Annotated in this window: 62 protein-coding genes and 1 tRNA gene; 19 read left to right on the forward strand and 44 right to left on the reverse strand. The window is 42.3% G+C overall.

The genetic code is table 11. From position 1 onward, the window contains the following. On the forward strand, positions 1-237 hold a 237-nt coding region (locus tag K339_RS0121500; protein ID WP_028525449.1), incomplete at its 5' end, for an integrase core domain-containing protein. A 35-nt stretch (positions 238-272) separates the two neighbouring features. On the opposite strand, the gene K339_RS0121505 is transcribed toward K339_RS0121500, so the two are convergent. From K339_RS0121505 to K339_RS0121535, 7 genes are all read right to left on the reverse strand, one after another. Beyond that, positions 273-1,115, reverse strand: a complete 843-nt coding sequence (locus K339_RS0121505; protein WP_028525450.1) for an SDR family oxidoreductase — start codon at positions 1,113-1,115, stop codon at positions 273-275. A gap of 58 nt (positions 1,116-1,173) precedes the next feature. Continuing rightward, positions 1,174-1,767 carry a VOC family protein gene (locus tag K339_RS0121510; RefSeq protein ID WP_211243826.1) on the reverse strand — a complete coding sequence of 198 codons (594 nt, stop codon included), beginning with the start codon at positions 1,765-1,767 and terminating at the stop codon, positions 1,174-1,176. Between the two features lie 48 nt (positions 1,768-1,815). Continuing rightward, the gene (locus K339_RS0121515; RefSeq protein ID WP_028525452.1) at positions 1,816-2,745 is read right to left on the reverse strand and encodes an AraC family transcriptional regulator; all 930 of its coding nucleotides are present in this window, start codon (positions 2,743-2,745) and stop codon (positions 1,816-1,818) included. A 151-nt stretch (positions 2,746-2,896) separates the two neighbouring features. Next, positions 2,897-3,553 (reverse strand): ribulose-phosphate 3-epimerase, encoded by a 657-nt coding sequence (rpe, locus tag K339_RS0121520; RefSeq protein ID WP_028525453.1) that lies wholly within the window; start codon positions 3,551-3,553, stop codon positions 2,897-2,899. Between the two features lie 43 nt (positions 3,554-3,596). Then, complete coding sequence (locus tag K339_RS0121525) at positions 3,597-4,448, reverse strand: bifunctional transcriptional activator/DNA repair enzyme AdaA (protein ID WP_028525454.1); 852 nt, start codon at positions 4,446-4,448, stop codon at positions 3,597-3,599. A gap of 75 nt (positions 4,449-4,523) precedes the next feature. Next, the gene (locus K339_RS0121530; RefSeq protein ID WP_028525455.1) at positions 4,524-4,913 is read right to left on the reverse strand and encodes a hypothetical protein; all 390 of its coding nucleotides are present in this window, start codon (positions 4,911-4,913) and stop codon (positions 4,524-4,526) included. A 64-nt stretch (positions 4,914-4,977) separates the two neighbouring features. Next, a complete protein-coding gene (locus tag K339_RS0121535; protein WP_028525456.1) occupies positions 4,978-5,529 on the reverse strand; it encodes an NUDIX hydrolase in 552 nt (183 codons plus the stop codon). Between the two features lie 114 nt (positions 5,530-5,643). On the opposite strand from K339_RS0121535, the gene K339_RS0121540 reads away from it, so the two are divergent. Next, positions 5,644-6,516, forward strand: a complete 873-nt coding sequence (locus K339_RS0121540) for a DUF2911 domain-containing protein (protein WP_028525457.1) — start codon at positions 5,644-5,646, stop codon at positions 6,514-6,516. Between the two features lie 82 nt (positions 6,517-6,598). On the opposite strand, the gene K339_RS0121545 is transcribed toward K339_RS0121540, so the two are convergent. From K339_RS0121545 to K339_RS0121555, 3 genes are all read right to left on the reverse strand, one after another. Continuing rightward, entirely contained in the window at positions 6,599-7,189 is a 591-nt protein-coding gene (locus tag K339_RS0121545) for a bifunctional nuclease family protein (RefSeq protein ID WP_028525458.1), read from the reverse strand. 173 nt (positions 7,190-7,362) lie between these two features. Beyond that, complete coding sequence (locus K339_RS0121550) at positions 7,363-8,328, reverse strand: electron transfer flavoprotein subunit alpha/FixB family protein (protein WP_028525459.1); 966 nt, start codon at positions 8,326-8,328, stop codon at positions 7,363-7,365. A gap of 37 nt (positions 8,329-8,365) precedes the next feature. After that, entirely contained in the window at positions 8,366-9,103 is a 738-nt protein-coding gene (locus K339_RS0121555; protein ID WP_028525460.1) for an electron transfer flavoprotein subunit beta/FixA family protein, read from the reverse strand. A 108-nt stretch (positions 9,104-9,211) separates the two neighbouring features. On the opposite strand from K339_RS0121555, the gene K339_RS0121560 reads away from it, so the two are divergent. The 6 genes from K339_RS0121560 (at position 9,212) to secG (ending at position 14,359) form a co-directional block, all read left to right on the forward strand. Continuing rightward, entirely contained in the window at positions 9,212-9,541 is a 330-nt protein-coding gene (locus K339_RS0121560; protein WP_028525461.1) for a tetratricopeptide repeat protein, read from the forward strand. Between the two features lie 116 nt (positions 9,542-9,657). Further along, entirely contained in the window at positions 9,658-11,097 is a 1,440-nt protein-coding gene (miaB, locus tag K339_RS0121565) for a tRNA (N6-isopentenyl adenosine(37)-C2)-methylthiotransferase MiaB (RefSeq protein ID WP_037301553.1), read from the forward strand. A gap of 6 nt (positions 11,098-11,103) precedes the next feature. Further along, complete coding sequence (locus K339_RS0121570; RefSeq protein WP_028525463.1) at positions 11,104-12,450, forward strand: sigma-54 interaction domain-containing protein; 1,347 nt, start codon at positions 11,104-11,106, stop codon at positions 12,448-12,450. After that, a complete protein-coding gene (gene lptE / locus K339_RS0121575; protein ID WP_310586645.1) occupies positions 12,437-13,102 on the forward strand; it encodes an LPS assembly lipoprotein LptE in 666 nt (221 codons plus the stop codon). Before K339_RS0121570 ends, lptE begins: the two co-directional genes overlap by 14 nt. Positions 13,103-13,126: 24 nt before the next feature. Continuing rightward, positions 13,127-13,945: a DUF8458 domain-containing protein gene (locus K339_RS0121580; protein ID WP_028525465.1), complete on the forward strand. Its 819-nt coding sequence runs from the start codon at positions 13,127-13,129 to the stop codon at positions 13,943-13,945. A gap of 51 nt (positions 13,946-13,996) precedes the next feature. Further along, positions 13,997-14,359: a preprotein translocase subunit SecG gene (gene secG / locus K339_RS0121585; protein WP_028525466.1), complete on the forward strand. Its 363-nt coding sequence runs from the start codon at positions 13,997-13,999 to the stop codon at positions 14,357-14,359. A 562-nt stretch (positions 14,360-14,921) separates the two neighbouring features. Here secG and K339_RS0121605 read toward each other — a convergent pair. Genes K339_RS0121605 through K339_RS34420 form a run of 3 tightly spaced genes read right to left on the reverse strand, consistent with a single transcriptional unit; the run spans position 14,922 to position 16,007 of the window. After that, positions 14,922-15,155: a hypothetical protein gene (locus K339_RS0121605; protein ID WP_028525468.1), complete on the reverse strand. Its 234-nt coding sequence runs from the start codon at positions 15,153-15,155 to the stop codon at positions 14,922-14,924. An 11-nt stretch (positions 15,156-15,166) separates the two neighbouring features. Beyond that, the gene (locus K339_RS0121610) at positions 15,167-15,583 is read right to left on the reverse strand and encodes a hypothetical protein (protein WP_157607691.1); all 417 of its coding nucleotides are present in this window, start codon (positions 15,581-15,583) and stop codon (positions 15,167-15,169) included. A gap of 10 nt (positions 15,584-15,593) precedes the next feature. Then, on the reverse strand, positions 15,594-16,007 hold the full coding sequence (locus tag K339_RS34420; protein ID WP_051398161.1) for a LytR/AlgR family response regulator transcription factor: 414 nt from the start codon (positions 16,005-16,007) through the stop codon (positions 15,594-15,596). 165 nt (positions 16,008-16,172) lie between these two features. Between K339_RS34420 and K339_RS0121620 the strand changes: the two genes are divergently transcribed. The 3 genes from K339_RS0121620 (at position 16,173) to K339_RS0121630 (ending at position 21,256) form a co-directional block, all read left to right on the forward strand. Then, entirely contained in the window at positions 16,173-19,226 is a 3,054-nt protein-coding gene (locus tag K339_RS0121620; RefSeq protein ID WP_157607692.1) for a ligand-binding sensor domain-containing protein, read from the forward strand. Then, entirely contained in the window at positions 19,220-19,981 is a 762-nt protein-coding gene (locus K339_RS0121625) for a LytR/AlgR family response regulator transcription factor (RefSeq protein ID WP_037301556.1), read from the forward strand. Before K339_RS0121620 ends, K339_RS0121625 begins: the two co-directional genes overlap by 7 nt. 66 nt (positions 19,982-20,047) lie before the next feature. Then, complete coding sequence (locus tag K339_RS0121630) at positions 20,048-21,256, forward strand: mechanosensitive ion channel family protein (protein ID WP_028525472.1); 1,209 nt, start codon at positions 20,048-20,050, stop codon at positions 21,254-21,256. On the opposite strand, the gene K339_RS0121635 is transcribed toward K339_RS0121630, so the two are convergent. From K339_RS0121635 to K339_RS0121650, 4 genes are all read right to left on the reverse strand, one after another. Continuing rightward, positions 21,186-22,124: a CPBP family intramembrane glutamic endopeptidase gene (locus tag K339_RS0121635; RefSeq protein ID WP_028525473.1), complete on the reverse strand. Its 939-nt coding sequence runs from the start codon at positions 22,122-22,124 to the stop codon at positions 21,186-21,188. The genes K339_RS0121630 and K339_RS0121635 overlap by 71 nt on opposite strands. Continuing rightward, positions 22,121-22,936: an N-acetylmuramic acid 6-phosphate etherase gene (gene murQ, locus K339_RS0121640; RefSeq protein WP_037301559.1), complete on the reverse strand. Its 816-nt coding sequence runs from the start codon at positions 22,934-22,936 to the stop codon at positions 22,121-22,123. The genes K339_RS0121635 and murQ overlap by 4 nt, the downstream gene beginning before the upstream one ends. An 18-nt stretch (positions 22,937-22,954) precedes the next feature. Continuing rightward, positions 22,955-23,614 (reverse strand): phosphatidylserine decarboxylase family protein, encoded by a 660-nt coding sequence (locus K339_RS0121645; RefSeq protein WP_028525475.1) that lies wholly within the window; start codon positions 23,612-23,614, stop codon positions 22,955-22,957. Positions 23,615-23,790: 176 nt separating this feature from the next. Continuing rightward, complete coding sequence (locus K339_RS0121650; protein ID WP_028525476.1) at positions 23,791-25,065, reverse strand: Glu/Leu/Phe/Val family dehydrogenase; 1,275 nt, start codon at positions 25,063-25,065, stop codon at positions 23,791-23,793. A gap of 375 nt (positions 25,066-25,440) precedes the next feature. Here K339_RS0121650 and K339_RS0121655 point away from each other — a divergent pair, with 375 nt between their 5' ends. Next, positions 25,441-25,824 carry a TraR/DksA family transcriptional regulator gene (locus K339_RS0121655; protein ID WP_028525477.1) on the forward strand — a complete coding sequence of 128 codons (384 nt, stop codon included), beginning with the start codon at positions 25,441-25,443 and terminating at the stop codon, positions 25,822-25,824. 97 nt (positions 25,825-25,921) lie between these two features. Here K339_RS0121655 and K339_RS0121660 read toward each other — a convergent pair whose 3' ends face one another. Further along, positions 25,922-26,731 (reverse strand): crotonase/enoyl-CoA hydratase family protein, encoded by an 810-nt coding sequence (locus K339_RS0121660; protein WP_028525478.1) that lies wholly within the window; start codon positions 26,729-26,731, stop codon positions 25,922-25,924. Between the two features lie 176 nt (positions 26,732-26,907). Between K339_RS0121660 and K339_RS0121665 the strand changes: the two genes are divergently transcribed. Together K339_RS0121665 and K339_RS0121670 are read left to right on the forward strand one after the other, a co-directional pair. Next, complete coding sequence (locus K339_RS0121665; protein WP_028525479.1) at positions 26,908-28,026, forward strand: trans-sulfuration enzyme family protein; 1,119 nt, start codon at positions 26,908-26,910, stop codon at positions 28,024-28,026. 143 nt (positions 28,027-28,169) lie between these two features. Beyond that, positions 28,170-28,254 (forward strand) — tRNA-Ser (locus K339_RS0121670). Between the two features lie 66 nt (positions 28,255-28,320). On the opposite strand, the gene K339_RS0121675 is transcribed toward K339_RS0121670, so the two are convergent. The 7 genes from K339_RS0121675 to K339_RS0121715 all read right to left on the reverse strand — a co-directional run bounded on the left by K339_RS0121675 (position 28,321) and on the right by K339_RS0121715 (position 35,001). Continuing rightward, positions 28,321-29,202, reverse strand: coding sequence for a DUF8464 domain-containing protein (locus tag K339_RS0121675; RefSeq protein WP_028525480.1), 882 nt, complete (start codon positions 29,200-29,202; stop codon positions 28,321-28,323). 351 nt (positions 29,203-29,553) lie between these two features. Continuing rightward, positions 29,554-30,909, reverse strand: a complete 1,356-nt coding sequence (locus K339_RS0121690) for a primase-helicase family protein (RefSeq protein ID WP_028525482.1) — start codon at positions 30,907-30,909, stop codon at positions 29,554-29,556. Between the two features lie 105 nt (positions 30,910-31,014). Further along, positions 31,015-31,230 carry a hypothetical protein gene (locus K339_RS0121695; protein WP_028525483.1) on the reverse strand — a complete coding sequence of 72 codons (216 nt, stop codon included), beginning with the start codon at positions 31,228-31,230 and terminating at the stop codon, positions 31,015-31,017. Positions 31,231-31,250: 20 nt separating this feature from the next. Continuing rightward, positions 31,251-32,525: a site-specific integrase gene (locus K339_RS0121700; RefSeq protein ID WP_028525484.1), complete on the reverse strand. Its 1,275-nt coding sequence runs from the start codon at positions 32,523-32,525 to the stop codon at positions 31,251-31,253. A gap of 19 nt (positions 32,526-32,544) precedes the next feature. Next, on the reverse strand, positions 32,545-33,813 hold the full coding sequence (locus tag K339_RS0121705) for a site-specific integrase (RefSeq protein WP_028525485.1): 1,269 nt from the start codon (positions 33,811-33,813) through the stop codon (positions 32,545-32,547). A gap of 397 nt (positions 33,814-34,210) precedes the next feature. Continuing rightward, complete coding sequence (locus K339_RS34425) at positions 34,211-34,726, reverse strand: antA/AntB antirepressor family protein (RefSeq protein ID WP_051398162.1); 516 nt, start codon at positions 34,724-34,726, stop codon at positions 34,211-34,213. Positions 34,727-34,797: 71 nt separating this feature from the next. After that, a complete protein-coding gene (locus K339_RS0121715) occupies positions 34,798-35,001 on the reverse strand; it encodes a transcriptional regulator (protein WP_028525486.1) in 204 nt (67 codons plus the stop codon). A 111-nt stretch (positions 35,002-35,112) separates the two neighbouring features. On the opposite strand from K339_RS0121715, the gene K339_RS34430 reads away from it, so the two are divergent. Together K339_RS34430 and K339_RS38040 are read left to right on the forward strand one after the other, a co-directional pair. Then, positions 35,113-35,595: a helix-turn-helix domain-containing protein gene (locus tag K339_RS34430; protein ID WP_037301562.1), complete on the forward strand. Its 483-nt coding sequence runs from the start codon at positions 35,113-35,115 to the stop codon at positions 35,593-35,595. Between the two features lie 107 nt (positions 35,596-35,702). Continuing rightward, positions 35,703-35,837, forward strand: coding sequence for a hypothetical protein (locus K339_RS38040; protein ID WP_262506077.1), 135 nt, complete (start codon positions 35,703-35,705; stop codon positions 35,835-35,837). Positions 35,838-35,957: 120 nt separating this feature from the next. Here K339_RS38040 and K339_RS0121725 read toward each other — a convergent pair whose 3' ends face one another. From K339_RS0121725 to K339_RS36760, 13 genes are all read right to left on the reverse strand, one after another. Further along, entirely contained in the window at positions 35,958-36,299 is a 342-nt protein-coding gene (locus tag K339_RS0121725) for a type II toxin-antitoxin system PemK/MazF family toxin (protein ID WP_028525487.1), read from the reverse strand. Continuing rightward, positions 36,280-36,714, reverse strand: a complete 435-nt coding sequence (locus K339_RS0121730; protein ID WP_211243828.1) for a hypothetical protein — start codon at positions 36,712-36,714, stop codon at positions 36,280-36,282. The genes K339_RS0121725 and K339_RS0121730 overlap by 20 nt, the downstream gene beginning before the upstream one ends. 65 nt (positions 36,715-36,779) lie before the next feature. Further along, on the reverse strand, positions 36,780-36,950 hold the full coding sequence (locus K339_RS37240; RefSeq protein ID WP_157607693.1) for a hypothetical protein: 171 nt from the start codon (positions 36,948-36,950) through the stop codon (positions 36,780-36,782). A gap of 104 nt (positions 36,951-37,054) precedes the next feature. Beyond that, positions 37,055-37,177, reverse strand: coding sequence for a hypothetical protein (locus K339_RS38045; protein WP_262506078.1), 123 nt, complete (start codon positions 37,175-37,177; stop codon positions 37,055-37,057). Between the two features lie 423 nt (positions 37,178-37,600). Continuing rightward, positions 37,601-38,227: a hypothetical protein gene (locus K339_RS0121740; protein WP_028525490.1), complete on the reverse strand. Its 627-nt coding sequence runs from the start codon at positions 38,225-38,227 to the stop codon at positions 37,601-37,603. Between the two features lie 7 nt (positions 38,228-38,234). Continuing rightward, a complete protein-coding gene (locus K339_RS0121745; RefSeq protein ID WP_157607694.1) occupies positions 38,235-38,786 on the reverse strand; it encodes a hypothetical protein in 552 nt (183 codons plus the stop codon). Between the two features lie 42 nt (positions 38,787-38,828). After that, entirely contained in the window at positions 38,829-39,029 is a 201-nt protein-coding gene (locus K339_RS0121750) for a hypothetical protein (protein ID WP_028525492.1), read from the reverse strand. 96 nt (positions 39,030-39,125) lie between these two features. Then, the gene (locus tag K339_RS37245) at positions 39,126-39,290 is read right to left on the reverse strand and encodes a hypothetical protein (protein WP_157607695.1); all 165 of its coding nucleotides are present in this window, start codon (positions 39,288-39,290) and stop codon (positions 39,126-39,128) included. Between the two features lie 53 nt (positions 39,291-39,343). Then, positions 39,344-39,811, reverse strand: coding sequence for a hypothetical protein (locus K339_RS0121755; RefSeq protein ID WP_028525493.1), 468 nt, complete (start codon positions 39,809-39,811; stop codon positions 39,344-39,346). Positions 39,812-39,917: 106 nt separating this feature from the next. Further along, the gene (locus K339_RS0121760; RefSeq protein ID WP_028525494.1) at positions 39,918-40,118 is read right to left on the reverse strand and encodes a hypothetical protein; all 201 of its coding nucleotides are present in this window, start codon (positions 40,116-40,118) and stop codon (positions 39,918-39,920) included. Continuing rightward, the gene (locus K339_RS37750) at positions 40,115-40,432 is read right to left on the reverse strand and encodes a hypothetical protein (RefSeq protein WP_211243829.1); all 318 of its coding nucleotides are present in this window, start codon (positions 40,430-40,432) and stop codon (positions 40,115-40,117) included. Before K339_RS37750 ends, K339_RS0121760 begins: the two co-directional genes overlap by 4 nt. Positions 40,433-41,521: 1,089 nt before the next feature. Next, complete coding sequence (locus K339_RS34435; protein ID WP_051398163.1) at positions 41,522-42,064, reverse strand: IS5/IS1182 family transposase; 543 nt, start codon at positions 42,062-42,064, stop codon at positions 41,522-41,524. Beyond that, positions 42,042-42,305, reverse strand: coding sequence for a transposase (locus tag K339_RS36760; protein WP_084332285.1), 264 nt, complete (start codon positions 42,303-42,305; stop codon positions 42,042-42,044). The genes K339_RS34435 and K339_RS36760 overlap by 23 nt, the downstream gene beginning before the upstream one ends. Before the next feature lie 152 nt (positions 42,306-42,457). On the opposite strand from K339_RS36760, the gene K339_RS37250 reads away from it, so the two are divergent. Beyond that, a complete protein-coding gene (locus tag K339_RS37250) occupies positions 42,458-45,517 on the forward strand; it encodes a 3-coathanger stack domain-containing protein (protein ID WP_157607696.1) in 3,060 nt (1,019 codons plus the stop codon). Positions 45,518-45,554: 37 nt separating this feature from the next. Here the strand turns inward: K339_RS37250 and K339_RS0121785 are convergent, their stop codons facing one another. After that, a complete protein-coding gene (locus K339_RS0121785; RefSeq protein WP_028525497.1) occupies positions 45,555-47,264 on the reverse strand; it encodes a right-handed parallel beta-helix repeat-containing protein in 1,710 nt (569 codons plus the stop codon). A gap of 288 nt (positions 47,265-47,552) precedes the next feature. Here K339_RS0121785 and K339_RS0121790 point away from each other — a divergent pair, with 288 nt between their 5' ends. Together K339_RS0121790 and K339_RS0121795 are read left to right on the forward strand one after the other, a co-directional pair. Continuing rightward, positions 47,553-48,482, forward strand: coding sequence for a bile acid:sodium symporter family protein (locus tag K339_RS0121790; protein WP_028525498.1), 930 nt, complete (start codon positions 47,553-47,555; stop codon positions 48,480-48,482). A 12-nt stretch (positions 48,483-48,494) separates the two neighbouring features. Beyond that, positions 48,495-49,472 carry a 3-hydroxyacyl-CoA dehydrogenase family protein gene (locus tag K339_RS0121795; RefSeq protein WP_028525499.1) on the forward strand — a complete coding sequence of 326 codons (978 nt, stop codon included), beginning with the start codon at positions 48,495-48,497 and terminating at the stop codon, positions 49,470-49,472. Positions 49,473-49,516: 44 nt separating this feature from the next. On the opposite strand, the gene K339_RS0121800 is transcribed toward K339_RS0121795, so the two are convergent. The 5 genes from K339_RS0121800 to dnaK all read right to left on the reverse strand — a co-directional run bounded on the left by K339_RS0121800 (position 49,517) and on the right by dnaK (position 56,127). Beyond that, on the reverse strand, positions 49,517-51,229 hold the full coding sequence (locus K339_RS0121800) for a GMC oxidoreductase (RefSeq protein WP_028525500.1): 1,713 nt from the start codon (positions 51,227-51,229) through the stop codon (positions 49,517-49,519). A 64-nt stretch (positions 51,230-51,293) separates the two neighbouring features. Further along, complete coding sequence (locus K339_RS0121805; protein WP_028525501.1) at positions 51,294-51,824, reverse strand: gluconate 2-dehydrogenase subunit 3 family protein; 531 nt, start codon at positions 51,822-51,824, stop codon at positions 51,294-51,296. Positions 51,825-51,907: 83 nt separating this feature from the next. Further along, a complete protein-coding gene (gene bla, locus K339_RS0121810) occupies positions 51,908-52,807 on the reverse strand; it encodes a class A beta-lactamase, subclass A2 (RefSeq protein WP_028525502.1) in 900 nt (299 codons plus the stop codon). A 93-nt stretch (positions 52,808-52,900) separates the two neighbouring features. Next, positions 52,901-53,713 (reverse strand): RpnC/YadD family protein, encoded by an 813-nt coding sequence (locus tag K339_RS0121815; protein ID WP_028525503.1) that lies wholly within the window; start codon positions 53,711-53,713, stop codon positions 52,901-52,903. A 503-nt stretch (positions 53,714-54,216) separates the two neighbouring features. Further along, positions 54,217-56,127 (reverse strand): molecular chaperone DnaK, encoded by a 1,911-nt coding sequence (dnaK, locus tag K339_RS0121820; RefSeq protein ID WP_028525504.1) that lies wholly within the window; start codon positions 56,125-56,127, stop codon positions 54,217-54,219. Positions 56,128-56,144: the final 17 nt, after the last annotated feature.

Raw genomic sequence — 56,144 nt, forward strand, 5'->3', positions numbered from 1 at the left:
CCCCAACAAGATGCGCACATCGAAGCCTACCATTCCATCATGGAAAGCTCTGTATGTCAGAGGTTTGAATTTGACGATTTGAAGCAAGCTCGAGAAACATTGGAGGAATTTAGAAGTTTTTATAATTTCGAGAGAATACATGGAGGAATCAACTTTCAAAGCCCTTACAAGTATTTGCTCAAACATAACATTGACATGAAAAATTTAACTCAAAATAAGACAAAAATCTGTGCTTGAAGTCTCTAACTTTCTATCATTTACGTGTCCAATAATTAGCGGTTAGCACAGGTGTAATTTTTCCAGTTTTCTAACTGACTTGATACTTCTTCTAATTTATTCTTAGAAATATCATAAGCATCTTGCCCTAAGAATAGATGTAAAGGTGGATTTTGTTCTTTACTCATTTCAATCAAGACATTAATTGCCTTATCTGGGTCTCCTGGTTGATTGCCATCTATTTCGTTTTGATGTGCAGTCTGTGATTGTCTTGCTTCCAAGTAATCGTCAATTGGATTTTTGGGTGCTAAAACGGAATCTTTAGACAAGAAGCTAGTTCTGAAATAGCCAGGATATACCAGAGTAACATTTACTCCAAACGGTTTGGCTTCTACAGCAAGGGCTTCGGTTAAACCTGCTACTGCAAATTTTGTAGAACAATAAATTCCCCAAGCCGCAAAGCTTCCCACGAAACCACCAATAGACGATATATTAAAAATATGTCCCGATTTGTTAGCTCTCAAATGAGGTAATACTTGGCGAGTTACATTCAGAAGCCCGAAAACATTTACATCGTAATTGCTCCTTACTTCTTCGTTTGAAAGTTCTTCAATCGTTCCAATTTGACCATAACCAGCATTGTTTACTACTACATCAATTGTTTTGAAATGTTGAATTGCTTTTGCAACGGCAATTTTTACGCTTTGCTCATTAACTATATCAACTTCCAATGGCAGAAAGTTTTCAGACTGCTCGCCTACTTCGTTCACTAATGATTTTATAGTTCGGGAAGTGGCAGCCACTTGATAGCCATCATTCAAAAGTCGCTTTACAAGTGTAAGTCCTAAGCCTTTTGAAGCCCCTGTTACAAACCAAACTTTATTTTTTAAATTTTCCATGTTTCCTAATTGTTAACTAAATCTAAGGTTTCTATAATATTGAATACCTGTTTTGACATTATGAAATCACTTCTGCGAGCTCTATTACATTTCCCCATAGGTCAGAGAAGAAACCAAGACGTTTGCCAATTACAGGAAGGTTAAAAGGCTCACCGAGAATAGTTACACCACGTTTGCTTAATTCGGCAAGCGTTTCATCTACGCTTTTTACATCCATACAAATGTGATGGTAGCCGCTTGGGTGAAGGCTTTCGTTTAGGTCGGCATAGTTGGCTTTAGGTTCAGGGTTGCCACCAGCTAATAACTCAATCCAGAAATTGTCATCATTGGCGGGAGCTAAATAAGCCAGTTGTAAATCGCCAAATGGCCATTCATGCAGTAAACGGAAATCTAATTTTTCCATGTACCAGTTTTTAGTTTGTTCATAGTTAGGAACTCTGAGTGCTACGTGAGCACCTCTCATGTTGCTAAATACACTTTGTGTATTTTTTGCAGGAATATTGATTGTTGTGTTTTCCATTTTGTTTGATTTTTTATTCGTTATTGATGATACAAAGGTGCTACGGTTTCCTGCCTTTTGTGTTAGGAAAGCCAAAGGGGCTATTATGAATATCAAAGATGAGTATTGAGCAAAAAAAAATGCTGCTATCAATTAGCAGCATTTTTTGAATATTAAATGGGAGCTTATTTTAAGCTACGCTTATGCTTTGGCAGAGAGAAACGATTTCCTAAACGCTACAGGAGTAAGTCCTGTATTTTTTTTGAAGAAAACAGAAAAATTTGGTTGGTCAGAAAATCCCATGCTGTAACTAATATTATGCAAGTTCCAGTCTGTTTGAAGCAGTAAAACTTTGGCTTCATCCAAAAGCCTATTGCGAATATGAGTACTTGCATTTTGCCCTGTATGTTTTTTCAATAATTCATTCAGGTAATTGGGATGAATACCTAAGTCGGCTGCAAATTCCTTTGCAGTTCGTATGCGTATTGGGGAATTGTAATTAATATTTGAGGTCTCTGTTTCCAATAAGTTGAAAAATTGATGTACGTGTGAAAACTCCTCAGTAACAGCATCGGGCTTGGGGTATTTTCCCACTTTCATACTCTCTACCATTAATAGCTGAATATAAGCCTGTATTGAATCTTCCTTGTAAGTGCCATTGGTATCTTCTTCTTCCTGCATTTTGATAAATAGATTATTGATAACAGGCACTTCAGATTCACTCAAACGAATTACACTTTTTGATTTGTCGGTATAGAGAGCAAATTTGTCGATAGTAGATTTTAGATTTGGAAAGATATTTGTGAACTCTTTTTTGAAAAGCACATAATATCCTGCTGGTTCATCGGAAAGATTTTTCCATGAAATAATATCATTAGGATGAATATACAACAAAGTAGGTTCGTCAATGTAGTAGGTGTTAAGCCCCATTGTAAAAACGCCTGAACCTTTTGAGATAAATAATACTTTGTAAAATTCACGCCTGTTTGGTGATAAATAATTTCTGCATTCGTGATACTTACGATTAAATACTTTTACTGTCCATTCTTCATAAAAATCCCTCAAAACGGGAATCATATCAGGTAAATTTCGTAAGGTATCTATTTGTTTTAAATCTATTGTAGTTTTCATTACTTAAAAATCTATTGTTCTACTTTCTATCAATTCACGATTAATTGTTGTCCAAATTGACAGGCCTGCCCATGCGGTCTGCATGGGCATTTTCGTAGGCAGATTTAACTCCCTTAGCTGGAGCCCTCAAAACACCAAAGCCTTTCTCAATTTACCAAACCTTCTTCAAATTTGAAATCGTTTCGATGGGGTCTTGGGCGTTGAAAACAAAGCTCCCTGCGACCAGCGCTCTTGCTCCTGCGTGGTAGAGGAGGGGCGCATTTTCTTGGTTGACACCACCATCTATTTCTATTATGGCTTTACTTCCCTGCTTCTCAATCAATGCCGCTGCCTGGCGTACACGCTCGTAGGTGCGTTCAATGAATTTTTGCCCGCCAAAACCTGGATTGACGGACATAATCAGTACCAAGTCCAAATCGGCAATGACGTCTTCGAGAACGCTCACGGGCGTGTGAGGGTTAAGAGCAACCCCTGCTTTGGCCCCTAAGTCCTTGATTTGTTGAATAGTACGGTGAAGATGCGGGCAAGCTTCGTAATGAACCGTCAACACCTCGGCTCCTGCGTCACGAAAGGCGGCAAGGTAGCGCTCTGGTTGCACAATCATTAAATGGACATCCAGCGGTTTTTGAGCGTGTTTTTTGATCGCAGCCGTGACGGGTAACCCGAAAGAAATGTTGGGAACAAACACGCCATCCATGATGTCAACGTGAATCCAATCGGCTTCACTGGCATTAAGCATTTCAACATCGCGTTGGAGGTTAGCAAAGTCGGCGGCCAAAACCGAAGGAGCAATAAGGGGAGATGTCATGAAAAAAGAAATCTTGATTTTGGCCGCAAAGTTCGCCTTTTTTTTACGAAATCTGGCTCATTTCCCAGCCCAAAATTGCCTTTTTTCGGGTAATACCCCAGCGATAACCCCCAATTCCCCCGACTTTTTGCAAAACTCGATGGCAAGGAATTAGATAGGCAATGCGGTTACTTCCAATGGCAGTTCCTACGGCTCTGTGGGCAGATGGTTGTCCGATTCGTTGGGCAATTTGCTCATAACTAGCTAGTTGTCCTTTTGGGATGGATAGCAAGGCTTCCCAAACTTTGATTTGAAAATTGGTGCCGCGCAACAAAACCGTAATGGGTTGTGTCATATCTCGCGCAACATCAAAAATCTGATTGATCGTAGATTGGGTGATTTCAGGCGCGTGAATCCAGGTTGCATTTATCCATTCCTGTTGGAGCGAATGGGTGAGCGGTTCGGCTTCCTCTTCTTCCAAAAACCTTAATTCCATCACCCCCCGAGCTGTGACCGCAATGAAACAAGCTCCGAAAGGCGTTTCGTGGATGCCGAAGTGGACGGTAAGTCCTTGTCCTTGGTGCTTAAACTCCGCAGGAGTCATGGCTTCGTAAGTCACAAACAAATCGTGCAGGCGACTGGTGCTCGATAAGCCTGCTTCAAGGGTGGTATCAAGTAAGTTGGCCGACTGGGCGAGGCGTTCTTTGGCAAATTCTTTGGTTAAAAAACGCAAAAATCGCTGTGGACTTGTCCCCGCCCAACGGCTAAAAAGTCGGTTGAAGTGAAACTCCGACAACGCTACGTGATTGGCAATATCGGCCAACGACGGCTGTTGTTGAAAATTAACTTCAATAAAACGAATCGCTTTTTCAATTCGTTGGTAATCAATGCTTTGTTGTTCGCTGATAGTATCCATTTCTGGGGAGATTTCTTTCAGCAAAAATAGGTAGAAATCAGCATTACATTCAATCCGAATCTTGCTCAATTGGCCTCATTGGTCGGTCGAGTCACTCAGCTCGTAGCGCACGTAAGGCGCGGAGGTATCGGCAACCATTAGGCTTTTTTTCTGGGTTTTGTTTCGGCTTCGGAGGGTAGGTTGTTTGTAATTATTGGGCTGACTTTTAACGGATCTGACCGAAAAAGTAATCCCGCCTACCTGTTTTTTACTCATCTGAATCTGTTTCTGTTCTTTGTACGACAAGTGCGGCGAAAAAACAAAAGGTGCTTTGTCCACCTTAATGGTGGTTTTGGGGTTGTTTTGTGGCGAAGGATAATTATTGCGGTCTTCTTTGTTGTGTTGTGCGTTACTGAAATGGGAATTTAGAACCCACAACAAACACATAACCGCCATGCTTCGACATGGAGTTAAGGTACGCTTCATGATGGTACTTGTTCTGATTGGAATACATTACTTAAAGTACCAAAGATAAGCGGAATTACCTGTTTTACTCAAAAAAAGTACTTAATTTTTGTTTGCGTGCCATACGCATAATAGACTCCGAATTGTTGTAGCTTGCTACATCTTCCAGCGGAATCCAGACCAAGTTTTTGGATTCATTGTTGATTTTCAAGGGTATAGATTTATTGGCACGTAGCAGAAAACGGATGTCGTAGTGAAAATGGGCGGGATCTTTGGTGTTTGCAGGGATTAAGTGAACATCCACATCATAGATTGAATGGGACACGACTTCAACAGACACTAAGCCTGTTTCTTCTTGTGCTTCCTTAATCGCTACTTGCAAAATGTCCCATTCGCCATCGGCGTGGCCTCCTGGTTGAAACCAGCGGTCAAGTTTTCGATGGTGCATCAGTAGGACAAATTGCCCTGTTTCATCCACCACCCAAGCAGAACCTGTGATATGACCAATCTGGAGTGAGCGTTCAAAACAGGCAGGATTTTGTTTCACAAATTCAATGGTTTCGAGCCACATGCGTTGTTCTTCGGTGTCAGTGGGTTGGTAAGCTTGGAGGAGTTGAAGGAGTGGAGTACGGTTCATACGTTTGTTAAAATTGCACAATATTCAGGGACGAAGGTATGGAATCTATCACATTCTTTTCCGTATCTTCGCCTCGAAAATTTCCCAAAATTATCTAATAAAATACCTAAAAAGATGAAAAAATCGTTGGTAATCACCGCTTTAACTTTTGTTGGCGGTATGGCTATGGCCCAAATCCGTACCCCACAACCTAGTCCAGCAGCGACAGTGATGCAAACTGTAGGAGTCACTGACATTACAGTAAAATACTCTCGTCCAGCCGTAAAAGGCCGTGAGGTATTTGGTAAACTTGTTCCTTATGGACAGTTTTGGCGCACAGGTGCCAACCAAGCAACTGCCATTGAGTTTTCAACAGATATTATGTTGGATGGCAAAACAGTTCCAGCAGGTAAATACTTCCTTTATAGCATTCCAAATGCCGATGCGTGGACGGTAATTATCAATAAATCAGCCGCAACTGCGCCCGAACAATACAAACAAGCAGACGACGTAGCGCGCATATCGGTGAAGCCTGAGCAAGCAGCCATGACGGAATCGTTTGAAATTGGTTTCTCAAACATTACAGACTCTACGGCTAATCTGGACATCAAATGGGACAAAGTTAAAGTAAGCCCATTGTTGGCCATTCCTACGACTAAAATTGTGGAAACAGCCATTGATAAAGCGGCGGAAGCAAGTGCTAACAACATGAATGCGGGCGCAACGTATTTGTTGGGCAAAGGAAGTAATTTACAAAAAGCCCTTTCTATGGTCAACCAAGCGGTAGCTTACAAAGAGACTTTCCGTAACGTTTGGACTAAAGCCCAGATTTTGGCCAAGTTGGGTAATTTTGCTGAAGCAGCACCGTTGGCGAAAAAAGCGTTGGATTTGGGTCAGTCGAGCAACGATACTTCTTTCCCATTCTTTAAAGATGCCATCGAAAAAGGCGCCGCTGAGTTTGCCTCAAAAATTCCAGTGCCTGTGTTGCCTACTAAGAAGAAAAAATAAAATGCTCTTTGTTTAACAGAAAAGCCCCGACCAAATCGGGGCTTTTCTATTGAGAACAGTTGATGAAAACAATTCCCTTTTGCTAGTTACGACGGGCTATTTCGTCACGAATTTTAGCGGCTTTTTCGTATTCTTCGTTGTTGAGAGATTGCTCCAACACTTTGTGAAGCTCTTCTAAACTCATGTTTTTGATTTGGTCAGTCCACGAACGTGGCTTTGACGACTGTACAATTTCTTCTATGGGTTCGTCGGCATCAGACTGTGAACCAGAGGTAATACCTGCTTCCGACAAAATGGTTTCGTACGTATAAATTGGCACATTGAAACGCAGTGCAATGGCTATGGCATCAGAAGGACGCGCATCAATGACCGTATCACGAATGCCATCAGTGCATTGCAAACGAGCGAAGAAGATGCCTTCTTTTAAATCCGAAATGATAATTTCACTGACTGAATAATTGAATGCCTTTGCAAACGACTTGAACAAGTCGTGGGTCATGGGACGATTGGGCTGGATTTTTTCTATTTCTATCGCAATGGCTTGCGCTTCAAACATCCCAATAATAATCGGTAAACGACGGTTTCCGTATTCTTCTCCCAACACCAAAGCAAACGAACCAGTTTGGGATTGGCTTGGGGAAAGCCCCAAAATTTCAAGTTTTATTTTTTCCACTATGATAAATGCTAAAGCACGGCTTTTTTTAGGACACAAAAATAGTAAACCTGCGGGGATTTGAAAAGGCTTTCTTTTCTCCCGCAGGTTTGTAACATTGGAACTTTCGACGAAGTTTCAAAATAATAAAAGACAAGTGGCAAATTAGCAAGTGGCAAAGTACTTCTTACCTCTTATTTACTTTCTTTGACCGCTTTTGTCAAGCGAGGTAAAATGTCAAAAACATCACCTACGATGCCGTAATCGGCGGCTTTGAAGAATGGCGCTTCGGGGTCTTTGTTGATGGCCACAATCACTTTGGAAGAGTTGACACCCGCTAAGTGCTGAATAGCTCCCGAAATTCCGCAAGCAATGTACAAATTAGGTGCCACTTTGATACCTGTTTGGCCAATGTGCTCGTGGTGAGGGCGCCAGTCAAGGTCAGAAACTGGTTTTGAACAACCCGTAGCTGCACCAAGTGACTGTGCCAAGTCGAGTAGCGGTTGCCAATGTTCAGGGCCTTTCATTCCACGTCCACCCGACACCACAATGTCGGCTTCGGTCAGCGACAACTCTCCGCTGGCTTTTTCTTGGCTGATTACTTTGGCTACAAAATCGCCACTACCAAGGGCAGGAGAGAAGCCAACAACCTCGGCACTTCCGCTGCCAGCAATGGCCTCGATGGCATTTTTCTTAATACCCAAAATTTTGATTGCTCCTTTTACTGCGACTGTTGCAAAAGCTTTTCCTGTATAAATACTGCGTTTTACCTTAAAACCGTCGGTCAAATCTGGCAGTTCGGTTACGCCTGATACAATGCTTGCGCCTAATTTAGCGGCAGCGCGTGCCCCCATCGAATCACACAAACCTGATTTTGGCAGAATAACTACCTCGGCTCCTTCCTGCTGAACTGCGGCGGCCAATACCGAGGCGTAAGCCATGGCGTTTTCAGTAGCTAATTCTGGCGCGTTTGCGTGCAAAACTTTGCTGGCACCGTACGCACCTGCGGAGGCTAATTCCGACGTTTCGGCATTGCCAATGGCCAAAACAGTGGCGGTAGTTCCTTTTACTTTGGCAATTTCTGCTCCGTATGCAATGGCTTCCAAAGATGTTTTTTTGATACTACCGTTATCGAGTTCTACAAATATTAAAATTGACATGATTTCTAAGTTTTTTGCGTTTGAAAATTGACAGTTTTTACAACACCTTCGCTTCTGTTTTGAGTAATGAAATGAGGGTTTCGGCTTGGTCGGCAGGAATCATCTTACAAGCACCTTTAGGGGCTGGCAAGGTGTATTTGTCCAAGGTTGCAAGCTCGTCAACGGCCACTGGCTCAACCACTTTTAGGGGCTTCGTACGGGCAGTCATAATTCCGCGCATGTTAGGAATTTTCCACTCAGCGATGGGCTCTTGGCAACCTAGTACCAAAGGAAGTGACGCTTCCAAGTTTTCTTTGCCTCCTTCAATTTCACGGGCAAACTTGGCGGTTGAACCTTCAATGTCAAGTTTCATGACAGGAGAAAATGACGGAATTCCGAGCATTTCGCCCACCAAACTGTGAACAACGCCGCTGTTAAAATCAATGGATTCGCGTCCCATCAAAATCAAATCGTAGCCGCCTTCTTTGGCAATGGCCGCAATTTGGGCAGCGGTAAAGTAGGAATCTTGTGGATCGCAATTGACACGAATGGCATCGTCGGCACCAATAGCTAATGCTTTACGGATTTGAGGGTCACTTTCGGCTTCGCCTACGTTCAAAACGGTGATGGTTCCTCCCAGCTTTTCTTTCAATTCAACGGCTCTGGCAAGGGCGTAGTCATCGTATGGGCCGATGATGTACTGCACGCCTGCTTTGTTAAATTTAGTGTCATTGTCGGTAAAACTGATTTTGGCCGTTGTATCAGGTACGTTGGTAATGCAAACTAAAATTTTCATGTGCTTCGTCGGGATTATTTGAAATATAACTTTAAGGAGATTTATTTTGTTGGTGCAAATATATAAAGCACAAGGTTTAAAAATAGTATGCTTGCATAATAATTTTTTATGGACAATAACCGACTCGAATTACTGCTTCAATTTTACGAAGAAGATTCTCAAGACCCTTTTAATGCGTATGCGTTGGCGATGGAGTATCTAAACAAAGACACTGCAAAGGCCAAAGTCTATTTTGATACTTTGCTGGATGAGCATCCTTCGTATTTACCAACGTATTACCATGCCGCAGCGTTGTATGCAGCCCTCGAAAATCTCGAACGGGCCGAGGCATTGTACCAAAAAGGGATGGAATTGGCTCTCCAACAACAGAATACCAAAACATACCAAGAGTTACAACGCGCGCATCGCCAATTCTTGGATGAACAAGAAGATTGGTAAAGCCTGGCAACAGGGAAAGCGAACCCCTTAAAGTTTGTTAAACTCTGCCACTTTGTCAGTTTTGTCGTCTATAATTTGTACCTTTGTGGTTCAATTTTTTTTAACGAATTATTGGAATGATTACCTCAACACTAAAAATATTGTCGGAAAGCGATAAAGAGGCGTGCGAAGTCGTGAAAGTGAGTGAAGAAGAATTGGCAGCAGGCAAAAAACGGCTGTTTATCGAAAGCTATGGCTGTCAGATGAATTTTTCGGACAGTGAAATTGTGGCTGCAGTCATGCGAAATGCCGATTTTGCGACTACTTCTTCGGAAGACATGGCCGATGTCGTTTTCTTAAATACCTGTTCAATCCGCGATAACGCCGAGCAGAAAGTTAGAAACCGATTGAAACACCTCAACACGTTGAAGAAAAAACGCCCAGGTATGATTGTGGGTGTGTTGGGATGTATGGCAGAACGCCTAAAAACCAAGCTTTTGGAAGAAGAGAAAATTGTTGACATCGTGGCAGGCCCTGATTCTTACCGCGATTTGCCACGGTTGGTAGAGGAAGCAGAAACGGGTCAAAAAGCCGTCAACGTCTTTCTCTCTCGCGAGGAGACTTACGCTGATATTTCGCCAATTCGTCTCAATTCCAACGGAATTACGGCCTACATCAGCATCATGCGTGGCTGCGATAACATGTGTAGCTTCTGCGTAGTACCTTATACCCGTGGACGGGAGCGTAGCCGTGATCCTTTTAGCGTAGTTCGTGAAGCAAAACAACTTTTCGATGAAGGCTACCGTGAAGTAACACTTTTGGGCCAAAATGTGGATTCTTATAAGTATAGCCCCCCAACTCCCGACGGGGGAGAAGGGCAAATGGTGAATTTTGCGCAGTTGTTGGAAATGGTAGCGACCATTAGCCCAGATTTACGCGTACGTTTTAGTACTTCACACCCTAAAGATATCACCGATGACGTACTTTGGACAATGAAAAAGTACGAAAACATCTGTAAATACATTCACTTGCCAGCGCAAAGTGGGAATAGCCGCGTGTTGAAAATTATGAACCGCACGTACGACCGCGACTGGTACATCCAAAAAATTGACCGTATTCGCGAAATTTTAGGCGTAGATTGTGGTATTTCAACGGATATGATTACGGGCTTTTGTTCGGAAACGGAAGAAGAACACCAAGATACGTTGACGCTGATGGAGTACGTAAAATACGATTATGCGTACATGTTTGCTTACTCAGAGCGCCCAGGAACACCTGCCGCTAAGAAACTTAAAGATGACATTGCGGAGGACGTAAAAAAACGCCGTTTGCAAGAAGTGATTGCGGTACAATTGCAACACTCAGGCGAGCGTAACCAACTGGCCGTGGGTAAAGTCCACAAAGTGTTGGTAGAAGGGCCATCTAAGCGCTCGGATGATTTCTTGTGTGGCCGCAATGACCAAAATAAAGTAGTAGTATTCCCGAAAGAAAACTTCAAAAAAGGAGACTACGTACAAGTGTTAGTAACAGAATGCTCGTCGGCTACTTTGATTGGCCATGTGGTAGAAACAGTTTAGGATACAATGACAAACCCTGAAATTCAATCCATTAAAAACCGTTTTGGCATTATCGGTAATGCGCCTGCTCTCAACTACGCCCTTAACGTAGCGATGCAGGTAGCCGCCACCGATTTGACGGTGCTCATAACGGGAGAAAGTGGAAGTGGGAAAGAGTCGTTTTCTAAGATTATTCACAATCTTAGTTCACGTAAACATGGCCCATTTATTGCCATCAACTGCGGCGCAATTCCCGAGGGAACCATTGACTCTGAGTTGTTTGGCCACGTGAAAGGTTCGTTTACGGGAGCTATTGAAGACCGTAAAGGATATTTTGAAATTACCAACGGTGGTACAATTTTCTTGGACGAAATTGCAGAAATGCCCGTAGGTACCCAAGCACGTTTATTGCGGGTATTGGAAAACAAGGAATTTATCCGCGTGGGGTCATCGGCAGTACAAAAAACCGATGTTCGTGTGGTAGCGGCAACAAACGTTAATTTGATTGATGCAGTGCAGCGTGGTAAGTTTCGGGAAGATTTGTATTATCGACTCAATACAGTGCCCATTGCCGTGCCGCCCCTTCGCGAACGTGGAAGCGACATCGACTTGTTGTTCCGAAAATTCACTTCTGATTTTGCAGAACGGTACCGAATCGCACCCGTGACGCTTACGAACGAAGGGAAAGAAATGCTGATTAGTTATAATTTCCCAGGGAATATTCGTCAGTTAAAAAACATTGCCGAGCAAATCCAAATCTTAGAAGCCGAAAATAAAGTACCAATTACGCCGCAAGTTTTGGTAAAATACTTACCCAATTACGCATCAACGACGCGCTCGATGACGTTTTTAGGAGCGGGAGGTAACAATGCCGCAGCGGGAGAGTCATTTAATGAGCGGGAATTGCTGTACAAAATTTTGTTTGACATGCGCCGCGACATGAATGACCTCAAAAAGCTGGTATTGAAGCTGTTGAGCGGCGATGCCCACCACGGAGAGATTTTGCGCGAACATGGTAGTCTATTTAGTAGTATAGAAGCCGACACGCAGCCTTTATCAGAAACCACGAAACTGTTGCCAAGCGGAACAGCCCACAACGCATCCACAACGCAGCATTCATCTGGGTCAATGTCGAATAATACGCCCAATATTATTCAGATTTCCCCTTACGATAGCATTGAGAATGAGGTAGTGGATATTTCGCACGAAACAGCGGAGGATGAGTCGCTCTCCTTGGAGCACAAAGAGAAAGAGATGATTGTGAAGGCTTTACAACGCAGTGCTGGCAAACGAAAATACGCAGCTCAAGCCCTCGGGATTTCAGAACGAACATTGTATCGTAAGATAAAGCAGTATGATATTGAAGAAGATTAGTTTTCAGTTTTCTGTTTTGGGTTTTCAGTTTAGTGTTTCCCGTTTAGAGTTTCGGGTTTTGGGTTTCGCGTTTTCTGTTTTGGGTTTTGGGTTTCGAGTTTCTGGTTTTAAACTCCAAACCTCCAACCGTAAACCCCAAACTCCAAACCATAAACCGAAAACCCTAAACTTAATACTCCTAACGACCCTTTTATTGGCGTTGTCAGGCTGTTATTCTTTTAGAGGAACTACCCTTTCGCCCGACATAAAAAGTGTGACGATTACCAACTTTACGATGGGTACAGCGGGGGGGCCAGCCAACATGGCGTTGCAGTTTAATGAAAAAATGAAGGAGTATTACCAACGTAATACCAGTTTGGCATTGTTACCGCTAAACGGCGATTTGCAGTTGGAGGGTTCTATTACAGCTTATGAAGTTACTCCTGCGGCACCGACTGCCAATGACCAAGCGGCCCTAAACCGACTTTCTATTACCATTCAGGTAAAGTTTACCAACAATAAAGATGAAGAAAAGAACTTCGATCAAAGTTTCTCATTCTTCAAAGATTTTCCTCAAAGTCAGACACTAAGCCAAGTTGAAAGCCGACTTGTACCCCAAATTTTGGATCAAATTGTCCAAGATATTTTTAATAAGTCGGCAGGGGACTGGTAGGTTTTGTATAAAACGACCCCATATATGAGTAATCGTTACGTAAAAGAATCATTTTCGTACTGGACGTCGCATCCAGACGATATTACGGAGGCTGACATTCCTCACCTCAAGGAAGCATCCGATTTGTACCCTTATTGTCAAACATTACGGGTATTGATTGCCAAAGCAACCGCACTTCATCAGCCAGAGGTGGCGGAAGTGCCTATTCAGAAAGCCGCAGCGTATTCAATAAGTCGAAATACATTGCGAAAATTAATCCAAAACGAATTTCAATGGTCGCCCAATCTCAAGAGTAAAAAATTTGAAAATGTCTTGTGGCCAGCTGATTATCAGAAAAAGGAAGTGGAATCATTGGCAAAACCCCGATGGAGCTTGCCTGAATTACCAAAAATTAGCCTTTTTGACGAACCATTAGATTCATTACAGCAGAAAACATTGATGCCAGAATTGCCACCTATTGACGACACGACATTGCGCGAGAACGTATTGCAGAATGATTTAGAACAGATTGAGAGTTCGACAGCCGAAGAAAATGTAAAGTTACATCGAGAACTTGAACGCCAAATTCAGATGGACATCATTGATAGCTTCATCGAAAATGAGGCCCGAATTGGTCCCATCCGCGCTAATCTGAACGACGTAGTTAATGTTGAGCCTGAAGACCTGGCCAAAAAACGAAATTCTACTGTAAAAAGAGAGGTAGTAAGCGAAGGGATGGCGAGAATCATGGTGCGGCAAGGAAAAATTGAACGGGCCATTGAAATATACGAGCAACTGATGTTGAAAAAACCAGAAAAAAAGGCGTACTTTGCCGAAAAGATAAAAGACTTAACCACGGAGTAGCAAGTGAAAGGTCAATCTTGAACTAGAAAACTCATAACTGAAAACAAAAAAATGTTTACCGTATTTATCGTTGTAATTGCTATTATCGCTGTATTGTTGGTTTTAATCGTATTGGTTCAAAACTCAAAAGGAGGCGGTTTAGCAGGAGAATTTGGAGGAAGTGGTGCGAGCCAAATGTTTGGTGTAAAGCGCACAACTGACCTTTTGGAACAAATCACTTGGGGATTGGCAGGTGCCATGGCTATTTTAGCGTTGGTATCTCACTTGTTCATCGGACAACCTCAAGCGGCGGGTGGAATCAATAGCGTGAACGTAGAAAAAGCGAACCAACGTTCGTTGCCTGCGGCTCCCGCGCCTACAACGCCTGCTCCAGCAACTACACCAGCTCCTGCACAACAACCAGCGCAGAAATAAGTCAGTGCTGTTGCTTCCAAACGGAAGCCAAAAAAGCTCGAAGAAACCATTCTTCGAGCTTTTTTTGTGGTTTGTTGTTGGTTTTTAGCAAGATGATTTGCTTGAAATGCGACCATTTTGGGGAAAAAATGCGTGTGCTCTTTATAAATTGAGCCCCGTAACATGGCCTTTTTGAACACAAACCCGAAACGAATTACTTGATTCAGACAGGTACCAGTGTTCGGTAAAAACGGCATCGTTGAGGGCCAAACCAGTTTGAAAAACCACTTCCGAAAGTGCTGCTGTTTTTCCAAAAGTTGTTTGTGTTTGTTTTGGTCGCGCGGTAGGTACAACTGATTGTCAATAAGAATCGTATCGTGCCAAAAACGGTCTGTCAAGTAGTTTTCCAAACGGCTTTTGTACTATCAATCGGGATGTCGAATCCGTAGCGTTCGGTTTCTTTGGGCGAACTCAACCCACAAGCGGTCAAAAGCCAGGAAATAATTCCCATCAGTAAGAGAAGGTTTACGTGAGGTTTACAAGTAGGTTTCATGCGTTGAGTCGTTAGTTCCACGTCCATATTTTAAGGCTTTTGAACGTACCAATGACACTTCCGTTCCAATCGCTGCTGTTGGTAGTAGAGGCCACTAGGCCAATTTTTCTTCAATGGCTTGTACACTATCCAGATGGGCTTGTTTTTTTCTTCAGCTCTTTGCTGGAGCAGAGCAGCTACGTTTTCTGGTTTATTGGCCCACTGCACAAAAAAATAACCTGCAATGATTACAAAAAGGATAATGATGAGGAGAATTCGGAGCATAACTGTTGAAATTAGGCGTAGGCGCTAAGGTAACTTTGGAGCGTCCCCCAATATTTGTGAGGAAGGGTGATCCGTACTCCATCAATTTGGCAATAAACCACTTTTCTAAACAAAGAAGTTGTGAGTTCCCAGTGGCGTAATTGGTGCCAAGGAAGTAGTAAAGGTTTATGACCGACTTGAAAAAATGGCATTATGTGCAAATACAGCCCTTTTTCTGTAAAAGCGATTCGGAGTAAGTTGTTGTAACTAGCCAATCCCACCTGCCCACTTACGTTGGTATAAAAACCTTCTTGGAGAGGAGGCGTGGCATACTGGCTCGCTAAATTTTGCCAACCGCTAACGTGCGAAAAACCAAAAACGATGGCTGACCACAGTGCAGTAAAAAACAGGCAAAATGCGATGATGATTCCAACAATAAATAATGCCATTTCCATGAGTTTAGTTGGCTAACCGTTGGGTATGTTGAAAGATGTGATACACTTGCTGAAACACTTTGCGTTTGCGGCGCGCAATAGGTAGGCACAACCCATTTTGAAGATGCACTTCGTATTCAGGAAAATCACAGGATGAGATGGAATCGAGGTTGACCAAAAATGATTTATGTATTCGGGCAAAAGGGTAAGTTTTTAACTCTTGATTATATTCCTTTAAGGTTTTAGCCACTAGAAAACGCCGCCCATCTTTTAGGTAGATATTGCTGTAGTTGACATCACTTTGGATATAGAGTATCTGGGTGATTGGGATACTCACAAAGCGATTCATGTAAGGCAACGTGATTTTTGGGATGGAGACTTTTCGCTGAGGAGGAGTTTTTACAAGCAGAGGCAAAGGCGGATGAGTGAGCGCGTTCATAACTTCAAGGGGTTTTGTTTTTTGATGATTCAAAAATAAATTGGACAAAAGCCCCGAAAAACTACCGATGAATAACTGGCAGTATCTGTAAAAAGGTGGCGGGCTTGGATGTATTTTTGGTAATTTGCTACTTTGGGGATTGTTCAAAACATTGATTGGAAAAACATGCGGCTTAAAGGCGGACTTTTGTTGTATTTGCTGGGGTGGAGTATCCCGTCGCTGTTTGCGCAGGTGTTTCAAAATGCTTGGGTGGAAAATTTTGACAACCGAAACGGCCTTTCCCAAAATACAGTTTGGAGCATCACCCAAGATAGTCGGGGTTTTCTTTGGGTAGGTACCGACGATGGACTTCTACGGTACGACGGGTATCAGTTCAAACCTTATCGGGCGCAGATTGGGCAATCAGTGGTGGGGCTTCCCAGCAATAGTATTCGGCAGTTATTCCACAATGGCGACGAGCACCTTTGGGTAGGGACTCGGAATGGCATTGCCCAACTCAATATATTGACGGATTCTATCCGTACGTTTTTGCCAAATGTTAGAATACGAAAAATCCTGCCAGGCGCAAAAGGGAATCTTTGGGTGTGTAGCAACAAAGGTCTTTATTTCCTAGATACTAAAAGCAAACGTACCTACTGCAAAATCCCTAAGTTTAACATACTAAATGCCGCACAGCTTGATACCAATAGGCTATTGATTTCTACCAGTGAAAACTATTGGTTGTTGGACGTGAAAAAAAACAAGTACAAAGCAGTCTCTTTTGGGTTGGCTCCCGACAGTGACATTCGTCCGATGCAAGTATATAACAACTTGATTTGGATAGGGGTCGAAAATGAAGGCGTTTGGGCTTTTGATAGTCATTCCCTGAAATTGGTAAAAAAGTATTCTTTACGAGCTCTTTTTCCTGAGCTTATTACATTTCCAATTCGGTCGATGACAATTGGCAAAAATGGGAGATGTTGGTTGAGCCTACAGTCGGGGTTGGTTTGTTTGGATACCAAAACCGAAAAAATGGATTTTCTGCCTTCCGATTTGACGTATCAGCGCCTCAACAGCCTCAAAGGGTCGCCGCTCAACGACATTTTTGAAGATAATTCGGGCTTGATATGGGTGGGAAGTAATAACAGTGGGCTGAACAAGGTAAATCTGCGGTTGGGTAAATTTCGGACGATAAATCAAGATAATGGGCTGAATTACAACTTCGTTTTGTCTTTTGCCGAAGTGGGCGACAACCTGTTGGTAGGAACAGACGGCGAAGGAATCAACGTTTGGAATAAGAAAACAGGGAAAGTGAGGGTGAGTAAGCCACAAACAGAAGGCCAAAGCCAACTCTATGCGCTGATTGAGGTAGAGCCGGGCCTGTTTTGGGGGGCAACGAGTAATGGCTTGGTGCAGTATGATACCTCAAAAGGAAAGTTTACCGCACCTTCGCTTGCGTGTAAGGGCATTTTTGATTCGCTTCAATCAACTGCCATTCGGACGATTTACATGGATAGCCGAAAGCGGATTTGGATGGGGACGGTCAAAGGGTTATTTACGTTTGATTATCCGACAAAAAAGTATCGTTTTTGGGCCAATGCAAGCGGGTACGACGATTTGATAAACTCATTTAAAGAAGATTCAAAAGGGATAATTTGGATTGGGAGAGGAGTAGGACTGCAAAAGTATTCGCCTATAAATGAGACGATTGAGCCTGTGCCACTGGTGATACCATCGACTAATATTGAGGTGGGGGACCTGAGCAGTGTCAACCTAAGTAGTGATTCAGTTCTTTGGATTAGTAGTTATCGGGTAGGTTTTGGGAAATACAATCCGTTGTCTAAGCGATTTAAGCTATATACCACCGACGACGGCCTGCCCAACAGCATCGTGTATGGTTCGTTGGTGGATGACAATGGTCAAGTGTGGATGAGTACCAACATGGGGTTGGCACGTTTTAATCCTAAAAATGAGACTTTTACGGCTTTTGATGTACACGATGGTATTCAAAACAATGAGTTTAATGGGGGAGCGTACCTTAAGTTAGCTTCTGGCGAGATGGCGTTTGGGGGAGTCAATGGCTTTACTATTTTCCAACCTTCTGGGTTACAACGCCGTGGTAGTTCTTCGCCAGTTGCCATTACAGAGGTAAAAGTGATGAACCATTCGGTGAATGTTTTTGGGAAAGGTATGATCGAAACGAGCTATACAGAAAACTTTTTGTCGTTTGAATTTGCCGCGCTAGATTTTACTTCACCCCAAAAAAATCAGTACGCGTATCAATTGGAGGGTGTTGATAAAAATTGGATATACAGCGGAAACCGTCATTTTGTGAGTTATTCGCAAATTCCTCCAGGAGACTATGTTTTTAAGGTAAAAGCTAGCAATTCGGACGGAGTTTGGAACGAAACTCCACTGACGCTGAAAGTACGAGTGACCGCTCCTTTTTGGACAAAAGATTGGTTTAGGTTTTTGGCGATTATGGCGGGTGTTGCGGCGTTGGTGGTGTTTTTTACGGGAAGAATACGACGTATTCAGGAGAGAGAAAAAGAAAAAGCCATGCTCAATCGTCAGATTGCGGCCTTGGAAATGAAGGCGTTACGGGCGCAAATGAACCCCCATTTTATCTTTAATTGCCTCAATTCCATCAATAATTTTATTTTACACGATCAAAACCACCAAGCGTCGAAGTACCTCACCAAGTTTTCTAAATTGATTCGGCAAATTTTGGACAATACCGATACGCCACTTCAGACCATCGAACGAATTGTAACCTTTATGAACCTTTATGTGGAGTTAGAACAAATGCGTTTCGGGAAAAATAAGTTTGATTTTGAAATTAAAGTAGATCCTCGCTTGGAGGCGCACGAAACCGTTTTTCCTACCATGATGATACAACCGCACGTCGAAAATGCCATTTGGCACGGACTGATGCACCGTTCGGAACAAGGTAAAATTATACTCTCGTTTCATCGAGAAACTACAACGCTGGTTTCGTGTACCATTGAAGACAACGGGGTTGGGCGGGTAAAGTCAAAAGAGATAAGTAAACAATTGTCGCCCAGCCGAAAATCGAAAGGGACTCAAAACGTACTCGAAAGCATCGAAACCTTTAATCGTCAGTACAATACCGAAGGAGCCAAAATCATCATCGACGATTTGTACGACAAAACGGGTGAGCCTTCAGGAACAAAAGTAAAAATAGTTTTGCCAGACATTGCCCAATTCAAATTATGTTAAAAGCGCTCATCGTTGACGACGAACTCATGGGGTGCCAAGCCCTTAAAAAACTCCTCGAACTGTATGCTCAAGACATTTACGTGATGCAGTTTTGTCATTCGGCCGACGAAGGTGCCCGCGCCATTCAGGTGCTGAATCCTGATTTAGTTTTTTTGGACATTCAGATGCCTGGTAAAAGCGGATTTGACATGCTCGATGGCCTCGAACGGATTGATTTTGAGGTGATTTTTACCACAGGATTCGACCACTATGCCGTAAAAGCCTTTAAAATTGGGGCGGTCGATTATTTATTAAAACCTATTGATGGCGACGAACTTGAGGCCGCTATTCAACGGGCTTCTGAGCGTATAAAAACCAAAAAATCATCGGCGCAAAATGTAGAAGTACTGTTGCAAAACCTTCGAGGAGGACAGTCGGAGAGTATGCAAATGGCGCTTCCGACGCAAGAAGGGATTTTTTATGTACCGATTCGGGAAATTGTTCGCTGTGAATCAGATGCGAATTATACCATTTTTCACTTTATGGGTCGAAAAAAAATAATGGTGTCCAAAAACTTAAAAGAATACGAAGAATTGTTAAGCCCTTATGGCTTTGTACGGGTTCATAATCAGTACCTTATCAATTTGCGGCAAGTGAAGAAATACATCAAAGGGGAGGGAGGAACGGTGGTGATGAACGACGATGCTCAGATTGAAGTCGCCCGCCGTCGAAAAGAGGTATTTTTGGTCAAGTTATCAAAATTGACCATTCGATAACCCGCTTTTTGTTGTGAAAGCGCCAAATACGTCGTTGTTTTGTAGCCGAATCAACTAGCTAAAGACATGGACCAAGTTTCGTATTGGCTTCATTACACCATTTTAGAAAACAAAATCAGCGATTTACTTTGGTTTGTGGGCATACTGGGTTTAGGAATCATCCTTCGGCGCGGACTTTCCTTTACCGTGAGTCGGACGATTTACCGTTTTATCAAAAGTGAGGCTGGTAATATCCCCGTGGCTGAATTTGTGCGTCTTACTCGCCGTCCTTTTGAGGCGCTTATCACCCTTGTTATTTTATTTTCGGCCTTTCATCACCTCAAAGTGCCTTCCGAATGGAATTGGGCTTCGCCTGAAAAATTTGGCTGGCTGATGCTGTTGGAGCGTGCCTATCAAACAATGTTGTCGGTGGCAATCGGCTGGTTAGGAATTCGTTTGATAAAGTTTATTTCCTTGATATTCAAGCAGCAAGCTGCCGAAACGCCCTCGGCCTTAGATGACCAACTCGTTCCTTTCTTCAAAGACATTGCCATTGTTTTTTGGACACTGACTTGTTTTTTTGTCATGCTCCACAAAGTATATGAGGTAAACGTTTGGGCACTAATTACCAGTTTGGGGATTGGGGGAGTGGTGATTGCGTTGGCGGCCCGCGAAACGCTCGAAAACCTCATCGCTTCGATAACCATCATGCTCGAACGCCCTTTTTTGGTGGGGCAATCGGTCGTATTGGATAAGATTTCGGGAGAGGTAGAACAAATTGGGTTTAGAAGCACGCGCGTTCGTTCGGACGATGGCAGTTTGATAACCGTGCCCAACCGATTGATGGTGACCCAAGCCCTCGAAAATGTTTCACAACGAACCCACCGCCGCGCCAAGTATTACGTTCGGTTGGCTTACGATACACCTTCGGAAACCATCGAAAAAATCATTGAGGAAATCCGTGAGTACCTGCTTTCTCAATACATCACTGGGTCGAAAGAACCCACCGTAAGGTTAGAGCTTTTGAGTGAAAGCTCGTTGGACGTAGTAGTAATTTACCACGTGGGTACGTCTGTTTGGAAAGAATTTATGCGCGTGCGAGAAGACGTGAATTTCAAAATACTGGAAATCGTTCGAACCCAAGGAGCCACTTTTGCTTTTCCAAGTCGCGCGCTTTTTGTGCGTGGGGTTGAAAGTTTAACGCCAGCGAGTGAGGAGGAAGGTGTTAGTAAATCTCAGCTTTCTGAAGCCAAGCCGCTAAGTCCATCAGCCAAGCTACTCCCACATGAACAATAATGCCACCCCAGATACTTCTAGTTTGTAAAGCCAACACCCCAAGAATATAGCCTCCGAAAATAGAGCCGATGGTCTCGCCCAATGGTTTTCCAAAATGGAGGGAAGCATAACAAACGACCATTGGAACGATGACTCCTCGACCTAAAAATCGAGCCATTCCAATGGTTAAAAATCCTCGAAAAAGCCACTCCGTAATGCAGAAGTCAAAACCATAACAAACCTCATAAAATAAGGTAGTTACCCAAGGAGATACCCCAAAAAACGCAGCGGCGTTAGAACCTTTGTAGGAAGGGTAAGAGCGCAAAAAATCAGGTTGAAACGAGGCCCAGCCAATAAGGGGAACCATAAAAACAACCAAAAGTAAGTAGGGCTTTACAACAAACCATTGGGGGCGTAGTCCGTAAAAGTAAGAAGGCTGCTGGTCAATGAAATAATAAAAGACTAAAAAGGGAAGTACGACTGTTAAAACCGAAAAAAGGTTTGACAAACAATGGAAAGCAAAGATGTAAATTTGTCCATCAAATAGCTCTTTACTCCATTGGTTGTAGGCATAAAAGCCGCCGTCTAAACCCAGCACTCCTAAGATGAATAGACTATACAGCCAGAAAGTGGGTGTACGCAGTGCGGAGGTTTCTTTTTTGCAAAGGGTATAAATAAAAACGCCTCCGTAATAAGCGAAGGCGTATAGTAAAAAATACCAGAAAATGCGAATAGGGTTGCCACGATAACTATCAATGATTCCCCGCTCTAAATTTATACGGTAATTGATGGCAATGATTACCACCAGAAAAACAGCCGTAAAACCATACGTTTTAACATCAAAATCGGCTTTTACGTGCTCTTTAAGGCTGTTCCAGATTTTTTTCATGACAAATTGCGGCCAGCTTCAACAGCATTGCGAACGCTTCCGTGGGCATCTAACAGCGCTTGCGCTTCTTCGGGTGTGATGTGCGGCAATTCTTCTCGTACCATTCGGATGGCGCGTTGAACGAGTTTAAAATTAGTCATTTGCATATCCACCATTTTGTTGCCTTGTACGCGTCCAAGTTGAATCATCACCGAAGTAGAAATCATATTGAGGGCTAATTTTTGGGCCGTTCCTGATTTCATGCGGGTACTACCAGTGACAAACTCGGGGCCTACGACGATTTCGACGGGATATTCGGCCGCAGCGGCTACTTTTGAGCCTACATTGCACACAATACAGCCCGTTAAAATTCCAGCATTTCGGGCTTGATTGAGCCCACCAATTACATACGGTGTGCGGCCCGAAGCAGCAATTCCAATCAATGAATCTAGTTCGTCAATGTCGTAAGCTTGGAGGTCAAGCCATGCCTGATTGGGGTCATCTTCGGCATTTTCGACGGCTTTACGGATGGCACTGTCGCCGCCTGCCATGATACCGATGACCAAATCAAAAGGTACGCCGTAAGTTGGGGGACATTCTGAGGCATCTACCACACCTAAGCGACCACTTGTTCCTGCACCAATGTAAAAAAGGCGACCACCTTGTTTCATTCTAACGACGATTTGCTCAACCAATGCCTCTATTTGAGGAATGGCTTTTTCGACGGCGTAAGGAACTGTTTTGTCTTCGTTGTTGATGTTAGTGAGCAACTCCCGAACACTCATTTGGTCGAGGTTGTCATAATGTGAAGTAGATTCTGTCGTAGATAGCATGATTTTTAATGTCGAGACTTATTTTAAATGTGCTAACACCGTGATACCGCCCGTTGTTTTTTCTTCAAGATTTACTTTAATATCAGCATCAAGAGGTAAGTAAATATCGACGCGTGAGCCAAATTTTATAAATCCCATTTCGGACCCTTGGCTTACCTGTTGACCTTCTTTTACGTACCAAACAATGCGTTTTGCTAAGGCACCTGCAATTTGACGAAAAAGTACTTCAACGCCGTTGGGTGCTTTTATGACCGTAGTTGTGCGTTCGTTTTCTGTACTAGATTTGGGATGCCACGCTACCAAGTATTTGCCTGGGTGGTATTTGAAATAGTTAACCACACCAGCAATGGGGTTCCAGTTGATATGGACATTGATGGGTGACATGAAAATAGAAACTTGCCGACGTGGGCCTTTAAAGTATTCTGTTTCAACCACTTCTTCAATGACTACCACTTTGCCATCACAAGGGGCGATTACGTGGTTGGGGTGAATGGGCGTAATCCGCGTTGGTTTACGGAAAAATTGAACAATAATAAAAAAGAAGACGAGTGATACCACAAGCCAAGTGGTTGTTAGCCATTCGATTTCGCCTATAAAGTAGCGCAAGAGCCAATTGGTAATTAATACAAATGCGCCTGCTAAACCAATACTAGCGAAACCTTCTTTATGAATTGTCATACGTACGGGGTTTTTAGATAAACGTTGCAAAAGTAGGCAAACCGCTTCAATTTTTCTATCTTTACTTTATCATCAAAGCGACAATTGTACGGCAGCTAGATAAAAAGGGCAAGTTACAATTCGCAACTTGCCCTTTTGGTTGATTGAGTATTTTGAAGGAAATACGAATCTATTATCTAATAACCACCACGGTACTTATAGGTACTTGCTACTTTGTCAATCGCAACAATATAAGCCGCAAGTCGCATGTTTACTTGGTATTTTTGCGAAGTAGCATACACGTTTTCAAAGGCATCTTTCATAATGCGATCCGAACGGCGGTTGATGCGTTCGAGGTTCCATTTGTAACCAATACGGTTTTGAACCCACTCAAAATAAGAAACCGTAACACCGCCCGCATTGGCTAAAATATCGGGAACAACCATAATACCCTTTTCATTGATGATGTCATCGGCACTGGCAGAAGTAGGCCCGTTGGCACCCTCCACAATCATTTTGGCTTGGATATACGCGGCATTGTCGTGGGTAATAACATCCTCTTTGGCTGCTGGTACCAACACATCTACTGGAAGCGAAAGGAGTTCTTCGTTAGTTATTTTGTCTGCCTCTTTATAACCCTCCATAATGCCACCATTGGCTGCGCGGTACTTCATTGCATCCTCAATGTCGATACCTCGGGCATTGAAATACCCACCCGAAATATCACTGATGGCTTGGACTGTTACGCCGCGTTCGTGCATGAGAGAAGCCGCAAACATACCAACGTTTCCAAAACCTTGAACGGCGACCGTTGCTCGGTACGGATTGATGCGCATTTTTTCCATGGCAGCAAGCGCCGAAACCGTTACGCCACGGCCTGTGGCTTCGGTACGGCCAAGCGAACCACCCAATACGAGCGGTTTGCCCGTTACCACACCATGAACGGTCATACCCATGGCTTTGGAGTATTCATCCATCAACCACGCCATTTCGCGGGGGCCTGTCCCCATATCGGGAGCGGGAATGTCTTTGTCGGGGCCAAAAACATCTAGCATCGACAAGGTGTAAGCGCGCATGAGGCGCTCGATTTCACCTGCGGACATCGTACGAGGGTTGCAAGCAATCCCTCCCTTTGCCCCGCCGTACGGAATATCTACTACGGCACATTTCCAAGTCATCCAAGCTGCAAGGGCGCGCACTTCGTCAATGTTGACGGCCATATCAAATCGAATACCTCCTTTGGCGGGGCCAAGGATGGTAGAGTGAATGACACGGTAACCTTCAAAGACTTTGATTTGGCCATTGTCCATCGTAACGGGAAGACCGACTACGACCTGTTTGCGGGGGACTTTGAGAATGTGGTACATTTCATCGCTAATACCAAGGAGTTCGGCCGCTTTGTCAAAACGCGACATCATCGACTCCAATGGATTCTCCTTATCTTTGATAGGAGCGGGCTCAATGTAAGTCATAACTTTAAAGAAATCTGATTATTTGGAATGTTCGTTTGATGATAAAATCTCAGGACACAAAAAGCACCTGAGCTTCTTGGCGCAAACTTACTATTATTATAACAAAAAATACAAAAGGATAGTTTTTTCTTGATATAGTGCAATTTGTGGGTGTAAAATGAAATAGAACTCTTTGTCAAAAGGTTGAAATAGTCTATAGGTTCTTGGGGTTTTATCCAAATATTACTTGGTATTTATTGGAAAACATAAAATCGACAAAAAATAAGTTTTTATTAAACGGTCGTAAAAATGGTTTGACAGAACCGAATAAAACGTATTTTTGCGGCTTAATTGACTTCCGCCATTAAGTTGTACCCCAAACCAAGGAGTTTTATTATGTCAGCACAGGAAGAAAAAAAACGTTACTCTGAAGAAGAGTTGAAGGAGTTCGAAGAAATCATCAACACAAAACTTGAAGTTGCGCGGAAAGAATTGGCGTACATTAAGGACACATTAAGTCGCAAAAATGACAGTGGTACCGACAATACTGGTGCAGCGACCAAATTGATGGAAGATGTGGACACAAGCGAGCGGGAGCAAATGAGCCAATCGGCTGGGCGTTTGCAAAAATTTATTACGCAGCTTGAAAACGCACTTATTCGCATCAAAAACGGTACGTACGGCATTTGTATTGATACTGGAAAATTGATTCCAAAGGAGCGACTACGGGCAGTGCCACATACGCAACAAACGATTGAAGCAAAACTTCGTCGCGTATAATCAACGCGCGAAACGAGTGAATAAGCAGAGGCGACAAAGCCATTTTTCTTGCCAAAAAGCAAGGACGTGGTTTTGTCGCCTTTATGTTCGTGCTTGTCTATTTAAAAATTGCCTCACGTTTCTGCATTTTCGCCTGAAAAGCCTCCATTAAGTCGTCCGAAAGTAACATAGCGGCATTCCAAGTTGCCATATACTCTAAGCCATCGGCTACCGAATGATCACGGCTGTGGTTGAGAATTGCCTTGGTGCCTCGAATAGACAAGGGCGATTTAGCTGCAATTGTTTGAGCTACTTTCATCACTTCAGTGTACATTTCTTCGGCGCTGGCAAAAGTACGGTTGACTAACCCGATACGTTCTGCTTCAATACCTGCTACATTTCGACCCGTAAATGCCAATTCGCGTGCTATTCCTTGAGGAATTATTTTGGGTAAACGCTGTAAAGTTCCTAAATCTGCCACCATGCCCATGTCAATTTCTTTGATGGTAAAATACGCATCATCGGTGCAGTAGCGCATATCGCAAGCACTTATAATATCCACTCCACCACCAATACAGCCTCCTTTGATGGCCGCAATGACGGGTTTGCTGCACTGCTCAATGGCGTTGATAGGAGCTTGCAGCGCCAATACTTTTTTGCGAAGTTGCTCTCTTTTTCGTCCTTCACACGCATTTGAAAACTGTGCCACGTTCATCAAAAGCTCCAGGTCGATTCCTGCGCAAAAATGCTTGCCGTGCCCACTCAGCACAGTGACCCTAACCTCATCATTCTCATCAAGTTCTTCGAAAATCGCTTTCATTTCATCCCAAGCGGTTTGGTTTAAGGCATTAGCACGCTCGGGTCGATTAAAAAAAACGCGGGCAACAAAGTGCTCGACGGTCACTTCAAAGGTCTGATAGGTGTTCATGGGGAGGTAAAAAGAGTTAAGTCTTATTTAGGATGTAATACAGTATGCTTGCATACTGTATGCAAACGTACGCAAGTAATTTTTGTTTCAAAAAAGATTTGAAGTAAAATTGTGGGGTCAGTTTTTAACGGTTGAAAATTGACAGTACAAACTGCTATTATTTCCATTGAAGACCTATGAATTTTGAAACTTTAGTCATTAATAGTACTCAGTACCACGATGCCAATGCCAGTGCAGTGGTGCCTCCCATTTATTTGTCAACTACGTTCGAGCGTGAGCCCGATAGCAGTATTCCTCACGGACATATTTATACCCGAGCCAGTAACCCCAACCGAAATTCATTGGAAAAAGCCTACGCGATATTGGAAGGAGGGGAAGTTGGGATGGCTTTTGCGTCGGGGCAAGCGGCTACGGCTACTATTTTTCAGTGTCTTTCTCCCAATGACCACGTTATTGTGCCAGACGATGCTTACTACGGAACTCCCGCTTTATTGCAGGAAATCATGTCCGTTTGGGGTTTAAAATACACAAAGGTGGACATGAGCGATTTAGCAGCGATTGAAGCGGCTTTTTTGCCCAATACCAAATTAGTGTGGATAGAAAGCCCGTCGAATCCCCAACTCAAAATTACTGACATTGCGGAGGTAGCTACGTTGGCTCGTCAAAGAGGCGCTTATACCGTTTGTGACAATACATGGGCAACCCCTGTTTTACAACGCCCACTTGATTTGGGCTGTGATGTGTCGATGCACTCGGCCACCAAATACTTTGGGGGACACAGCGATTTGTTGAGTGGGGCATTGATATTTAAAGAAAATGGACCGTTGGCCGAGAAAGCGCGAATGATACAAGCTTTAGGAGGGGCTGTACCTTCGCCATTTGATTGTTGGTTGGTTTTGAGGGGACTTAAAACTTTGCCTTTGCGGGTGCGGCAGCAAACGTCGAATGCGGCACAGTTGGCCGAATTTCTGGGTACACATCCTGCTTTGGAAGTCGTTCATTACCCTTTTTTGCCGAGTCATAGTGGAGTAGAAGTGGCCAAAAAACAAATGAGTGCGGGGGGAGCGATGTTGTCGATTCAAGTAAAAGGGGGAGAAGAGGCGGCATTGGCCTTGAAAAGCAAAGTAAAAGTGTTTATTAGAGCCACGAGTTTGGGAGGAGTAGAAAGTTTGATTGAACACCGAGCGACGGCGGAGGGAGTTCATTCGGTGAGCCCTAAAGACCTGCTTAGAATTTCAGTAGGGCTAGAACACATAGATGATTTAATTGCGGATTTAAAGCAAGCATTGGAGTAATTTTAACAAATTGATAATCAGCAAAAAGGGCGTTTTTAAGCGCTGTTGAGCTTATTTTTTAGATTTTTTCTGAGAAAAAGCTTGACAAAGCTGCGTAATAGTCCTACTTTTGCAATCCCAAACGACGAGTAAGGGAAAAACAAAGAGAGATGGCAGAGTGGTCGAATGCGGCGGTCTTGAAAACCGTTGACTGTAACAGGTCCGGGGGTTCGAATCCCTCTCTCTCTGCACAAGCCTGTAAATCAACGATTTACAGGCTTTTTTATATCCACAGGCTACATTTTACGATTGAAATCACTGTTTTCTCGGCGCATTTACGAGGAAATCATTAAAATCGTTAAAACCTTCATAAAGTCCAGAACAATCACTGACGGGAAGCCCGTCGCGGTCGCGTAAAAGATTGAAACATTTGATTCCTGTTTCGTCGCGATCAAAAAAACAATTCACTTCTTTGAACTCACGAAGGTAGGCAACGGCTTTTTTTCGGTTGTTGGTGGTGTTCAGAATTACGGTTGGAATCCGTGGAGCTTCACGGCCAAACCAAACGAGGGCTGATAGGAAATCGAAGAAACCCTCAAAAACGGCTACCGTATTTCGGGACTCAAAATCAAAAGTCGTTATATCTTGTTCTCCTAAACATCCTTTGAAGTATTTGTTACGTAATGCAAATCCTTTTGAATCATTGGAAAAACCGACGGTAAAGTAAACTCGGTCGTTGGTGGTAGTCATTACTTCGTACAGGTACTTTTTAGCCAATGAGTAGGGGACTCCGCGTGATTGCACATAGTTGATAAGGACGGGGTTTTGTACAGGGTACACAATTTTAGGGTCGTTGGCCTTTGGCTTGGGTATTTCGGTCGCTGAAAGAAAAAGATTGGCGTAGCTCTCAAGCGCTTGGCCTTTAAACTCCAATAGTTTAGCGACCGCAACAGGAAAGTTACATTGCTCCAGCAACTGCACAAGCCGTAATACACTGCCTCGGTGCTCATCGACGCCAAAGTCTTTAAAGCTATTTTTGGCAGGATTCACAAAAAATGATGGCGTAGGGTCGTCCCTCAGCGGGGAGTGATAAACGAGTTCTTTGCCGATGGCTTTGACTGGCTCTATGCCTTTTGCCGCCAAAAAGTCAACAATTGAAACGGCATTGGCTTTTTCGATTAATTCGGGTTTAATCATGGGTGCTAATGGTTAGGGATTTCGACGAATCTTTTTCTTTCAGCGACAAATAGAGGATAACTAGAAATTGCACTGTGTTTTTTGGCGATTGACAAAAGCCCGCATTTCTGAGGATTTGGAAAAAAAATGGAACAAAATTGAAGAAATGGCAAGACCTCCTGAAAAGTGGAACATTTGGAACATTATTGGAACAAATTTTGGAACATTTTAATAGTTTGAAAATCAATAAAATAAAGAGCTTTGTTCCATTTGTTCCAAAATTCAGAACCTTTATGAAAGTGGCACTTTTGCAGCCGTATTTTGTTCCAAATTTTGTACCGTTTTGTTCCATTTGTTCCAAAATCGGTAAATTCAAAAAATATCATTTGTACTTTTCCAAGTTTCTGCCTCAAACTTTGAGAAAATATAGTGAACCTTATTTTGGCCGTTTTTAAGAGGTAGATAATCCTGGCTAGATTCGGCTATTTTCCTACTAAAAAGCGTGTAGTGGGTTCTTGCTTGAGGTGCTTTGTTGAGTTCCTTTTCAATAGCAAAGCGAACTCGTTCCCGTTCAATGTTGCGCAACTCTGACTTCAATTCGTCCATAATGTCAGAAATACCAAACTTCATACTTTCTTCTTTTGGGAATAAGTCAAAAGTATCTATTATCAATTTCTTGATGGCTTGCGCGGTTTTACTGATGCTGTTATTGTAATAAAGTTGAAGTTGGGCGGTTTGGTAAACGATAGGAGCAAAGTACATACGGCTTTCTCGTTTGTATTTGAGCGTTCTTTGGGTTATGAAATGAAGAAAAGCGGGGATTTCGGCCTCTAATTTGTCATCAATGAGCGGGTCATCTTTGATGCCTTTCTCGGCAAAGGTAGGCACCTTAAAAACCGCCCATCTAGGGTCGTTTCGCTCGATGAACAAGGCTTTACCTTCTTCGTTTGAAATAAAAATGAACTTTCCGAAGAAATCAACCTCCGATTGTGCTTTGTTTTTTTCGTTCACCGTAACTTTTCCAGTTTCGGTACTAAACCTTTTGAGCATTTGAGTAACGCCCTTTTTCTCCAATGACGTTTCATCTACAATGATGGCCAACCTTTTGACCCACACTGAATTAAAGTCGCTTTGCAGGTCATTGTTCCCTATTTTGATAGCATTGTCTTGAAAAATCTTGTAAATGATGTTGGCAAAGGTGGATTTACCTGTGTTTTTTTCTTGTGATTCCAGTAATAAAATGGGTAGTCGTTGGTAGGGACTGGTGTAAAGCAGCTGTAAATAGTCGATGGCAAAATCAAAGTAATGCTCTCCAAAGACGTGTTTTATCACTGCCAAAATGGTGTTGCAATCTCCCTCTTTTGGTTTGTGGGTAAGCTCGGAATATTCGTTGTAAAATCCGTTGTGGACCTGTTTGTAGTTCGTGTGGGAGGCGACCATACAGAAGTCATCAAACTTGGAAATGTATTTGATGATTCCGTGGGTATGGTCATCAATCAAAGTGCCTTTGTTTAGCTTTAGGTAGTCTTTGAGCGGTTTGCCTTCTTTGTCAGGACGATAGACAATTTTGTAGTAATTATCACCTACTCGAATGTAGTTTTTGGCCGCTTTTTGCAGGCGCTTTTTTGTTCGTTCATCCTCTTGAGTAACGTCATTAAAGGGTGTTACTTCAGCTATGGGGGCAAACTCTTTTAGGGTAAGGGCTTGACTGGTTGGGTTATTCTCCATTACTTTGTTGAAATTTGTTGTAAATCGCTGTTTTTTATTGAAAATGGGCGAGATAAGATAAGCGGTGTTACGAGCACCGCTTATTTTTTTACCTCTACATCTAGGTTAGTTGCTACGATGATTTAACTCAAGTAGGTTTGTAGCTTGCTCTTTAAGGCGGTCGTTTTCAAATTCAAGGTCATCAACTTTCTCGTTTAGCCTGTAAATCACGAGGTCTTTTGTTCCAAGGATTGCAGATTGATTTTGGATAAGCTGTTCAAGTATTGAAATACGCCAACGAAGTTCATTAATGAGAACGCTATCATTGTTTTGTGTGTCCATGTTGGTAGATGCTTTTGAGGTTAGAAACGGTATTCGGCCGCGATGCTTTCTTCGGTAATTTTGGCGTACCTTTTGACAAACTTGGTATTTTGATGACCAAGGATAGCGGCAACGGTTTCTTCGCGCATACGCAGCGTATTCAACGCGAAATTGCTGAAAGTTTTACGGCCTACTTTGGTCGTCAAACGTATCTTGATACCACAATGTACCGCAATGTGTTTTAGGTGGTAGTTTCGTTTCGTGTTCGCTTTTACGGGCAAATTGTTAATGCCTTCGTATTTGTTAACGATTGCCAAAGCTATCGGGTGAAGTGGCATCGAATAGGCGACCCCCGTTTTTCTTCTTTTACCTTTTAGCCATATACGCCCATCGGTGGGATGCTCGAAAAGTTCGTAATTACGTTCTTTTAGGTCACAATGATGTTGAGCGGTGAAACATGAAAAAACGAAAATATCGGCTTCTTCGCGCAAGGTTTTAGCGGCCTTTTCGTGGAGTACGATGGTTGAAAAATCAAAACTGGCAAGGGTATTGACCTCTTCAATTGTCAAGTGGGTAGTATCGTAATAGTTATTGTCAAAGAGTTTATAACCCTTCAATGGATTTTTGTCGATTAGATGCGAGTTTTCGGCCATTTGCAACACACTTTTTAGAAGTTGAATGTTATTGTTTGCGTAGTCATTGGCAAACTTGGCTTTGTCAATGAGCCAATCGAGGTAACGTTCTGCCCATTCGTGGGTGATTTGGTCAGCATACAGTTTTTTCACCTGCAAAAACTTCATGTACTTATCCAAATTGCTTTTGTACCGCCAATAGCTTTGTCGGGTACGCTCGGTGATGGGCTTTCTTTTTTGGGTTGATTTTTTGTGGTAAAACTCTCTGAAACAATCGTGAAACGTTGGTCGTTTGACGACGACGGGTTTGGGTTCAACTTTTATCATACCCTGGGCTTCGAGGTACGCGTTTTTGATGGAAGCTGCGGTGATGGGACGGCCGTCGAGTCGGAGCCTCATTTCGGCCTTTTTAATTTCGCTTTTGATGAAAGCCAGGCGTTGGTTAAGGAGCGCCGATTCTTCGGAGTCGTCAAGCATTTTTTGGAGCTTTTGCGCCCAATTGACAGTTCTGATGTTACGCTCGACTACAAACTCAGTGGCGTACTTGCCATTGACCCCAATTTTGCATTGGAGGGAGCTTTCGGCGCGGCTAGGGTTTACCAACTGAAAACGTATGGAGATAATCGCCGAACGTGAAATGGGACGTTCGGCGGTTACAGAGGCGTTTGTCGTATCTTGATTCATGTTGCTAAGTGATTAACGATTAGAGTAAACCGACTGATTTCATGTTGTTTTTAATGGTTGAAGTCATCAAGTGTGCGTAGTATGATTCAGTTACTTTGACTGACTTATGGCCAAGGATTTTGCTAACGGTATGGAGGGGCAGACCCCGATTAATCAGAAAAGTGCCTGCTGTTTTTCGGGCGGTATGCGTACAAATTTTCTCGGCTACTTCTATATCAGCAATCTTTGCGGCTTCCTTGATGTTTATGTTCATCCTTTGATCGGTGAAAACAGGCATTTTGTACGAATATTTTTCAAGCAATAGCCTCGCTTTTTCGATAACAGGAATTTGGGAAGAACTCCCCGTTTTAGCTCGGTTTATGATTATCCATTCGGTGCCATCATCCTCTTTTTTTAGGTGCTTTTTGGCGTCAAATTGGGATAAATCGACATAGGCCATCCCCGTATAAACCTGAAACAAGAAACAGTCAACCGTTTTTTGTAAGCTCGGGCTGAAATGTGGGTAGTTTTCCAGTTTGAGAATGTCGGATTCTTCCAAAAAGAAAATGGGTTTTCGCTTTGAGCGAGGGAGCTTTAGTGACTTCAAAGGATTATTTTCCAAATCATCATTTATTACGGCAAAATCAAGAACTCTGGAAATCAGAGCCGCACATCTACGGGCGTGGTCTAGGCCAGCTTTTCGGGTGGTGGTTAAATATTTGTGGTAACTGAGTACCCACCCTGGGCTAATGATTTTTAATGGCACTCTAAGCTGCTTGGTTTTGGACAAATAATCTTCCAGAACATTCACTCGGGATTTGATGCCCTTGAGTGTGTCAGGCTCAATAGATGGCGCTAGGTATTCAAAAAACTTTCGAGCATAGTCGAGCAACTCATAATCGACCGCGCTCTTAATACTGGCGTTGGTGTATAGGTCACTAAGCATTTGGGCGGTTGGTCTAACGCCTTGCTGAATCAAATTCGTATGGAATTTCAATAAGTCGGTTTCAATTTGGCGTAGAAAAGTGTTTTGTACTTCGGTTTTCTCGGAGTCGCCTTTGATTTTCATCAATTTTTTATCCCATTGGGTCGCCTCAATTCTAATGCCCGTCGAAAAATCGGTACAGGGGGAGCCGTTGACCCGAAGCCGAACGTAGATAGTTTTAATTGGATTTGATAGGGGCTTACTATAACGGAGCTTGAACCGAATGACAATTTTGCTCTGTTGGTGGCTGATAATTGATTTACGCTCACGAATCGAGTAGTGAGAGTTAATAAATTCTGCTAAATTTGTTTCAATGTTTTGCATTGTAAAAAGTGGTTTATGGTGAAACATGTGTGCCCTTGCAGCCTGGGAACTGCTTGGGCTTTTTTTATTGGAAAATGTGGCCCTGTTTCGGTATTGTTAGCTGTGAGTAACTGAATCTCTGAGGTTTTAGAAAATTTCCTCGTTTGCCAACACGGGTTATCACTATGCCATTTTCTTCTAACTGCATGATATGAACTTTGTACCCATTAGCACAATCGCTAAAAGTATATGCGTTAGAAGTGCCCCGATAAACCCAAATAGATTTGCGACAAAGGCGTAAATGAGAAACTGTACAAGTGTCTAGGCTAAACAAAATCTCTTTCATAGCTTTGATTTGTTTTTGAGGTTGATTAAAGATTTGATGCCCTACACCGTTGGCGCGGTCGTAGGGCTTTTTTTATTGCCCTACGACTTGTGATGAATGACTATCAAATAGCCCCAACTGCCGAAACGTCTCATTTTGAAGGGATTTAAGCCGCCTTTTGATAGCGGCCATGCGTTTGAAGACATCGGCATTTTCCTGTTTGAGCCGTTCAAGTTCTTGAAGCAACTCATAGCCCTCCTTTTGATTGGTGAGGGCTTTTTGTTGGGCGTTGGTGATTGACCAGGCTAGTTGTTTATAGCCTTTTTCTGCCTCAATGAAATGGTTTCGTACTTGCTTGCCTACGGTTGTGCGTTGGAGCATGGCAATTTCTTTGGCCGTGTCGATTGTTAGCAGGTAGTCAATTTTGTTGTGGGCTTTTCGCTCCCCAATTTTGAGGAGCGAATAATCTTGGTCTTTGGTAAAACCGTATTCAAACATACGTTTGCACCAGTCGGTGAAATCGGTTTGGACTTCTAAAGCTGCGTGAAGCTCACGGGCTGATACTGTGTTAACTCCTTGGTGGAATTGGATTTGTGGAAGCGTGTCCATAAATTTGAATTGTTTTTAGATTTTACTTTGATTTTAAGCCCTACACCGTTGGAGCGGTAGTAGGGCTTTTTTTATTGGAAAAAATTAGCCACAGGAATATCAAAGTACTTTGATAGCTTACCTACTTCGGAGGCTGTTGGCTCTAGTTTGCCTGAGTAGATAAGGCCCCAACGCTTGCGGTTGATTCCAGTAGCTTGATAAAATTGAGGATTAGGACGAAAAGGGAAATTGTGGTCTTTCTCAATCGTGTTTTTTACACTCAAAATAGTCTCCATATTCATATAAAGAATTTAATATGTGAAATATGAATGCAATTATGCGAATAATAAATTCATTATGCAAATAATAATCCCGTTTTTTGCATAGTATTTTCATAATCTGCATAAATGAGTATATCCAAACGAATCTCAGATTTGAGACTTAGACAGGGCTTAAAGCAATCAGACATTGCAGCCGCTTTAGGTTGGTCACAATCAAGTTACTCGCGAATTGAGACCAAACCGCAGAATATGACCATTGAAGAACTGGAAAAGATAGCAGGGGTGTTAGGAGTGAGTGCCGTTGAGCTTCTCACTGGTGAGGGACAAAAGGTGGATGATAGCGAGGAAGTGGCGCGATTGAGGGCGAAAATTGAAGAACTGGAAAGCGATAAAGCCTATTTGCAATCATTAATAGATTTCCTAAAAGAGGACAAAGAATTTAATCAAAATTTCCTTAAAGATATTGTAAAAAAATTGGGGTCTTATATTGCTGATGTAAAGGCTAGTAACTATACAGAATTATTAAATGGCCCTGAGTTTAAGGATTTAGAATTTACTGTCAACTTTATGACAGAAATGTTTAAGTTTATTAAAGAAAAACCAGAATAACCCACGGCCAACAACGCCGAAAAGCGCGTATGAGCATCAGGCACGGGCGGCGTGGAATTTGTTCGAGGGTAGGGGTGTTGAATAAAAGCATCTAACGCAACGAGACGATGGATACAAACAATGAACAGGCTCAGGATTTGCATTGTGAGACGGAGCAACCTCACTTTTGTTACCAAATGAGTGAGAAAGTATTGTCGGAGGAGTGGAACGCTCCCGAAAATGATATTTGGGATAATTACTGACCTGCTTTTGATTTGGCCTTTACCTTTGACGTGGGCATTTACGCGCGAGTCAAGTCATTTCCTCCGTCTGAGAAGTCGGGGGATTTTTTTTGCCCGTACATCGGAGCGCGTTAGGGGAAATTAGCTCATCCCAAAAACAGCTTCATTAATTTTCTCAATGATTTCTTTAAAAGGTTGGGCTTTGATACTCCCAAAACGCTTGATAATATCGTAGTCAGATATTTGCAAAAGAAGCTGACATTTGGCGTAAGAAATTGTATCAGTAGGGTAATTGAATGCGTCAGTTGTGAGGGTTACCATAAACTCAGGGTTGTGAGGCTTGGTAGAAAGCATCACGGCATAATAAATACCCTCAGCTTCATAAAGGTCATTGGTAGATACGATAACGGCGGGGTGGGGGGCAAAGTTACCATTTGGTAAGAGGTAGTTTAAAAATACTACATCACGCTGATTCACCTTCATACAATTTTTGGGCTATGAGTTTACGGCCTCGGGTGCGCGATACGGCTTTTAAAATTTCGGGTTCGCGGTCATCTGCATTGGGAAGTTTCCCGTCTGTTACTTTTTCCAATAGTATTCCCCAGGGAGAAAGTTCGTAATGGATTTTGGCATAGCGGTCGTATAATCCATTGGGAAGGGCCGCAAGAACTTCGGGATGTTCGGCGGTTACTTTTAACATCCTATGCGATATATTCAAGATATTGAAATATGGCTCGGCTTCTTTTTGGGTAATGGTGTAAGGGTCAAAATCTGCGTTGAAATTACCTATTTCATCAATCATCTGCTTTACACTGTCTGAATGTAGGAACTCCAATAGATTGAGCAAAGTTTGAACGCTGAAACTGGTAAATTGGCTAAACAAATCGCGCTGGCTCATGGTGATAGTATTTGCTTGTACAAACATAGCAAAACTATAGAAGGGTTCAAATTTGGAGCTACGAATTAGGTGCTTGATTGCTTTGATAACAATGATTTTTCGTCTATTGCAGTGGGCGTGTGTAACGTTCTGAGTCCTTTAATGATACTGCTAAGTTTGCGGCGTTCTACATCGGATAATGGTTGGTTGGGAACAACTACAAAATCGGGTTCAGTTGTGTGATGTTTACGTTTCATTGTAATAGTTGTTTGATTAAGCTCAGAAGACCGATTTTTAACAAAACCTCATTTCCAGCCGATTTAGGGGGTGTTTTACGGGAACCGACGTATAGATAAACCAATTATAGGTCGAGATATTGGGGCTTTTCCCATTGCTCAAACTCGTAACTCTGCACGATGAGCGGACAAAGAAACTCGTATTCGTCGTAGCAGAACGAAAGTCTTTTTTCAATGAGCCGGGCCATGACGGAGCAGTCTTTTCCATAGTTGAATTTTTCATTGAATGCCTCCCCAATCCTTTTCTTTGTACGGGGCCTTAGCGCCTTATACATCGAAATTAATTCATTGATAGGAACTGAACGGGTAACGATATTCTCCATTGAACTACAATTGGCTTTCTACACGTAAAGATAGCCCAAAAAACAAAACGACCGTAGAACAGTCGTTTTGTAATATTATCTCTTTACCATGAAGCACAACTATAAAAAACATGTGGTGTCTAGTGGGTCATTTTTAGCCCAGGTATCACCTTTGTGTTTTCTCCTTTTAAGACCTACCCAAACTACCAAAGCAATTGTAGAAGCCCAAAACGCACGTTTAAGACTGAGTATTTTCATGGTGATTTCTAGGTTAATGCCTTCAAAATTTTGAGCCTCGCCAAACAAATTCTATCGTTTTGACTTACTGAATTTTGAACTCTGTTTTTCATTTGATTGCGGACTAGAAACCCCCCAAATGAGTAAAGCCAAGAAAGTTAATCCACCAACAGCAATACCACCAATCAACAAGTAATTAGGTTTGGGAGGGGCTTCATCTATGACAAAATCATCAATTGGAGGGGGGGATGGTTGTTTTTGAGGTGTTTCTATTGTTGGGTCATCGGGGGTATTGATACCACCTGATTGGGTTGTTGTAGGCTGCTTTGAATTTGAGACAGGATAAGAATAGTTTGGGTTAACCACAACTTTATACCATTCATTATCAAAGACATACAATGATTCATCGTATGGGTTCATAATGGCGACATAAACAATTGAATTGTCGGGGCGTTGAACTTTCATGTAATAGGTATATTCCTCTTTAGAGTCAGTTACATTCATCTGCACAATTTGGCCTATGAGTTCACCTTTATTAACCACAACATCAAAATTGCCCTCTAATTTAGATTGATGAGCTACATAATCATTTGAGTAAACTAGGTCTCCAACCTCAGGATAGTTTGGGTTTGATTTAACCCCTTTCTGCTGAGAGGCTGGAGCAAACAAAGATGGAATAAGAAAAAGGTATTCAAGCATTACTTTATCAGTTAAATTGATTTTCAAAAATTTCGTGCGTGATGACCTCTGAATCAATGAAAGCAGCTTCAAAACAAGGTACTTTCATATTTTCCCATTTTTTGCGTGCTTTATCGGTGAGGTCAAAGGTGATTAATTGTTGATTCGTTTTAACCTTGGTCATTTTACTCTGACCGTAGTCAATCAAATTTTGCAAGTTATGGTACAATTGGAGCGTTTGGGGCACTATGTAACGGTAATTACAATAGCTTTCAATTTTTATTTTTAGTATTAGGGCGCGTGAAACAAATTCTTTTAACTCATCTACTTGCCATTTTGATTTCTGACAACTCTCCGTAAATTCAGTTATCAGTTCATTGAAACGGTTCGTAAATCGTTTTTGAAACTCAATGTCGTGGCTCAAAGAATCATTGATGATTACCAAATCAAGGCGTTTTCGTTCGTTTTCAGCCTCCATTTTACGGATGTTCAATTCTTCCATTTTACGTACGTGCTCCAACTTTAGAGCGACTCGTAATAACTTAGGGTCAGCGATTTCAAAGCCTAAAATTCTGCTCATTTTAATAATTGATTTTGGTTGATTTTGGTGTTGTTTTATGAATTAGTCAATTTCAATTTTGGTATTAGAGCCGTATTTTTTACGAAGGCTTTCTTCTAATACTGACCTCTTTGCCCAATAACGTTCTTGGTTAGCTAGCTCATCCTTTTGAATTTTATAAGACCGCCAATAACTGTAAGCTAATGCTGAGAATCCAAGTAAAATTCCAATACATAAGCCGATAAGAATTTCTTTATTTTTCATACTTGATTAAAAATTGATTGCACAAATATTAAAAAAGAAAAACGAGCGGTTTTCCGTCCGTTCTCAGTAAGTCCACTTAATTCCACATTTGTCTTTTTAATCCTCAAAAAGGCTGAATGGAATGCCCAATTTTTCAACAATGTGAGCTACTTGCTTAGGGGTAAATACATTGTCTGGCGGCCAATTACGTACATGCTCCAACTTTAGAGCGACTCGTAATAGCTTAGGGTCAGCGATTTCAAAGCCTAAAATTCTGCTCATTTTAATAATTGATTTTGGTGTTGACACTTGTATGTTTAAAGATTAACCATTAATTATTTGTTTTTAAAAATGAAAACTACAAACAATGATACTATAACTACAATGAAAAATATGTATATTATTATTGTTGTTGTATTGTTACTTTCTTGATTCTGTTTCGCTATTTTTCTAGCACTTTCTATTTTTTGAAGATTGAGGGTTTTTTGTGCTTCAATTACACCTTTTTCATTTATAAGTGACTGATAATTAAGGTTGTATTCGGTTTCAATTTGCCTCCCTTTATTCGTAATAGCATTATTTATTGCATTTGAAAAAGTAGATGCAATAATAAAATCTGAATTATCTAAAAAATTTGATTGAACGTTATTGGATTGTTGTTCACTATTCTTGAATTCATTAGGTGAATAAATAGAAGTTGGTGGGCGTTGGTTTCTGGCAAATAAGTCAATAAATGACATTCGTAAGCGTCCCCAAAAGCCTAAATCACCGTTGACAAATACGCCTTTTGCAGTTTCACTCATATCTTTTAATTAGGTTTTATAAATCATTGCGTCAAAGATGACAAAAGAAAAACGGGCGGTTTCCCGTCCGTTCTCAGTAAGTCCACTTAATTCCACATTTGCCTTTTTAATCCTCGAAAAGGCTGAATGGAATGCCCAATTTTTCAACGATATGAGCTACTTGCTTAGGGGTAAATACATTGTCTGGCGGCCAATCAAGCCCATAATAGAGCATTTTCCTTTTCAAGGTTTTCATGTGCCAACCGTATAAAGCTGCAAGCTCCGACTTACCGTAAGATTTGATGACAAATTTCTCATCGGTAATCATGCTTCGGTTTCGTTTATTTCGGCGGGTTCATTAAACTCGGGGCTCACTAACTTTTCGTCAGTAAGCGGAATGTCTGTTTTTGGTTGAACATGTTCGACTTTCTCTTTTTGAAGCAATTCGGGTACCAACAATAGTTCGGCTTCCAATTTTTTTATCAAACGTTCTTCATTGTCGATTGAGGTGGGAATCTCTTCAAGCCTTTTCAAAATTTTGGGGTATTCAAATCCCTTTTTCTTGCGCTTGTCGTCGGTTACCCAAATACCAATGGCAGACACTACGACAACCAAAAAAATGACAATTGAAAGATTTATCAAGTTGGCTTTACCTGAATTGTCGTCACTCGATCGTTTGCTTTGTGATTTCAAAACCAAGAACCCCACTAACGAGGTTGAACCGCCCCAAATTAGAACAGGTTTCAAGTATCTTTCCGTGTCCGTAAGGGTATTTTCGTTTACCATGGACTCCTTTTCCTCAAAAAGCTTTTTTCCCTCTTTGCGTAACCGGACCAAGTTAGACTTTGCATTGGCAATGGCTGCTTCCAGTTCGGTGTACTTCGGGTTTCTAACCTCAATAATGGTTGTTTTGCTTTCGGTTAATGGGGAATGAGGTGAAGCCTGGTTATTACCTGGGCTAATCGCCTCAGCCTTTTTTCTTTTACGACATGATGCCACTCGGCAGGACGATTGACAATATATCGCCCTATGGTCTTTGGGTTGAAACAATTTGCCGCAATTGGCACAATTGCGTTTGGTTAAATTCTTCATTGGTTCTGCTGTTAATAGTTCAATTTTTACCAAAATTAACGAAAAAAGCCTCCGTTACACAGCCGTTACATGAACGTTAGCCAAATCGGTTTCTGTAACGGTTAAAGTGGTTGTCAAGGGCTTGAAAAATGGCACTACTAGGTCTAAAAACCGTCGAAATTGGCCTAAAAATGAACTTTAGGGGGGTGTATTGTACTACTCAATTTCGCGGTGTACGCTGTGTTATCACTATGTAAGCAAGCTGATGTTAAAAAAGGTGGAAATTTTCTCAAAGAAGCTTCCATTTTCACCGCGTTTTTCCCGTGGTTGAAATGTATTTGCGTTGCAAACTGGCGTCAAAATGAGGAAAAAAACGAGGAAAATTCCTTGTGGCATCTGTAATGTGCTGATTATCAATGGTATTGTAAGTCCCTCTCTCTCTGCACAAGCCTGTAAATCGGTGATTTACAGGCTTTTTTGTCCATAAGTTATAACAAACCTGCTTTTGGGTGTTGCTTTCTTATTATCCATTTTTTGCTGCCCGAGTTCATTTTTAGAAAATTTTGAATTGATTACCCCTGGCTGCCAAGACTACGTATTCGACCTTCATCTAACGACTAGCAATAAAAACAATTAAGACCTTAGAGTATGTTTTGGAAACTAATTTGGCAACCTATTGAGCAGTATGGTTGTATAGGCAATTTGTAGCATGACCTCAGAAGATTCAACGGTTTTCTCGTAATCCTTTGCCAATCGGCGTCTGAAATTGAGCCATCCGAACGACCTTTCGACCTGCCAGCGGTTTTTCTGTGGCACGAATCCTTGGGCCGATTCTGGTTTTTGTACAATTTCTACCTTCCAGCCATACTCTTTACAGGCGTGTTGGATGAAAGTCGTCTTATAACCATGGTCTCCGATGATTGCCTGCAAGCGAGGTACCTTACCTTTTAAGCTTTCAAGTGCTCTAATACCAGCTTGGTTATCAGATACCCCAGTAGAAGTCACTTTGACGCACCACAGGATGCCTAAGGTATCTACTAAAATCGTCCTCTTTCGTCCATTTATTTTTTTATTCCCGTCAATTCCTATTTCTGTACTGACGAATTGAACTGACTTAATGCTTTGACTATTAATAGCAAGTAAACTAGGTGTGGCCTGTCTTTCTTGTCGTTTACGTTCTTCAATGGCAAGGCAGTCCAGCAATTCCTCCCAAATACCACGTAGCTTGAACTGTCGAAAATGATACGGGGCTGGCCATCCAGTAAACAGTCTGCCATGGAGGGTACTTACTTTCCATATTTCGCCATTGGGAACCCGTGTTGTTAATCCAAAATATGGCGTTCACTATCGTTCGCAGCGAATGATGGCGGGCTCTTTGGTTATCAATTATTTTTTCGACAACTTGCCACTGAGAGTCAGTCATTTCAGAGAATTTCTCTTTCATTTAGCTTGTTTGAGGTGAGATTCAACAAGCTAACGACTGACTCTTTTTATTCGTTTTATACAATCCAGAACATACTCTTATACTTTTAATTGTTTTTTAAACGAAAACCACTTATTTTGGACTTGAAAGTAAGGTTTTAACGACTATTTCTTATGAACCTGATGCCAAAACTTTCTAATAGAAAGTTGACTTTAGTTACGATTTTCTGGATATTTAGCTTAATATGGGCTTCTCTAACTGGTTTTTCACAAAGTATTTACATTTATGATGATAATTTTTCCTTAGCTATACGTAGTGCCTGTCCTACCTGCATTGGCCCGTTCAATAACTTGTTATCTCCCGCAGCGACTTTAACAAGACTTGATGTTTCTAACTGGAATATTGCTGATTTGAGTGGGTTAGAAGGGTTTACATCGTTGGATACATTACTATGTAATAATAATCAACTTACTAGGCTGCCTACTTTGCCTAAAAATCTTACGTCTCTTTCCTGTTTTAAAAATCAACTTACCTGCCTTCCTGCATTACCAAATTCGCTGAAGTTCTTGAGGATAGATGCAGATAAAGTGACTTGTTTCGTAAATTCAGTGAATGGTTTAAAAGTGTATGATGCTGCCAACAATTTGATTGCTTCACCACCTATTTGTACTTATATCCCTGATGAAGGTTTTGCTGAAACTATACGAAGAGTATGTCCAGATTGTATTGGCCCCTGTAATAATCTTCTTCCACCCGCAGCGGCCATAACATCATTATTTATAAATGCCTATTACATTCAGGATATAAAAGGAATTGAAAATTTTACGTCTTTGCAAAGTCTAACAATAAACTTTGCACAGCTGAAAAGCCTGCCAACTTTACCCAATAGCTTAAAAGAATTACACTGTACACGTACTCTAATTACAAACCTATCTCCTTTACCAAGTAATTTAGAAATATTAGACTTATCATATAATCGACTAACGAGTTTACCTACTTTACCAAATGGCTTAATATCTTTAATCTGCCCATTTAATCAGCTTAAAAGTTTGCCTACTCTCTCTGAGAGCTTACTTTATTTAGATTGTCAGGATAATCTAATTTCAAAGCTACCTGCCTTAACCGATAAATTATGGTCATTAAACTGTGCCAATAACCAACTTTCATGTTTGCCTTTCTTGCCTTTGGCTTTGAAATCGTTAAGTATATATGGTAATAGTATTACTTGTTTACCAAATAAGGTAGGAGGACTATTGGTTCAAAGTGGCACTGGTACTTTGCTTCCTATTTGTAGTGTTCCCGATCAAAATTTTGTGAAAGCAATTAAGAATTCCTGCCCAAGCTGTATGGATTCGTGCTACAGGTTATTGCCAGCGGCAAGCAGTTTAACGTCACTGGATGTGTCTAATCAAGGCATTAGTGACTTAACTGGGATAAATTTATTCTCAGCATTGCAAACACTTAACATTTCCAATAACCCACTTACCTGTTTGCCTGTGTTGCCAGTTACGTTAACCAAATTAATTGTTAATCCCAATGAAGTTAAATGCTTACCCAAACTAATACCAGGTTTACAGGTTTATAATAAGAACAATGAACAAATTGCTACACCACCTGTTTGCCCTCTATACATTCCCGATTCTAATTTTGCCCTTGCAATACGAAGAACCTGTTTTAGTTGTATTGATGACTGTAATTATTTACTCCCACCTGCTTTCACTTTAAAGTCGTTAAATATCTCCGAAGGAAAAATAACCAGTCTATCAGGAATTGATCAGTTTACCTCTTTGGAAACTTTAGATTGCAGTTACAACCTTTTGACTGAGTTGCCTGGTCTGCCACTTAGTTTAAAATCATTGAATTGTTCATATAACAAGCTTACAAGTTTACCTTCTTTGCCTGTTACTCTCACCAAGTTAGAATGTAATAATAATAAATTGGAACACCTGCCAGCATTACCCGATAAATTATCATGGTTATCCTGCGCAAATAATCAACTTAATTGCCTTCCTTTCTTGCCGAATACATTAGTGTACTTAGTTATCGCAGGTAACAGTAAAATAATCTGCTTGCCTAATAGAGTAAAAGGTTTGTATATTGTGTATAATCAAGGCATTTTTTATTTGCCAGTGTGTGGGGTTGCCGACGCCAATTTTTTAAAGGTTATCCAAAATAATTGCCCAAATTGTATTGACTCCTGCTATAACTTATTACCTGGTGTTACAGATATAACGGTTCTTGATGTTTCCAATAAAAATATCACTGATTTAACAGGTATTAGTGCATTTATAGGATTAAAAACTCTCGACTGTTCCAAAAATTCTATAACATGTTTGCCAGCTTTACCCGCAACATTGAGTAAATTAGTAATAGATGCAGATAAAATTAGATGTTTGCCGAATCTAATACCAGGTTTGCAGGTTTATGATAGTGCAGGCAACTTGATTACTACACCTCCTGTTTGCCCTTTTTTTATCCCTGATATCAATTTCGCCAATGCCATAAGAAGTCATTGCCCTAAGTGTATAGATGATTGCAATTTTTTACTTACTCCCGCTTCTGAATTAACATCGTTGTTAGTTGCTAACAGCAAAATCTCAAACTTAACAGGACTTGAAGGGTTTCCTTCGCTAGTGTACTTGTATTGCAGTTCTAATCAGATTACAAGCTTACCTACGTTGCCGAATAATTTGACTCACTTATCTTGTGCGTCGAACCAACTTACAAGTTTACCCACTTTGCCCGAAAATTTGACTTACTTATCTTGTGAGCTGAACCAAGTTACAAGTTTACCTGATTTACCCAATTCATTGGTTAGTATGTACTGCACAAATAATAAACTGCTAAGTTTACCGCCTTTGCCAGTAAATCTTGAAAGATTACATTGTAGTAACAACCAGATTACCTGCCTTCCTCTTTTACCAAATTTTTTGATAGAGTTAAGCATTGATTCTAATATGATACGCTGTCTTCCTAATACAGTAGCAGGGTTAAAAGTTTATGATCAAAATTTAAGTTCTATTTCTATGCTACCACTTTGCCCTGTTTCACTCATGCACCCCACAGGGCTGGTGCCTACAGGCACCTACATAGCTACTCAAACAATAGAAAGTGGAGCTAGTTTATCGGTAGGTGGTACCAACTACCACGCAGGGCAAAGCATTACATTGAAACCAGGCTTTCAAACACTTGAAGGTAGAACATTTTCGGTGGAAGTAAGAGGGTGTAACTAATTTGATTGTCTATTTGTAAGCTCTCCCTTTTCCCATTTCAATTACTACAGCCTACCGTTTTGGTCTCAACCTTGGCCGACGAAGGTAAAAAAGTCCCATTCTGGAAAAGCACCGACTTCTTGGCATTGAAAACCACTTTTATCGCTGGGTTGACGGGTTGGTTGACTATTATTCTACCGTTTGTTTCAAAAAGATACGTTCTGTAAGTCAGTGGAATATCTATGACAATGTCACTGGTAGAGCATTGGTATTCATAGGCACCCGCGTCGGGACGGAAATTTTTAACCCGTGTTTTCCCCGCCAAATCTTTAATTCCTGCGGAGTCTGTTACAACGGAAGAGAGGTCGCTGAAGTCGTACGCGGGGGATGACTCGGAATTGAGCCGAAAATTAGCACTAGCCGCATCTTGAAAAAGGGGATTTACTGAACGAGAGCTTTGGTCTTTGGATTCGTTGGTTTTAAAATTAGTTAGCCCATACCAATCGCGTTTTTCAAACATAAGGTGGGGGTTACTGGTAAAGGTAGAGTACCAAATGTTGTAATCGGAGCTTAGTCCAATGACAAAGCTTGCGGCGGGTTGCCAGCTATTCAAGAGCTTAGAACGTCCGCTGATGGATGAGTAAAAAATATTGTTTCGGATGGTGCAGTTTTCTGAGTAGTCCAAATTAAGTTCGCCGTAATCTTGGGGCGATGTCTCAGAAGGTTCTAGTAATGAACTGTTAAAATTGTTGGCGCAGGTATTATTGATTATCCAACAATCTTTGATGCGTCCATTTTTACACCACGAAGTTTCCTTACAACCGCCTAAGCCAATTCCTCCTCGGGAGTTATTGTATGCCAAGTTGTTGCGAATGATTACCTTTTCAGCGGCAGCGTTGACGACACTAAATTGATTTTCGCAACTGATTTGAAATCCTCGTTGACCGTTTCGGCAGGTATTTTGTTCAACCACAATGTTCTTACCTCCATCGACGTAAATGCCTGCGGCCAAGGCGATGGTGCTTTTGCAGTTTTCTACTAGATTTCCACGAATGATTCCGTTGCGCGCTTGGGAGTTGGAGGCGGAGCTGTTACACCAGTTGTAATAACCTGCCGCTACAATTCCAATATTTCCAGTGTTATTGATATGGTTATTACTGGCAAGGAAACCATCGACATTTCCGACAAAGGTTAATGCTTCGCTTACTCCAGTACGGCAATCAAAAATCGAACAACTATCGACTACAATGGCATTGATTGGGGTACTTGGGTGGCTTCCACAAACTACGAGGGGGTTGAACCCTGCGTTAGGGGATGCGTAGAATTGGCTGAATTTGCACTTCTTTAGTTCAAGGTGGTGGGACGTGCCTTCTATTTTGATTCCCCAGGCACTACCCGTCAGATTTTTAAAATGAAATCCCTTGATCCTGAGGTAGTTTTTGCTGCTAATAAGTACAAAATAAGCCGCTGCGGCATTGCCCTCAAAAATGGGCTCCTCGTTGGCATAGTTAAGAAATTCGATGTACTGATTAGTGTTGCCCGAATTGGGGAAGTTGATGTAGGTTTCGTTATAAGTACCTCCTCTAAAATATACTTTGTCGCCAGCGGTCGCCGTACTACACGCTTTGGCGAATGTCTGCCAAGGGGTATTGATATTGGTGGGGGTAGCGGAGGCATCGTTCCCGCTTGGGGAAACGTAAAAAATCCGTTGCGCTTGAATGCTGTTTACCAATATAAGTGCTATAAAAATGGAGAGGAAGCTTTTCATTGGCTATCAGATTTAGAATGAAGAAAATAGAGTTGATAGTAAGTAATTAAGCAAAATTAGTTGAGACTTTGCGGTCCGCCGCCGCGGCAAGTTTATGACTCTTCTGACTATCAATAGTATAAGCCTAAAACTTGGAAAGTCTATTTTTGCACAAATACTTAAATTAAATCTTTTATTAGTTGAAGTCAATTTATCAAGCGGCAATTTTTTATTGTGAGGTATATGTTTTAGGTTGAATCCTGTATCTTGCTTTTTTTTCCATCTAACCTATTACCTTACCTTCTTTTCATGAAAGAATCACTGGCGGCGCTGGATTTTATACGCCTCAATTTTTCTGCCGAAAGTTCGGCCGTTGTCAATATTGCCCTTGGGTTAATGATGTTTGGGGTGGCACTTGACATCAAACCACATCATTTTCAGACGCTTCTCCAAAATCCACGTCAGTTGCTGGCTGGAGTTCTCAGTCAGGCAGTGGTGATGCCTGCGGCTACATTTTTGTTGGTCATGGCGTTGGGCGATAACATTACGGTGGGAGTTGCCTTGGGGATGATATTGGTGGCGGCTTGCCCAGGGGGAAATATTTCCAATTTTATTACTTCATTGGCCAAAGGAAATGTCGCGTTGGCAGTTAGCCTGACGGCGATAAGTACGATGTTGGCGGTTGTTATGACGCCATTTAATTTTACTTTTTGGGGAAACTTATACGCCCAAAGTAGCTCGTTGGTACGGCCATTGTCGCTCGATTGGCGAGAGTTGCTCAAGTCGGTATCTATGATTCTTGGCTTACCAATGGTACTCGGGATGTTATGTTCTTACTATTTACCCAAAGTGGCTGCCTTTCTGCTCAAACCATTTCAGGTGTTGTCTTTGTTATTTTTTGTGGCGTTGGTGGTCATTGCCTTTACGCAAAACTTAGATATTTTCTTGAACCACATTGGTTTCGTGTTTGTGGTGGTTTTGCTTCAAAATACGCTCGCAATGGTTACAGGCTACGGAATGGGCGCCGTCTTTGGGCTTTCAAGACAAAACCGAAGAACGCTCAGTATCGAAACGGGGATTCATAATTCGGGACTTGGACTGGCCTTATTGTTCAATCCCGCCGTATTTCCTACAGACCTTCCGTTGGGCGGAATGGCCATCATTGCGGGCTGGTGGAGTATTTGGCATATTTTGGCTGGAACGTCGATTGCATTTTATTGGAGTAAAAACAACGCATAATTAAACCTAACCATGACCACATCAGCTATTTCAGTAGGGGTAGTTGGACTAGGGCTTATGGGGTGCAGCATTACTACTTGTTTGCTAGTGGCAGGACATAAAGTAGTGGCGGTAGCTCCCTTGCCTTTGGATGTTCCAACTGCTCAACCGCGTATTTATGAACACCTTCAAAAATCGCAAGCGGAAGGATTGACCACCTTTGCGCCCGAACACTTTTTTGCTCAATTAACGATTACGGAAGATTATCGCTTGCTGGCTGATTGTGCGTTGGTCATCGAATGTACGCTGGAAAGTTTGCCCATAAAAAAATCGGTCTATGAAAAAATTGAGGCTGTTGTCTCAAAAGAAGCGATTATTACGAGCAATACCTCAGCCATTCCCATCAGTATTTTACAAAAAGAAGTAGCTCATCCTGAGCGGTTTCTGGGGTTGCATTGGGCAGAACCTTCGCACACGACTCGTTTTTTGGAAGTAATTTGTGGGGATTTGAGTGATGTGTCAAAAGGGGAGTGGTTGTACGAAGTTTCGCAAAATTGGGGAAAAGAACCCACCTTGGTACGGAAAGATATTCGTGGGTTTATCACCAACCGCTTGATGTACGCACTTTACCGTGAAGCGTTTCATTTGGTGGAAAATGGCTACGCGACTGTGGAAGATGTGGATCGTGCTTGTCGAAATAATGCGGGGTATTGGATGACGCTAGTGGGGCCGTTTCGGTGGATGGATTTGACGGGTGTTCCCGCGTATCATACCGTTATGAAAGATTTATTCCCGACCCTTAGCACCACAACCGAGGTACCCAAATTGATTGATGATATTGTGAAAGAAGGAGGGAAAGGAGTGGCGAATGCGCACGGTTTTTATCCGTACTCGGAGGAGGAAGCACTTTTGTGGAAAAAAACCTTTGAGGAGTTTAGCTACGAAATTCGCGAGCTAGCTTTACGTTACCCCGCCGACGTAGTCAAAAAGAAAATGGAACAAAATGGATAAAAAAATACCCCGATTCGTACGCGAGTCGGGGTATTTTTATTTGGTTAGATATTTCCTTTTTTGCGTTCCTTCACGGCGAAGTCAACGGCGCGGGCCGTTAGCGCCATGTAGGTAAGCGATGGGTTGACGCACGAAGCAGATACCATACAAGCACCGTCGGTAACGAAAACGTTTTTGCAAGCGTGTACTTGGTTGTTTCCGTTCAATACCGAAGTTTTAGGGTCGCGGCCCATACGAGCAGTACCCATTTCGTGAATCGCCATTCCGAGCCATGAGCCACGGTCGTATGATTTTACGTTTTTCACGCCCGCTTTTTCAAGCATTTCGGCGGCGTCATTGGCCATATCGACGCGCATTTTCTTCTCATTTTCTTTGAGTTCGGCGTCAAATACCACCAATGGCATACCCCATTTGTCTTTTTCTTTCGTATCTAAGTACATGCGGTTTTCGTGGTAAGGCAATGTTTCGCCAAAACCACCCAAGCCCATGCTCCAAGGCCCTGGTTTGGTCAATTCCTCTTTGAAGTCAGCACCAAAGCTCAATTCGGCCACGTTGCGTTGCCAACTAGCACGGCTTCCGCCACCTTGGTAACCAAATCCGCGTAAGTAATCGCGTTTGTCGTTGCCGATGTTGCGGTAACGTGGAACGTAGATACCGTTGGCGCGGCGACCGAAATAATATTTATCGGCATCACCTTCCCACGTACCACTCGCTCCCGTGCGGAAGTGGTGATCCATTAAGTTGTGGCCAAGCTCACCGCTGTCGTTTCCAAAACCTGTTGGGAAACGATTTGAAGTTGAGTTTAACAATACGGCCGTTGTGCCAAGTGCCGAACCGCAAACAAAAATCAAGTTGGCGTTGAAGATGCGTTCTTCAAGCGTCACGGCGTCAACCACGCGCACGCCCGTTGCTTTTTTCTTGTTTTCGTCGTAAATCAAGTTGGTGACAACTGAGTCGGGACGAAGGGTCAATTTACCCGTTTTCGCGGCCAATGGCAACGTACACGATTGGCTACTGAAATACGCGCCAAACGGACAACCCAAAGCGCATTTGTTACGGTATTGGCAAGCAGCGCGGCCGTTATCCACCATAAATTGTGTTGGCTTTGTCAAGTTTGCCACGCGCCCGATGGTCATTGTACGGCCAGGGAAATCTTTTTCAATGCGTTTACGAACTTCTTTTTCAACGCAATACATTTCCATCGGTGGCAAAAACTCGCTATCAGGAAGCTGAGGAAGACCTAGTTTTTCTCCCGAAATCCCCGCGATTTTTTCTACGTAACTGTACCAAGGAGCAATGTCTTTGTAACGAATGGGCCAGTCAACGGCAATGCCATCTTTGAGGTTGGCTTCAAAGTCGATGTCACTCAAACGGTACGATTGACGCCCCCACATGATGGATTTTCCCCCTACAATGTTGGGACGGTACCAGTCGAAGCGCTTCACTTCTTTGTACAACGAATCAGAGTCGTTCATCCAATACTTTTCCGACATCTCGTTGTACGGATAATCGCGGCTCAATTTTGGGTGCGTTTCTTTTTGCTCTACCGTGAGGCGACCGTTGTATTTGGTTTGCCAAGGGTCTTTCATGGCATTTTCGTAGCCCGTTACGTGGTCTAATTTATGCCCTTTTTCGAGCATCAAAACGCGTAAACCTTTTTCGGTGAGTTCTTTGGCAGCCCAGCCACCGCTCACCCCCGAACCCACAACGATTGCGTCGTAGGTCATTTCTTTTTGTGCATCTATATTTAAGTACATGGGAATCTAAATTTGAAACTACTGGATAGATAAATGAGAGCGTATCAATTCGGCATTGCTCGAATTAAAGTGCCCAGGCTTTTTGTCCTGGTTTTAGCGGAACACATCCTTCAAAACGTCCAGGAATTGGTAAATACTCAAGTGCTTTTGTCGCGCCCACTTCCGAAGTGAAATACCCTGTCACGGTCAACTCTTTCATGCGTAAGAAAAACGCTTTATCATTGGTAGTGAGTGATTTAACAGCTTGAATTTTTTGAGCTGCGTCGAGTTCAACAAAACTTTTTCCAAATGAAGAACGGCTATCGGTGTTCAATTTGGTAAGTCCTGCATAGAATTTTTCTTGGTCTTCTTTAGGGAAACAATCGCGCATCACACGCACGATAAATTTCTCTACACCAGCGGCTTTGGCACCTGGGGTAGAAGTGGTTGGGATGATGACATCGGCTAATTCAGAAAGAAAAGCTTCTTGTTCTGCACTCACGGGAACGCTTTCGCCGAAATTCGTTTTTTCTCCGAGCACTCCAGCCATGGCGGGTGCGGAGATCATGCCCCCTAAAAGGAGAGCAACGTGCTGTATAGCATCTCTACGGTTCATGTTTGTATCGGGTGGTTTTGTATTTATAAAGTATAAGGTAGGAATATCTTACTATTGGTCTGTGCGAAAACAATCACCAAGGGTTATTTTTTTGTAAAGTAATCCCACGTCGCTTTTCCAATATCGGCAATGATTTTTTCGTTGGTTGCTTCGTTTTCGGTGGAATTGGTGACAAAAATACTGATGAAGACAGGGCTGCCCGAAGGTAAAATCAGTACTCCTATATCGTTAACGGCGGCCGTGAGCCCTTCTTTGTTTGTTCCCGAAGAACCCGTTTTGTGCGCAAGTACTGTTTCTGGAGGAAGTTGGGCTCTTAGGCGGTTTTTACCCGTCTTGGTTCCTTTCATTACTTTCCACAAAAATTCATGGCTTTTGGCAGAGAGCAATTTCTTGGTATTGAAGTAATAGGCCGTCAAAAGTTCGTTGGCAGCTTTGGGGGTTGTCCAGTTTTGGTACTGCAATTCCCAGTTTTTTTGCATCACTTGCTCGTTGATTTTGATAGAAACATTTTTAAAACCACGTTGGAGCAAGTATTGTTCGACGAATTTTGGGCCGCCGAGTAGTTTTAGCAACAGTTCACACCCAACATTATCACTTTCAGCTACGGTGTATTCAATGATTTTGGAAAGTTCAATTTCTCCGCCGTTGGGGTGGGCATCTCGTAGGGGACTGTACAAATCAGGAATGAGGTCTTCTTTACCAACGTTGATGGGTTGGTTTAATTTAAACTTACCCTTGTCCACTTCCGACAACATCGCTAGTCCAATGTGTAATTTAAAAACGCTTTGCATCGGAAAACGCTCATTCCCGTAAAACGACAGCGTATCAGTGGGCGTAGGCCCTAAGATAGCGACTCCGACTTTTGCTTTTTTGCCCGCGACAATTTGGCTGATTTTTTTCTTCAAATCAGGAAGCTGGGCCGAGGTAGTGAGTGAAAAAGTAACAAAAAGAAGAAAAAGGAGGCGTAAAAAGGAGGACTGCATAGTTTATGAGTGGGTCAATGTAAACAACGCCACGAAACTAGGCAGGAAAAAGGAAAATCAAAATTAAAGGAAATTTAGTAGTTGTATTAGTAACTATTTGTCGGCTGTAAGTTTTTGCTTGATATTTTTGACAAAATCAACAGTTGTATTTGCAAGATTAGCAATTTTTTCAAAGTTAAAGTCTGTCTGTTTCAGCAAGTTAGTGATTAATGCCTCTTTTTCCTTGTCTCTGCCCCTCAAATAGAGAACATCTCTTTCTTCTTTGATGTATTTTGAGATACTATCCATAGCGTTTTTTAATTTTAGGTCTAAGTTACGCAATTGTGCTAACACTCGCAACTGATTGAAATATCTCTGTAAGGAAAAGTCGGTGTCAGTCGTTTCTTCAATGCGTTGAAGTATTTGTTTGAGAGCATTTTCGGGGTCTTCTTCTTTAAAATCTGCCAGAATGCCTAGAACAATTTCTTCAGGTTTATTCGAATTAACAAAAATCATATAGTCCATTGCCGATAATGAAAAAAGAAGATAACTGAATTTAAATCGCTCTCTTTCGATTTGTGTAGGCATCTTTGGAACTGCATTCCCCAAAAATATGACAAATTGCTTAACAGACATTTTGTATTTTCGTTCAAGCATAATGTAATACTCCGCCATTCTATAAACCATCTCAGGTTCATCGGCTACCTGGAACTCAATTTGAAGTACAAAAGTATTTCCTTGATTATCAGTCACTTTTTTGAGTACATCAGGTTTTCGTTCTTTGGTGTGCTGTACGTCATCGGGAAGCTCTTCCATAAAAATAGCCGTGATACCCAGCACATTTTGCATGAGACTCGGTATTACGGCTTCTATGTTCTCCTTGAAGATTTTGTCGTACTGATTTGCCTGATTTTTGGTCTGCTTCATGCGGCAAAACTAAGAAGAAGCATTTGTTTTTGAAAGTTGCCGTAATCACTTGGTAGCTAACCACAATGAACACAAAGAATTGCACAAAGTTCTCAAAGCGAATGAAATCGCCTTATATTTACTTTTCTAGATTAAACACATTTAAAAAAAGTAGCCTCAGCGAGGCTAAATCTTAGTAGAAAAAGAGTAGCAAAGGCGATTCAAAAGCCCCATCGGGGTGACATCTTTCACCGAGCGTCGGTCGCCCAATGTTTTTTTGGGGGAATTTGATTCATTTTTCTACTAAGATGTAGCTCCTCTGGAGCAATGAATAGGGCTTTATATTTTAATGCGTTCAACCTGATCAAACGGTAAAGTCACTCCCACAACCCCCAAAAAAACAGCCCCACCTCGCGGCAGGGCTGTTTTGCATTTATTATCATTGATAGCTGCGGGTGGTTAAGCGGTAGTCAGACTACTCACCAATGACGCGGTCTGACTATCGTCTGACCGCGTACCCAAAACTATTTTACTTCTTCGAAGTTGACAAACTCACCTTCTTGGCCGTTGCCAGCGTTGGCTTGTTGTCCAGCTCCTGCCGATGGGTCTTGTGGCGCACCTGCGTCAGCACCTGCTGCGTAGATTTCTTGCGAAGCGGCGTTCCAAGCTTCCGTGATTTTGGTCATAGCGGCGTCGATAGCGGCAGCGTTGCGGCTGCTGTGTGCGGTACGAAGCTCTTCCAATGCACCTTCGATGGCCGATTTGTTTCCTGCCGAAAGTTTGTCGCCGTATTCTTTCAATTGTTTTTCAGTGCTGAAAATCATTGAGTCAGCTTGGTTTACTTTCTCAATTTCCTCACGGGCGGCTTTGTCCGCAGCCTCGTTGGCTTTGGCTTCCTCACGCATACGTTGGATTTCGGCGTCCGAAAGACCGCTTGATGCCTCGATGCGGATTTTTTGCTCTTTGCCCGTTCCTTTATCTTTCGCCGTTACGTTCAAGATACCGTTGGCATCCACGTCGAACGTTACTTCGACTTGTGGCACACCGCGTGGGGCTGGTGGAATACCGTCGAGGTGGAAACGACCGAGGGTACGGTTTTGTGAGGCCATTGGGCGCTCACCTTGCAGCACGTGCAATTCTACCGAAGGCTGGTTGTCTGAAGCCGTCGAGAACGTTTCTGATTTTTTGCTTGGGATAGTAGTGTTGGCTTCAATCAATTTGGTGAAAACACCACCCAAAGTTTCGATACCCAATGACAACGGAATAACGTCAAGCAAGAGTACGTCTTTTACTTCACCCGTCAAAACGCCTCCTTGTACCGCAGCACCGATGGCTACTGCTTCGTCAGGGTTAACGTTTTTAGAAGGTTTCTTTCCAAAGAACTTCTCTACCTCTTCCTGAACGCGTGGAATACGCGTTGAACCACCTACCAAGATTACTTCGTCGATGTCCGAAATACGAAGACCTGAGTTGTTCATGGCGCGCTTGCAAGGTTCCATCATGCGTTGGAACAAGCTATCGGCCAATTGCTCAAACTTCGCTTTTGTTAACGAACGTACCAAGTGTTTTGGAATGCCGTTTACTGGGAATATATAAGGTAAGTTGATTTCTGATTGCGTTGAGCTTGACAACTCAATTTTTGCTTTTTCTGCCGCTTCTTTCAAACGTTGAAGCGCCATCGCATCTTGACGGAGGTCGATGCCCTCGTCTTTCTTAAATTCGTCGGCCAACCAGTCGATAATCACTTGGTCAAAGTCATCTCCCCCAAGGTGCGTATCTCCGTCGGTTGATTTTACCTCAAACACACCATCTCCTAGCTCAAGGATAGATACGTCGAAAGTACCACCACCTAAGTCAAAAACGGCGATTTTGATGTCTTTTCCTTGTTTGTCCAATCCGTAGGCCAAAGCCGCTGCGGTAGGCTCATTGATGATGCGTTTCACATCCAAGCCCGCGATGATACCCGCCTCTTTGGTTGCTTGGCGTTCGGCATCGTTGAAGTAAGCAGGTACCGTAATCACGGCTTCGGTTACTGTTTGTCCGAGGTAATCTTCGGCGGTTTGCTTCATTTTTGTCAAAATGTGCGCCGAAATTTGTTGAGGTGTAAACAGATGCTCACCGATACGCACGCGAGGTGTGTTGTTAGCTCCTTGTTCGACAGTATATGCAACGGTCTTTAGTTCGCTTCCTACTTCTGTGAAGCGCTTACCCATGAAACGCTTGATAGAAGAGATGGTATTGTGAGGATTGGTAATGGCTTGACGTTTTGCAGGAGCACCTACTTTGCGTTCGCCGTTTCCGTTGTCCATAAACGCTACCACCGAAGGGGTGGTGCGAGCACCTTCGCTGTTGGCAATTACGACGGGTTCGTTCCCTTCCATTACGGCCACACACGAGTTAGTAGTGCCTAAGTCAATTCCAATTATTTTTCCCATTAGTTGTAAATTTTAAG

Source organism: Runella limosa DSM 17973 (assembly GCF_000482465.1).
Lineage (GTDB): Bacteria > Bacteroidota > Bacteroidia > Cytophagales > Spirosomataceae > Runella > Runella limosa.

What these genes read in the sequence shown, in the direction of transcription:
- K339_RS0121505 (WP_028525450.1), bottom strand. Translation starts at nt 1,115, where the DNA reads ATGGAAAATTTAAAAAATAAAGTTTGGTTTGTAACAGGGGCTTCAAAA.
- K339_RS0121515 (WP_028525452.1), bottom strand. Translation starts at nt 2,745, where the DNA reads ATGAAAACTACAATAGATTTAAAACAAATAGATACCTTACGAAATTTA.
- rpe (WP_028525453.1), bottom strand. Translation starts at nt 3,553, where the DNA reads ATGACATCTCCCCTTATTGCTCCTTCGGTTTTGGCCGCCGACTTTGCT.
- K339_RS0121525 (WP_028525454.1), bottom strand. Translation starts at nt 4,448, where the DNA reads ATGGATACTATCAGCGAACAACAAAGCATTGATTACCAACGAATTGAA.
- K339_RS0121530 (WP_028525455.1), bottom strand. Translation starts at nt 4,913, where the DNA reads ATGAAGCGTACCTTAACTCCATGTCGAAGCATGGCGGTTATGTGTTTG.
- K339_RS0121535 (WP_028525456.1), bottom strand. Translation starts at nt 5,529, where the DNA reads ATGAACCGTACTCCACTCCTTCAACTCCTCCAAGCTTACCAACCCACT.
- K339_RS0121540 (WP_028525457.1), top strand. Translation starts at nt 5,644, where the DNA reads ATGAAAAAATCGTTGGTAATCACCGCTTTAACTTTTGTTGGCGGTATG.
- K339_RS0121550 (WP_028525459.1), bottom strand. Translation starts at nt 8,328, where the DNA reads ATGTCAATTTTAATATTTGTAGAACTCGATAACGGTAGTATCAAAAAA.
- K339_RS0121555 (WP_028525460.1), bottom strand. Translation starts at nt 9,103, where the DNA reads ATGAAAATTTTAGTTTGCATTACCAACGTACCTGATACAACGGCCAAA.
- K339_RS0121560 (WP_028525461.1), top strand. Translation starts at nt 9,212, where the DNA reads ATGGACAATAACCGACTCGAATTACTGCTTCAATTTTACGAAGAAGAT.
- miaB (WP_037301553.1), top strand. Translation starts at nt 9,658, where the DNA reads ATGATTACCTCAACACTAAAAATATTGTCGGAAAGCGATAAAGAGGCG.
- K339_RS0121570 (WP_028525463.1), top strand. Translation starts at nt 11,104, where the DNA reads ATGACAAACCCTGAAATTCAATCCATTAAAAACCGTTTTGGCATTATC.
- K339_RS0121580 (WP_028525465.1), top strand. Translation starts at nt 13,127, where the DNA reads ATGAGTAATCGTTACGTAAAAGAATCATTTTCGTACTGGACGTCGCAT.
- secG (WP_028525466.1), top strand. Translation starts at nt 13,997, where the DNA reads ATGTTTACCGTATTTATCGTTGTAATTGCTATTATCGCTGTATTGTTG.
- K339_RS0121605 (WP_028525468.1), bottom strand. Translation starts at nt 15,155, where the DNA reads ATGCTCCGAATTCTCCTCATCATTATCCTTTTTGTAATCATTGCAGGT.
- K339_RS0121610 (WP_157607691.1), bottom strand. Translation starts at nt 15,583, where the DNA reads ATGGCATTATTTATTGTTGGAATCATCATCGCATTTTGCCTGTTTTTT.
- K339_RS34420 (WP_051398161.1), bottom strand. Translation starts at nt 16,007, where the DNA reads ATGAACGCGCTCACTCATCCGCCTTTGCCTCTGCTTGTAAAAACTCCT.
- K339_RS0121620 (WP_157607692.1), top strand. Translation starts at nt 16,173, where the DNA reads ATGCGGCTTAAAGGCGGACTTTTGTTGTATTTGCTGGGGTGGAGTATC.
- K339_RS0121625 (WP_037301556.1), top strand. Translation starts at nt 19,220, where the DNA reads ATGTTAAAAGCGCTCATCGTTGACGACGAACTCATGGGGTGCCAAGCC.
- K339_RS0121630 (WP_028525472.1), top strand. Translation starts at nt 20,048, where the DNA reads ATGGACCAAGTTTCGTATTGGCTTCATTACACCATTTTAGAAAACAAA.
- K339_RS0121635 (WP_028525473.1), bottom strand. Translation starts at nt 22,124, where the DNA reads ATGAAAAAAATCTGGAACAGCCTTAAAGAGCACGTAAAAGCCGATTTT.
- murQ (WP_037301559.1), bottom strand. Translation starts at nt 22,936, where the DNA reads ATGCTATCTACGACAGAATCTACTTCACATTATGACAACCTCGACCAA.
- K339_RS0121645 (WP_028525475.1), bottom strand. Translation starts at nt 23,614, where the DNA reads ATGACAATTCATAAAGAAGGTTTCGCTAGTATTGGTTTAGCAGGCGCA.
- K339_RS0121650 (WP_028525476.1), bottom strand. Translation starts at nt 25,065, where the DNA reads ATGACTTACATTGAGCCCGCTCCTATCAAAGATAAGGAGAATCCATTG.
- K339_RS0121655 (WP_028525477.1), top strand. Translation starts at nt 25,441, where the DNA reads ATGTCAGCACAGGAAGAAAAAAAACGTTACTCTGAAGAAGAGTTGAAG.
- K339_RS0121660 (WP_028525478.1), bottom strand. Translation starts at nt 26,731, where the DNA reads ATGAACACCTATCAGACCTTTGAAGTGACCGTCGAGCACTTTGTTGCC.
- K339_RS0121665 (WP_028525479.1), top strand. Translation starts at nt 26,908, where the DNA reads ATGAATTTTGAAACTTTAGTCATTAATAGTACTCAGTACCACGATGCC.
- K339_RS0121675 (WP_028525480.1), bottom strand. Translation starts at nt 29,202, where the DNA reads ATGATTAAACCCGAATTAATCGAAAAAGCCAATGCCGTTTCAATTGTT.
- K339_RS0121690 (WP_028525482.1), bottom strand. Translation starts at nt 30,909, where the DNA reads ATGGAGAATAACCCAACCAGTCAAGCCCTTACCCTAAAAGAGTTTGCC.
- K339_RS0121695 (WP_028525483.1), bottom strand. Translation starts at nt 31,230, where the DNA reads ATGGACACACAAAACAATGATAGCGTTCTCATTAATGAACTTCGTTGG.
- K339_RS0121700 (WP_028525484.1), bottom strand. Translation starts at nt 32,525, where the DNA reads ATGAATCAAGATACGACAAACGCCTCTGTAACCGCCGAACGTCCCATT.
- K339_RS0121705 (WP_028525485.1), bottom strand. Translation starts at nt 33,813, where the DNA reads ATGCAAAACATTGAAACAAATTTAGCAGAATTTATTAACTCTCACTAC.
- K339_RS34425 (WP_051398162.1), bottom strand. Translation starts at nt 34,726, where the DNA reads ATGGACACGCTTCCACAAATCCAATTCCACCAAGGAGTTAACACAGTA.
- K339_RS0121715 (WP_028525486.1), bottom strand. Translation starts at nt 35,001, where the DNA reads ATGGAGACTATTTTGAGTGTAAAAAACACGATTGAGAAAGACCACAAT.
- K339_RS34430 (WP_037301562.1), top strand. Translation starts at nt 35,113, where the DNA reads ATGAGTATATCCAAACGAATCTCAGATTTGAGACTTAGACAGGGCTTA.
- K339_RS38040 (WP_262506077.1), top strand. Translation starts at nt 35,703, where the DNA reads ATGGATACAAACAATGAACAGGCTCAGGATTTGCATTGTGAGACGGAG.
- K339_RS0121725 (WP_028525487.1), bottom strand. Translation starts at nt 36,299, where the DNA reads ATGAAGGTGAATCAGCGTGATGTAGTATTTTTAAACTACCTCTTACCA.
- K339_RS0121730 (WP_211243828.1), bottom strand. Translation starts at nt 36,714, where the DNA reads ATGAGCCAGCGCGATTTGTTTAGCCAATTTACCAGTTTCAGCGTTCAA.
- K339_RS37240 (WP_157607693.1), bottom strand. Translation starts at nt 36,950, where the DNA reads ATGAAACGTAAACATCACACAACTGAACCCGATTTTGTAGTTGTTCCC.
- K339_RS38045 (WP_262506078.1), bottom strand. Translation starts at nt 37,177, where the DNA reads ATGGCCCGGCTCATTGAAAAAAGACTTTCGTTCTGCTACGACGAATAC.
- K339_RS0121740 (WP_028525490.1), bottom strand. Translation starts at nt 38,227, where the DNA reads ATGCTTGAATACCTTTTTCTTATTCCATCTTTGTTTGCTCCAGCCTCT.
- K339_RS0121745 (WP_157607694.1), bottom strand. Translation starts at nt 38,786, where the DNA reads ATGAGCAGAATTTTAGGCTTTGAAATCGCTGACCCTAAGTTATTACGA.
- K339_RS0121750 (WP_028525492.1), bottom strand. Translation starts at nt 39,029, where the DNA reads ATGAAAAATAAAGAAATTCTTATCGGCTTATGTATTGGAATTTTACTT.
- K339_RS37245 (WP_157607695.1), bottom strand. Translation starts at nt 39,290, where the DNA reads ATGAGCAGAATTTTAGGCTTTGAAATCGCTGACCCTAAGCTATTACGA.
- K339_RS0121755 (WP_028525493.1), bottom strand. Translation starts at nt 39,811, where the DNA reads ATGAGTGAAACTGCAAAAGGCGTATTTGTCAACGGTGATTTAGGCTTT.
- K339_RS0121760 (WP_028525494.1), bottom strand. Translation starts at nt 40,118, where the DNA reads ATGATTACCGATGAGAAATTTGTCATCAAATCTTACGGTAAGTCGGAG.
- K339_RS36760 (WP_084332285.1), bottom strand. Translation starts at nt 42,305, where the DNA reads ATGAAAGAGAAATTCTCTGAAATGACTGACTCTCAGTGGCAAGTTGTC.
- K339_RS37250 (WP_157607696.1), top strand. Translation starts at nt 42,458, where the DNA reads ATGAACCTGATGCCAAAACTTTCTAATAGAAAGTTGACTTTAGTTACG.
- K339_RS0121785 (WP_028525497.1), bottom strand. Translation starts at nt 47,264, where the DNA reads ATGAAAAGCTTCCTCTCCATTTTTATAGCACTTATATTGGTAAACAGC.
- K339_RS0121790 (WP_028525498.1), top strand. Translation starts at nt 47,553, where the DNA reads ATGAAAGAATCACTGGCGGCGCTGGATTTTATACGCCTCAATTTTTCT.
- K339_RS0121795 (WP_028525499.1), top strand. Translation starts at nt 48,495, where the DNA reads ATGACCACATCAGCTATTTCAGTAGGGGTAGTTGGACTAGGGCTTATG.
- K339_RS0121800 (WP_028525500.1), bottom strand. Translation starts at nt 51,229, where the DNA reads ATGTACTTAAATATAGATGCACAAAAAGAAATGACCTACGACGCAATC.
- K339_RS0121805 (WP_028525501.1), bottom strand. Translation starts at nt 51,824, where the DNA reads ATGAACCGTAGAGATGCTATACAGCACGTTGCTCTCCTTTTAGGGGGC.
- bla (WP_028525502.1), bottom strand. Translation starts at nt 52,807, where the DNA reads ATGCAGTCCTCCTTTTTACGCCTCCTTTTTCTTCTTTTTGTTACTTTT.
- K339_RS0121815 (WP_028525503.1), bottom strand. Translation starts at nt 53,713, where the DNA reads ATGAAGCAGACCAAAAATCAGGCAAATCAGTACGACAAAATCTTCAAG.
- dnaK (WP_028525504.1), bottom strand. Translation starts at nt 56,127, where the DNA reads ATGGGAAAAATAATTGGAATTGACTTAGGCACTACTAACTCGTGTGTG.